General features: G+C 72.2%; 52 protein-coding genes. 29 read left to right on the forward strand and 23 right to left on the reverse strand.

Going from position 1 to position 56546, the window contains the following annotated elements; translation table 11 throughout:
- Window positions 1–214: 214 nt before the first annotated feature.
- Together MB828_RS19635 and MB828_RS19640 are read right to left on the reverse strand one after the other, a co-directional pair.
- Window positions 215–2194, reverse strand: a complete 1980-nt coding sequence (locus tag MB828_RS19635; RefSeq protein ID WP_301649338.1) for a HEAT repeat domain-containing protein — start codon at window positions 2192–2194, stop codon at window positions 215–217.
- A 127-nt stretch (window positions 2195–2321) separates the two neighbouring features.
- Window positions 2322–4043: a DNA alkylation response protein gene (locus MB828_RS19640; protein ID WP_301649339.1), complete on the reverse strand. Its 1722-nt coding sequence runs from the start codon at window positions 4041–4043 to the stop codon at window positions 2322–2324.
- Window positions 4044–4115: 72 nt separating this feature from the next.
- Here MB828_RS19640 and MB828_RS19645 point away from each other — a divergent pair, with 72 nt between their 5' ends.
- Window positions 4116–4871 carry a PaaX family transcriptional regulator C-terminal domain-containing protein gene (locus MB828_RS19645; RefSeq protein ID WP_301649340.1) on the forward strand — a complete coding sequence of 252 codons (756 nt, stop codon included), beginning with the start codon at window positions 4116–4118 and terminating at the stop codon, window positions 4869–4871.
- 176 nt (window positions 4872–5047) lie between these two features.
- Window positions 5048–5929 carry an alpha/beta fold hydrolase gene (locus MB828_RS19650; RefSeq protein WP_301649341.1) on the forward strand — a complete coding sequence of 294 codons (882 nt, stop codon included), beginning with the start codon at window positions 5048–5050 and terminating at the stop codon, window positions 5927–5929.
- Window positions 5930–6026: 97 nt separating this feature from the next.
- Here the strand turns inward: MB828_RS19650 and MB828_RS19655 are convergent, their stop codons facing one another.
- Window positions 6027–6839 (reverse strand): pectate lyase, encoded by an 813-nt coding sequence (locus MB828_RS19655; RefSeq protein ID WP_301649342.1) that lies wholly within the window; start codon window positions 6837–6839, stop codon window positions 6027–6029.
- A gap of 330 nt (window positions 6840–7169) precedes the next feature.
- Here MB828_RS19655 and MB828_RS19660 point away from each other — a divergent pair, with 330 nt between their 5' ends.
- Window positions 7170–8423 carry an SGNH/GDSL hydrolase family protein gene (locus tag MB828_RS19660; protein WP_301649430.1) on the forward strand — a complete coding sequence of 418 codons (1254 nt, stop codon included), beginning with the start codon at window positions 7170–7172 and terminating at the stop codon, window positions 8421–8423.
- A 39-nt stretch (window positions 8424–8462) separates the two neighbouring features.
- Here the strand turns inward: MB828_RS19660 and MB828_RS19665 are convergent, their stop codons facing one another.
- From MB828_RS19665 to MB828_RS19695, 7 genes are all read right to left on the reverse strand, one after another.
- A complete protein-coding gene (locus tag MB828_RS19665) occupies window positions 8463–9818 on the reverse strand; it encodes a nucleobase:cation symporter-2 family protein (RefSeq protein ID WP_301649343.1) in 1356 nt (451 codons plus the stop codon).
- Between the two features lie 214 nt (window positions 9819–10032).
- Complete coding sequence (locus MB828_RS19670; protein ID WP_301649344.1) at window positions 10033–11403, reverse strand: FAD-dependent oxidoreductase; 1371 nt, start codon at window positions 11401–11403, stop codon at window positions 10033–10035.
- A gap of 185 nt (window positions 11404–11588) precedes the next feature.
- Complete coding sequence (locus tag MB828_RS19675) at window positions 11589–12257, reverse strand: TetR/AcrR family transcriptional regulator (RefSeq protein WP_133024968.1); 669 nt, start codon at window positions 12255–12257, stop codon at window positions 11589–11591.
- A 136-nt stretch (window positions 12258–12393) separates the two neighbouring features.
- Window positions 12394–13116 (reverse strand): HAD family hydrolase, encoded by a 723-nt coding sequence (locus MB828_RS19680; protein WP_301649345.1) that lies wholly within the window; start codon window positions 13114–13116, stop codon window positions 12394–12396.
- Window positions 13117–13126: 10 nt separating this feature from the next.
- A complete protein-coding gene (locus MB828_RS19685; RefSeq protein ID WP_301649346.1) occupies window positions 13127–13789 on the reverse strand; it encodes a phosphatase PAP2 family protein in 663 nt (220 codons plus the stop codon).
- A gap of 56 nt (window positions 13790–13845) precedes the next feature.
- A complete protein-coding gene (locus MB828_RS19690) occupies window positions 13846–14781 on the reverse strand; it encodes a M56 family metallopeptidase (protein ID WP_301649347.1) in 936 nt (311 codons plus the stop codon).
- A gap of 95 nt (window positions 14782–14876) precedes the next feature.
- Window positions 14877–15422 carry a DUF5134 domain-containing protein gene (locus MB828_RS19695; RefSeq protein WP_301649348.1) on the reverse strand — a complete coding sequence of 182 codons (546 nt, stop codon included), beginning with the start codon at window positions 15420–15422 and terminating at the stop codon, window positions 14877–14879.
- Window positions 15423–15619: 197 nt separating this feature from the next.
- On the opposite strand from MB828_RS19695, the gene MB828_RS19700 reads away from it, so the two are divergent.
- Window positions 15620–17266, forward strand: a complete 1647-nt coding sequence (locus MB828_RS19700; RefSeq protein WP_301649349.1) for an FUSC family protein — start codon at window positions 15620–15622, stop codon at window positions 17264–17266.
- A gap of 170 nt (window positions 17267–17436) precedes the next feature.
- On the forward strand, window positions 17437–17994 hold the full coding sequence (locus MB828_RS19705) for a MarR family winged helix-turn-helix transcriptional regulator (protein ID WP_301649431.1): 558 nt from the start codon (window positions 17437–17439) through the stop codon (window positions 17992–17994).
- Window positions 17995–18052: 58 nt separating this feature from the next.
- Here MB828_RS19705 and MB828_RS19710 read toward each other — a convergent pair whose 3' ends face one another.
- A complete protein-coding gene (locus tag MB828_RS19710; protein ID WP_301649350.1) occupies window positions 18053–18445 on the reverse strand; it encodes a VOC family protein in 393 nt (130 codons plus the stop codon).
- 118 nt (window positions 18446–18563) lie between these two features.
- On the opposite strand from MB828_RS19710, the gene MB828_RS19715 reads away from it, so the two are divergent.
- Window positions 18564–19103 (forward strand): GNAT family N-acetyltransferase, encoded by a 540-nt coding sequence (locus tag MB828_RS19715; RefSeq protein WP_301649432.1) that lies wholly within the window; start codon window positions 18564–18566, stop codon window positions 19101–19103.
- A 3-nt stretch (window positions 19104–19106) separates the two neighbouring features.
- Here MB828_RS19715 and MB828_RS19720 read toward each other — a convergent pair whose 3' ends face one another.
- A complete protein-coding gene (locus MB828_RS19720) occupies window positions 19107–19790 on the reverse strand; it encodes a glycerophosphodiester phosphodiesterase (protein ID WP_301649351.1) in 684 nt (227 codons plus the stop codon).
- 413 nt (window positions 19791–20203) lie between these two features.
- Between MB828_RS19720 and MB828_RS19725 the strand changes: the two genes are divergently transcribed.
- The 5 genes from MB828_RS19725 to MB828_RS19745 all read left to right on the forward strand — a co-directional run bounded on the left by MB828_RS19725 (window position 20204) and on the right by MB828_RS19745 (window position 24837).
- A complete protein-coding gene (locus tag MB828_RS19725; protein ID WP_301649352.1) occupies window positions 20204–21601 on the forward strand; it encodes a DUF6421 family protein in 1398 nt (465 codons plus the stop codon).
- Between the two features lie 38 nt (window positions 21602–21639).
- A complete protein-coding gene (locus MB828_RS19730; protein ID WP_133024977.1) occupies window positions 21640–22389 on the forward strand; it encodes an SDR family NAD(P)-dependent oxidoreductase in 750 nt (249 codons plus the stop codon).
- Window positions 22386–23456 (forward strand): threonine aldolase family protein, encoded by a 1071-nt coding sequence (locus MB828_RS19735; RefSeq protein WP_301649353.1) that lies wholly within the window; start codon window positions 22386–22388, stop codon window positions 23454–23456. Before MB828_RS19730 ends, MB828_RS19735 begins: the two co-directional genes overlap by 4 nt.
- Window positions 23457–23531: 75 nt before the next feature.
- Window positions 23532–24125 carry a transglutaminase-like domain-containing protein gene (locus MB828_RS19740; RefSeq protein WP_301649354.1) on the forward strand — a complete coding sequence of 198 codons (594 nt, stop codon included), beginning with the start codon at window positions 23532–23534 and terminating at the stop codon, window positions 24123–24125.
- A gap of 10 nt (window positions 24126–24135) precedes the next feature.
- A complete protein-coding gene (locus MB828_RS19745) occupies window positions 24136–24837 on the forward strand; it encodes a B3/B4 domain-containing protein (protein ID WP_301649355.1) in 702 nt (233 codons plus the stop codon).
- A 3-nt stretch (window positions 24838–24840) separates the two neighbouring features.
- Here the strand turns inward: MB828_RS19745 and MB828_RS19750 are convergent, their stop codons facing one another.
- Entirely contained in the window at window positions 24841–25569 is a 729-nt protein-coding gene (locus tag MB828_RS19750; RefSeq protein ID WP_301649356.1) for a lysophospholipid acyltransferase family protein, read from the reverse strand.
- 188 nt (window positions 25570–25757) lie between these two features.
- Window positions 25758–26174 carry a DUF4395 domain-containing protein gene (locus MB828_RS19755; RefSeq protein WP_133024981.1) on the reverse strand — a complete coding sequence of 139 codons (417 nt, stop codon included), beginning with the start codon at window positions 26172–26174 and terminating at the stop codon, window positions 25758–25760.
- Window positions 26175–26280: 106 nt separating this feature from the next.
- On the opposite strand from MB828_RS19755, the gene MB828_RS19760 reads away from it, so the two are divergent.
- From MB828_RS19760 to MB828_RS19775, 4 genes are all read left to right on the forward strand, one after another.
- Window positions 26281–26694 carry a TlpA family protein disulfide reductase gene (locus tag MB828_RS19760; RefSeq protein ID WP_133024982.1) on the forward strand — a complete coding sequence of 138 codons (414 nt, stop codon included), beginning with the start codon at window positions 26281–26283 and terminating at the stop codon, window positions 26692–26694.
- A gap of 207 nt (window positions 26695–26901) precedes the next feature.
- Complete coding sequence (locus MB828_RS19765) at window positions 26902–27411, forward strand: flavin reductase family protein (protein WP_301649357.1); 510 nt, start codon at window positions 26902–26904, stop codon at window positions 27409–27411.
- A 218-nt stretch (window positions 27412–27629) separates the two neighbouring features.
- Window positions 27630–28418 carry an electron transfer flavoprotein subunit beta/FixA family protein gene (locus tag MB828_RS19770; RefSeq protein ID WP_133024984.1) on the forward strand — a complete coding sequence of 263 codons (789 nt, stop codon included), beginning with the start codon at window positions 27630–27632 and terminating at the stop codon, window positions 28416–28418.
- Window positions 28419–28470: 52 nt separating this feature from the next.
- Window positions 28471–29433 carry an electron transfer flavoprotein subunit alpha/FixB family protein gene (locus MB828_RS19775; RefSeq protein WP_301649358.1) on the forward strand — a complete coding sequence of 321 codons (963 nt, stop codon included), beginning with the start codon at window positions 28471–28473 and terminating at the stop codon, window positions 29431–29433.
- A 63-nt stretch (window positions 29434–29496) separates the two neighbouring features.
- Here MB828_RS19775 and MB828_RS19780 read toward each other — a convergent pair whose 3' ends face one another.
- Complete coding sequence (locus MB828_RS19780; RefSeq protein WP_301649359.1) at window positions 29497–30441, reverse strand: endonuclease/exonuclease/phosphatase family protein; 945 nt, start codon at window positions 30439–30441, stop codon at window positions 29497–29499.
- Between the two features lie 194 nt (window positions 30442–30635).
- On the opposite strand from MB828_RS19780, the gene MB828_RS19785 reads away from it, so the two are divergent.
- Window positions 30636–31940 (forward strand): DUF6986 family protein, encoded by a 1305-nt coding sequence (locus MB828_RS19785; protein WP_301649360.1) that lies wholly within the window; start codon window positions 30636–30638, stop codon window positions 31938–31940.
- 103 nt (window positions 31941–32043) lie between these two features.
- Window positions 32044–33903, forward strand: coding sequence for a serine/threonine-protein kinase (locus tag MB828_RS19790; protein ID WP_301649361.1), 1860 nt, complete (start codon window positions 32044–32046; stop codon window positions 33901–33903).
- Here MB828_RS19790 and MB828_RS19795 read toward each other — a convergent pair.
- Together MB828_RS19795 and MB828_RS19800 are read right to left on the reverse strand one after the other, a co-directional pair.
- Complete coding sequence (locus MB828_RS19795) at window positions 33849–34646, reverse strand: hypothetical protein (RefSeq protein WP_301649362.1); 798 nt, start codon at window positions 34644–34646, stop codon at window positions 33849–33851. The two genes, MB828_RS19790 and MB828_RS19795, sit on opposite strands and share 55 nt — an antisense overlap.
- Before the next feature lie 7 nt (window positions 34647–34653).
- The gene (locus MB828_RS19800; protein WP_301649363.1) at window positions 34654–35739 is read right to left on the reverse strand and encodes a LacI family DNA-binding transcriptional regulator; all 1086 of its coding nucleotides are present in this window, start codon (window positions 35737–35739) and stop codon (window positions 34654–34656) included.
- A gap of 229 nt (window positions 35740–35968) precedes the next feature.
- On the opposite strand from MB828_RS19800, the gene MB828_RS19805 reads away from it, so the two are divergent.
- Window positions 35969–36922, forward strand: coding sequence for an ROK family protein (locus MB828_RS19805; protein WP_133024989.1), 954 nt, complete (start codon window positions 35969–35971; stop codon window positions 36920–36922).
- A 106-nt stretch (window positions 36923–37028) separates the two neighbouring features.
- Here MB828_RS19805 and MB828_RS19810 read toward each other — a convergent pair whose 3' ends face one another.
- Window positions 37029–39047: an NPCBM/NEW2 domain-containing protein gene (locus tag MB828_RS19810; RefSeq protein WP_301649364.1), complete on the reverse strand. Its 2019-nt coding sequence runs from the start codon at window positions 39045–39047 to the stop codon at window positions 37029–37031.
- A gap of 270 nt (window positions 39048–39317) precedes the next feature.
- On the opposite strand from MB828_RS19810, the gene MB828_RS19815 reads away from it, so the two are divergent.
- From MB828_RS19815 to MB828_RS19845, 7 genes are all read left to right on the forward strand, one after another.
- The gene (locus MB828_RS19815) at window positions 39318–39509 is read left to right on the forward strand and encodes a hypothetical protein (protein ID WP_301649365.1); all 192 of its coding nucleotides are present in this window, start codon (window positions 39318–39320) and stop codon (window positions 39507–39509) included.
- 145 nt (window positions 39510–39654) lie between these two features.
- Window positions 39655–40695: an NUDIX hydrolase gene (locus tag MB828_RS19820; protein ID WP_301649366.1), complete on the forward strand. Its 1041-nt coding sequence runs from the start codon at window positions 39655–39657 to the stop codon at window positions 40693–40695.
- Between the two features lie 257 nt (window positions 40696–40952).
- Window positions 40953–42770: an ABC transporter family substrate-binding protein gene (locus tag MB828_RS19825; RefSeq protein WP_301649367.1), complete on the forward strand. Its 1818-nt coding sequence runs from the start codon at window positions 40953–40955 to the stop codon at window positions 42768–42770.
- Between the two features lie 97 nt (window positions 42771–42867).
- Window positions 42868–43854: an ABC transporter permease gene (locus MB828_RS19830; RefSeq protein WP_301649368.1), complete on the forward strand. Its 987-nt coding sequence runs from the start codon at window positions 42868–42870 to the stop codon at window positions 43852–43854.
- The gene (locus tag MB828_RS19835) at window positions 43847–44767 is read left to right on the forward strand and encodes an ABC transporter permease (RefSeq protein WP_301649369.1); all 921 of its coding nucleotides are present in this window, start codon (window positions 43847–43849) and stop codon (window positions 44765–44767) included. Before MB828_RS19830 ends, MB828_RS19835 begins: the two co-directional genes overlap by 8 nt.
- Window positions 44764–45879: an ABC transporter ATP-binding protein gene (locus MB828_RS19840; protein ID WP_301649370.1), complete on the forward strand. Its 1116-nt coding sequence runs from the start codon at window positions 44764–44766 to the stop codon at window positions 45877–45879. The genes MB828_RS19835 and MB828_RS19840 overlap by 4 nt, the downstream gene beginning before the upstream one ends.
- Entirely contained in the window at window positions 45876–46937 is a 1062-nt protein-coding gene (locus MB828_RS19845; protein WP_301649371.1) for an ABC transporter ATP-binding protein, read from the forward strand. The genes MB828_RS19840 and MB828_RS19845 overlap by 4 nt, the downstream gene beginning before the upstream one ends.
- Here the strand turns inward: MB828_RS19845 and MB828_RS19850 are convergent.
- The 3 genes from MB828_RS19850 to MB828_RS19860 form a co-directional block, all read right to left on the reverse strand.
- Window positions 46910–47965, reverse strand: a complete 1056-nt coding sequence (locus MB828_RS19850) for a protein kinase family protein (RefSeq protein WP_301649372.1) — start codon at window positions 47963–47965, stop codon at window positions 46910–46912. The two genes, MB828_RS19845 and MB828_RS19850, sit on opposite strands and share 28 nt — an antisense overlap.
- A 4-nt stretch (window positions 47966–47969) precedes the next feature.
- Window positions 47970–48698, reverse strand: coding sequence for an MBL fold metallo-hydrolase (locus tag MB828_RS19855; RefSeq protein ID WP_301649373.1), 729 nt, complete (start codon window positions 48696–48698; stop codon window positions 47970–47972).
- 193 nt (window positions 48699–48891) lie between these two features.
- A complete protein-coding gene (locus tag MB828_RS19860; protein WP_133024999.1) occupies window positions 48892–50247 on the reverse strand; it encodes a dipeptidase in 1356 nt (451 codons plus the stop codon).
- Between the two features lie 211 nt (window positions 50248–50458).
- Here MB828_RS19860 and MB828_RS19865 point away from each other — a divergent pair, with 211 nt between their 5' ends.
- Entirely contained in the window at window positions 50459–51772 is a 1314-nt protein-coding gene (locus MB828_RS19865; RefSeq protein ID WP_301649374.1) for a geranylgeranyl reductase family protein, read from the forward strand.
- A gap of 75 nt (window positions 51773–51847) precedes the next feature.
- On the opposite strand, the gene MB828_RS19870 is transcribed toward MB828_RS19865, so the two are convergent.
- Window positions 51848–52339, reverse strand: a complete 492-nt coding sequence (locus MB828_RS19870) for an FBP domain-containing protein (RefSeq protein ID WP_301649375.1) — start codon at window positions 52337–52339, stop codon at window positions 51848–51850.
- Window positions 52340–52427: 88 nt separating this feature from the next.
- Between MB828_RS19870 and MB828_RS19875 the strand changes: the two genes are divergently transcribed.
- Both MB828_RS19875 and MB828_RS19880 read left to right on the forward strand, forming a co-directional pair.
- Window positions 52428–53000 carry a TetR/AcrR family transcriptional regulator gene (locus MB828_RS19875; RefSeq protein ID WP_133025002.1) on the forward strand — a complete coding sequence of 191 codons (573 nt, stop codon included), beginning with the start codon at window positions 52428–52430 and terminating at the stop codon, window positions 52998–53000.
- Window positions 53001–53119: 119 nt separating this feature from the next.
- The gene (locus MB828_RS19880) at window positions 53120–54325 is read left to right on the forward strand and encodes a GDSL-type esterase/lipase family protein (protein WP_301649376.1); all 1206 of its coding nucleotides are present in this window, start codon (window positions 53120–53122) and stop codon (window positions 54323–54325) included.
- 98 nt (window positions 54326–54423) lie between these two features.
- Here the strand turns inward: MB828_RS19880 and MB828_RS19885 are convergent, their stop codons facing one another.
- Window positions 54424–55518, reverse strand: a complete 1095-nt coding sequence (locus tag MB828_RS19885; RefSeq protein ID WP_301649377.1) for a medium chain dehydrogenase/reductase family protein — start codon at window positions 55516–55518, stop codon at window positions 54424–54426.
- A 188-nt stretch (window positions 55519–55706) separates the two neighbouring features.
- On the opposite strand from MB828_RS19885, the gene MB828_RS19890 reads away from it, so the two are divergent.
- Complete coding sequence (locus tag MB828_RS19890; RefSeq protein WP_301649378.1) at window positions 55707–56393, forward strand: TetR/AcrR family transcriptional regulator; 687 nt, start codon at window positions 55707–55709, stop codon at window positions 56391–56393.
- Window positions 56394–56546 lie beyond the last annotated feature (153 nt).

The raw sequence follows: 56546 nt of genomic DNA on the forward strand, positions 1-56546 counted from the left end.
CTCGCCCGCCGCCGCCCGGCCTCGCCCGCCGCCGCCCGGCCTCGCCCGCCGCCGCCCGGCCTCGCCCGCCGCCCGACCCCGGCAGCCGTGCCGTCGTCAGCGACTCGTCGGCACCTTGCGGCAGGCGGCGCTCGCGCCTGGCAGCTGTGCCCCGGTGAGCGGCTCGTCAGCACCTCTCCGCCGGCGGCGCCCGTCCCCGGCCGCCGTACCCCGGTCAGCTGCTCGGCAGTGCCCTTCGGCAGGTGGCGAGCAGGCGCTCGTCCTGGGCGATGTCGTGGCTGCCGTACCCGCCCGGCCGTGCCGTGTGCCGCCGGGCGGTGGCCAGTTCGGCCGTCACCAGGTCGTGCAGCGGGGCACCCGCCGGGCCCATCGCCGCCAGGTGCCCGGCGATCGCGCAGCGCGTGTGCGGGTTCTGGGACCAGGCGGACCGGAACACCGGCAGCACGGGTTCCGGATCCCCCTCGATCCGCCACAACGCCCCTGCCGCGCAGATCCGTTCCCACACCCGGCCGGACCCGGCCAGCGCACGCAGCGCGGGCAGCGCCTGCCGCGCGGCTCCGCCCAGCCGCCCCAGCTGCTCGGCCGCGGTGCGGGCACTCCGGCTCCGGCCGATGGTCAACTCCCGCAACAGCACCGGGAGTACGGCCTCCGCATCGCCCTCCGCCGCCCACAGGGCTCCCGCCGCCGACGCCGCGTGCCGGGTGTCGAGCAGCCCGCGCAGCACCGGCGTGGCCGCCCGGGCGGCCGTACCCAGCGCGTCGAGCGCCCGCACCGCCTGCCCCGTCAGGGCCTCCCGCGCCCCCAGCGCGTCCGGCGCGCCGCGCAGCAGCCGCAGCACCTCCGGCACCGCCGCGGGATCCGCCAGCGCGGTGACCGCCGCCAGCAGCGGTGCGGCCAGCTCGGCGGCCTCGGGCGAGTCCAGCGGAACCCGGCCGAGCCGGTGCCGCAACGCGGGGGCGAGCGGGGCGGCCGCCCGGCCCAGGTGCACCACCTCGAAGCCCAGACCGCCGGGCACCACCGGTCCCGCGAGCAGCTGGGCCAGGGCCGGTACCGCGCGCGGATCGCCGCTTCTGGCCAGGGCCTTGAGAGGGCCGCCCAGGGAGGGTCTGCCGCGCTCCCAGGTGCGCACCCACAGGTCGGGCCGTACCGTCACCAGGGCGTGCAGTTCGTCGGCCGCGGGCGCGGCCAGCCCGAAAAGCTCCGCGAGGACCGAGACGGCCGCGTCCCGCAACTGGTCCTCCTCAAGACGCAGTTGGGCGCCGATCAGGGCGACGGGAGCCGTGAAGTCCGCGCGCCACTCACGGAACAGCCCGGCCGACATCCGCACCGCGTTGCACCGGTCCAACGCCCCCGGACTGCTCAACTGGCCCACGAGCAGAGCGATCCGGTCCGTCACCCGGTCGTCCAGCGCGCGGTGCAGGGTGCGCAGCAGCGACGAGCCCTCCTCGTCCGACGGCCGCAGCCGCCGTATCCGGCCGACCAGCGTGTCCGTCTCCGCCCGGTCCGGGCCGGCCGACCGGTGCTCGGTCCGCTCCCTCAGCAGCCGGACCGCGGTCGGTACGAGCCCGGCGGGCAGCCGCTCCGGTGCGCCGAGGGCCAGCTGCCCGAGCGCCGCGAGCCGGGCACCCGGAGGGTACGGCGGCTCGCTCTGCGCGGCCAGCAGGTCCACCGCCGCGGCCGCCCGCGCCGGATGGCGCAGGACGAACTGGCCGAGGGCCGCGGTCAGCGACCCCAGCACCCGCTCGTCGGCCTCGGCCGTGATCCGCCGGCCGAGCAGCTCCAGCACCCGCGCCGGTTCGTCGAGGAACCGGACCAGCGCCCCGGCCGCCGCCCGCCGCACCCAGGGGCACGGGTCCTCGGCCAGCGCCACGAACGCCTCGGCCCGCGCGCGCACCGCGCCCTGGGCCCGTGCGCCCGCGCTCTCCGCCCCTATGCTGACCAGCAGTTCCACTATGGCGCCGCGGTCGGGGACCTCGACTCGGGCCGCGAGCGTGAACAGGAAAGGGACGCAGGCGAGCGTCGAGTCGTACACGTTGCCCTGGTGGTGCACCGAGCCGTACATCCCGTCGAGCGCGGCCTCCCGCTCGGCCGCGTCCGCCGAGGCCAGTCCGCGCAGCAGGGCGGGCACGTCCGCCGCGCTGCCGTGAGCGTGCCGCAGCGAGGTCCAGTCGACCTCGTCGATCCCCGTGAACACGTTGTCCTCCCCAGGCGAGTACCACCTGTCCGGGAGTCTGCACCACGGCACTGACAACAATGCGGAATCGGACGGCGACTGTGTGCGATCCGTCGACGGTCACCGGCCAACGACACGCGAGCAGCGGTCAGTTCGCGCCGGGCAGTGCCCGTTCCAGGATCGGGTCGAGTGCGGTCCGGGCGGGCAGGGTGCCGAACGCATACCCCCAGTCGCCGTCCAGCCGGGTCGCGCAGAAGGCGTCGGCGACGGCCGCGGGGGCGTACCGGACCAGCAGCGATGCCTGGAGTGCCAGCGCCATCCGCTCGACCAGCCGGCGGGCGCCCACCTGATCGGTCTCCGCAAGTCCGGCCTTCAACCGGGCGACCGCGCCGTCCAGCCGGGCGTCCGCCCCGCGCGCGTGCGCGAGTTCGCCGAAGAAGGCGTCGGCGGCGCCCGGTTCACGGGACAGGGCGCGCAGCACGTCGAGTGCGTTGACGTTCCCGGAGCCCTCCCAGATCGACAGCAGCGGTGCCTCCCGGTAGTGCCGGGGCATGCCGGAGTCCTCGACGTAGCCGTTGCCGCCCAGGCACTCCAGGGCCTCCGCGGTGAAGGCCGGACCGCGCTTGGTGACCCAGTACTTGCCGACGGCCGTCGCGATCCGCCGGAACGCCCGCTCCTGCTCGTCCCCGCGCACCGCGCGGTCCGCCGCGCCCGCGAGGCGCAGGGTGAGCGTGGTCGCGGCCTCCGACTCCAGCGCCAGGTCGGCCAGCACGTTGCGCATCAGCGGCTGGTCGACGAGGCGCGCGCCGAACGCGCTGCGGTGCCGCACGTGATGACCGGCTTCGACAAGCGTCTTGCGCATCAGGGTCGCCGAGTTCATCACGCAGTCCAGCCGGGTGCAGTTGACCATCTCGATGATGGTCTTCACGCCCCGCCCCTCCGGTCCGACCAGCCAGGCCACGGTCCCTTCGAACTCGGGCTCCGAGGACGCGTTCGACCGGTTGCCCAGTTTGTCCTTCAACCGCTGGATGCGGAACGCGTTGCGGCTGCCGTCCGGCAGCACGCGCGGCACCAGGAAGCACGACAGGCCGCCCGGCGCCTGCGCCAGCACCAGGAAGACGTCGCACATCGGCGCCGACGTGAACCACTTGTGCCCGCGCAGGGTGTAGACGCCGGGCTCGGAGGTGGGAGCCGCGGTCGTGGTGTTCGTCCGTACGTCCGAACCGCCCTGCTTCTCGGTCATGCCCATCCCGGCGAGCAGCCCGGGCTTGTCCGCCGGCACCCGCAACCCCGGTTCGTAGACCCTGCTGGTCAGCAGCGGTTCGTACACCTTCGCCAGCTCGGGCTGGGCGCGCAGCGCGGGCACGGCGGCGTAGGTCATCGACGTCGGGCAACCATGGCCGGATTCGGTGTGTCCCCACACCAGCCCGCCCGCCGTCCGTGCGACATGGGCGCCGGCCCGGCCGTCCGCCCAGGCCGCCCCCGCCAGGCCCTCGGCGACGGCCGTCCGCATCAGGTGGTGCCAGGCGGGGTGGAAGGCGACCTCGTCGATCCGGTTGCCGTACCGGTCGTGGGTGCGCAGCTCCGGCTCGTGGCGGTTGGCCAGCTCACCCCACTCCTGCGCCTCCGTGCTGCCGGCCCGGACCCCGAGCCGCCGGATCTCCTCCTCGGCCCACCCGGCACCCTCCCTTCGCACCCCTTCGAGCAGGGCCTGGTCGTCGGAGGCGTCGTAGGGCGCGAGGGGCGGCGCCTGGTTGGTGACGTCGTGGGTGGCCGCGGCGGAGGTACCGGTGGGGTCGACGGCGGAGGTGCCGGTGGGGGCGACGGCGGTGGCGCGCTGCGGCCGGCGGAGCGAGGCGGTGGAGTCCATGGGGTCCATGTTGCACTCTTCCTGCGGTCGCAGCAATATTGCAATACGCTGCCGCCCGTACAGTACGTGACCATGCACATGAACGTGTCCGCCGAGGCCGCCGACGCCGACCTGCGGCCGCTGTCCGCCCGGTCGGTCGTGCTGAGCCTGCTGCTGGGCACGCATCCGCCGGAGCTGCCGGTGAAGGACCTGGTGCGGCTCGTGGAACCGTTCGGGATCGGCGGCTCGACGCTCAGGGCCGCCCTCAGCCGTATGACGGCGTCCGGCGACCTCCGCCGTACCGGCGACGCCGTATACGGCCTCAGTGAGCGGCTGCTGACCCGGCAGCGGCGCCAGGACGAGGCGGTACGACCCCGCACGCGCGCGTGGCACGGCGACTGGGAGATGCTGGTCGTCACGGCCTCCGGCCGCGGCCCCGCCGAACGGGCGGAGCTGCGCACCCGCCTGACCGCCCTGCGGCTCGCCGAACTGCGCGAGGGAGTCTGGCTGCGCCCGGCGAACCTGGTGCGGGCGCTGCCCGCGGATCTGCTGGCGACCACCGAGTCGTACACGTGCCGGCCGGCCCGTCCCGCACCCGAACTGGCGGCCTCCCTCTGGCCGTTGACCACCTGGTCCGCCCGGGCCCGGGCCCTGCTCGACCGAGCGGCCGAATCCCCGCTCCCGCCAGACCGCTTCACGGTCTTCGCGGCGGCCGTCCGTCACCTGCTGACGGACCCGGTCCTGCCCCCGGAACTGCTGCCGCCCGACTGGCCGGCCGACCGCCTGCGCGCGGCCTACGCGGCCTACCGGGCGGAACTGGGCGAGCCGACGCCACCCCCGGGCGACTGACACCGCGGGCGACCGACACCTGCGGGCGACCGACACCTGCGGGCGGCTGACACCCGCGGGCGACTGGCACACCTGGGTGACTGACACCCGCAGTGCCACACCGGCCCGGCGGAACCCCTGGCCGCCCGTCGGCAATCCGGGTGCGCCCGGTAGCCCTGGCCTGGCAGGATCCGCGTATGCCCATCGCCGAAGTGTCACCCGGAGTGTCCATCGCCCACGAGGCCTTCGGCGATCCCGGAGACCCCCCTGTGCTGCTCGTGATGGGCTTCGGCGCCCAGATGATCGCCTGGCACGAGGACTTCTGCCAGGCGCTGGCGGATCGCGGCAGGTACGTGATCCGCTACGACAACCGCGACAGCGGACTGTCCACGAAGTTCGACGAACACCCCGTCGAAGTGGGCCGGTTCATCGCCACGGTCCGCTCGGGAGACATGGCCGCCGCCCTCGCCATGGTCCCCTACGGCTTGCAGGACATGGCCGACGACGGCCTGAACCTGCTCACCGTGCTCGGTGTCGAACGAGCCCACGTGGTCGGCGCGTCGATGGGCGGAATGATCGCCCAGACGATGGCCATCAGCCACCCGGAGCGGGTGCTGACGCTGACGTCCATGATGTCCTCCACCGGCGAGAGCGAGTACGGCCGGTCCAGCCCCGAGGCCCGTGCGGTCCTGTTCGGCCCGAAGCCCACGGACCGCGAGGGCTACATCGCCGCGGCGGACCGGGAGTTGGCGTGGGCGTCGAGGCGCTACGGCGACCCGGCGGCGCTCCGGGAGCTGGCCGCCGCCAGTTATGACCGCGGCCTCCACCCCGCCGGGATCGGACGTCAGCTCGGCGCGATGGTGCTCGGCGGCTCCCGCGCGGACGCGCTCCGGGAACTGCGGGTGCCCACCCTCGTGATCCACGGTCTGGACGACACGCTGATCGACGTCAGCGGCGGGCGCCGCACGGCGGACCTGGTGCCAGGGGCCGAACTCCTGCTGATTCCCGACATGGGACACGACCGCCCACGCCCGCTCTGGCCCGAGCTCATCGACGCGCTGGCGGCTCACACGGGCTGAATCCCGCTCCACGAACAGGTCCGGGAGGGCGCGGTCGGGCCGTCGCCGCCCGGTGAGCGGCGGCGGCCCGGTGAGCGGCGACGGCCGGTCGCCCGGCTCACTTGTAGGTGATGTCCGAACTCGCGTACTTGCAGTACGTCCCGTCCGGGCCGCTCCCGTTCGTCGTCGGTTCCGCGCCCGTGTTGTTGCCGATGTACTTCTGGCAGGGCACGATCTTCTTGCCGCTGTCCCCGACGATCGTGATGTTCTTCAGGGTGGCGCTGTCGCCGTAGTTGGTGTTGATGCCGACCAGCGCGCTGCCCTTGTACGTCGCCTCGATCGTGTTGAGGTTGATCGTGCGCTTGTACTGCGTCGAGCAGTTGCCGCAGGAGCGGACCAGTTTGCCGAAGGTCTGCACCGCGAAGTTGGACACGTTCAGCGTCCCGGCACCGTTGAACTGGAAGACCTTGTCGCTGGCCTCATTCGCGCCGCCGCCGGAGACGGTGTAGACGTTCGAGGACGAGGAGCCGCGGAAGGTCGCCGCGTCCTCGCCGACGTCCTCCCACCACACGTTCTGCAGCGTGCAGCTGCCCTCGCAGTGGATGCCGTCCGCGGCGGGCGCCCCGATGATGACGTTCTTGAGGACCGTGCCGGCCGCCAGGTCGAGGAGGGGGTCCTGGTCCTCGCTCTGCCCGCCGGTGCCGAGGTCGCCGCTGCCGTAGAGGCGCAGCATCCCGTAGTCCTTGGTGCCCGACAGCTTGATGGTCGCGCTGACGGCCTGGCTGCCGTTCGCGGTCGGCCAGGTGGCCGCGTCGGCCCGGGACCCATCAGTCATGATCATGCCAACCGACAGGCCCAGGGCGGCCAGTCCGCCCGCCAGTGCGCGCGCACTGGTCCGTGCTCGTGCTCGTGCAAGTACTCGTGAAGTCATGTCCCGTGTGCCTTCTTTCGAGTGGGGGCTTGCGTCGTCAAGGAGTCGGCTCTGTACGTGGACGACGTACAGCACCTTGAACGGCTTCTGCGGAGACCAGCTCAAAAGGGGTCGATCTGCGACCCCTTGGTCACGGTGCTGAACGGAACGTAGGGTGAAAGCGCTTTCTGGTCAAGTGCTGTGGGAGCGCTTCCAGAAGGGCCATGTCCATGCCACGATGCCGGTGGTGTCCCGCAGCCCTTCGCCAGGAAGGCCCCCGTGAAGCCGCAGCCCAGCAGAACCCCGTTCGCCACGCTCCTCAGCGCCGCTGTCCTCGTCCTCGCCCTGGTGATGACCGTCACCGCCGTCACGGCGCTGGTCCGCGGGCCCGGGCAGGTCACCGCACACACCGCACGGGGCGGCCACTGGGTGACCACCTGGACCGGAATGCCGCAGCTCACCGAGACCGGCAACCTGCCGCCGGCGCCCTTCACGGGGGAGGCCTCGGTCCTGGCCGACACCACGCTGCGGCAGACCGTCCGGGTGACCGCCGGCGGACACCGTCTGCGGCTGCGCTTCTCCAACGCCTACGGCGACACCCCCCTGCCGCTCACCTCGGTGACCGCGGCGCTCCCCGAGGGCGGACGGGCGGGCGTCAGCGCCGTCGTTCCCGGCAGCGTCGAGCCCGTCACCTTCTCCGGGCGGGCCGCCACCGTGGTGCCGGTCGGCGCCGAGGTCGTATCCGATCCCGTGGACATGGAACTGGACCCCGGTGCCGAGCTCACCGTCACGGCGTACACGGCGCAGGGCCAGCCCGACCACGCGCTCACCTCGCACCCCGGCTCGCGCACCACGTCGTACCTGCTGCGTGGCGACCACGTCCGGGACCAGGACCTCGCCGACGCCACCCCGGTCGACCACTGGTACCTGCTGAGCGACGTCGAGGTCCCGGCGCCGGCCGCGACCCGTGCCGTCGCCGTCCTCGGTGACTCCCTGACGGACGGCCGGGGTTCCACGACCAACGGCAACGACCGCTGGCCCGACCAGTTCTTCGACCGGCTCCGGACCCGTGCCGCGGATCCGCACCTCGCGGTCCTCAACCAGGCGGCCGGCGGCAACCGCGTTCTGAACGACGGCCTCGGCCCCAACGTCCTGGCCCGCCTCGACCGGGACGTGCTGTCCCGCAGCGGAGTGTCCTGGCTGATCGTCTTCGAGGGCGTCAACGACATCGGCACGGCCGCCGCCACCCCGCAGGCCCAGCGGGCCGTCGCCGACGACCTGATCGCCGCCTACCGGCAGATCGTCGTCCGCGCCCACGCCCAGGGCATCCGGGTCTACGGCGCCACGCTGCTGCCCTTCGGCGGCAACGCGTACGACGACGGGGCGGGCGTCCGTGAGGCGGCCCGGCAGCGCGTCAACGCCTGGATCCGCGGCCCCGGACACTTCGACGCGCTGCTGGACTTCGACCGGGTGGTCAGGGATCCCGCGGACCCCGGCCGGCTGCGGGCCGACCTCCAGGTGGGGGACTGGCTGCACCTCGATCCGACGGGCTACGGGGCACTGGCGGCCGCGATACCGACCCGGCTGTTCACCCCGGACTCCTGATACCGCCGGGGGGGCGTCAGGCCGCCGCTCCGGCCCCGCTCAGGCCGCCGGTCCGGCCTCGCTCGGCACGGGCTGAGGGGACGAACCCGCCCTCGTCGGCAGGTGGTTGAAGAGGAGGTTCAGGGCGATCGCCGTCAGGCAGCCCGCGCTGATGCCGCTGTTCATCACCGTCTGGAACCAGTCAGGGAACTTCTCGTAGACCGTCGGCACGCCCACCGGCAGCAGGCCGACCGCCACCGAGACGGCCACCACCGTCAGGTTGTCGTTGCCCTTGAAGTCGACGGTCGCGAGCGTGCGCAGACCGCTCGCCGCGACCGTCCCGAACATCACCAGCCCCGCACCGCCCAGCACCGGCGCCGGAATCGCCGCGACCACCGCGCCCAGCTTGGGCAGCAGACCCAGCAGCACCAGGATGCCGCCGGCCGCCGCGACCACCCAGCGGCTGCGCACCCGGGTCATCCCGACCAGGCCCACGTTCTGCGCGTACGCCGTGTACGGGAAGGTGTTGAAGACACCGCCCAGGACGGTCGACAGCCCGTCGGCGCGCAGGCCGTCCGCCAGGGAGCGCGGCTCGACCCGGCGGCCGGTCATCTCGCCCACGGCGATCAGGTCACCGGTCGTCTCCGTCATGGTGACCAGGGCGACCACCAGCATGGAGACGATCGCCGAGGCGTGGAACGTCGGGGTGCCGAAGTGGAACGGCGTGCTGATGCCCAGCCAGTCGGCGTCCCCGACCCCGCTGAAGTCGGTGAATCCGAACGGCACGGCCACCGCCAGGCCCACCGCGATGCCGATCAGGACGGCGATCCGGGCCAGGGGGGCGGGCGCGAACCGCTGCACGCCGATCACCACCGCGAGCACGAAGGCCGCCAGCGCCAGGTTCTTCGGCTCCCCGAAGTCCTTGGCGCCCGCGCCGCCCGCCGCCCAGTTGCCCGCGACCGGCAGCAGCGAGACCCCGATGATCAGGATCACGGTGCCGGTGACCAGGGGCGGGAAGAAGCGCAGCAGTCTGCCGAAGACGGGCGCCAGCAGCATGATCGCAAGACCGGCCACGATCACCGAGCCGTAGATCGCGGGCAGTCCGCCGCCCGTCGTACCGATCAGGACCATCGGCGACACCGCCGCGAACGTACAGCCCTGCATGATCGGCAGCCGTACGCCGAAGCGCCAGCATCCGACGCACTGGATGAGGGTCGCGATCCCGCACACCAGCAGGTCGGCGGTGATCAGATAGGCCAGGTCGGCGGGCGACAGCTTCATCGCACCGCCCACGATGAGCGGAACGGCGACGGCTCCCGCGTACATCGCGAGCACGTGTTGCAGCCCGAACACGGCCAGTTGCCGTACGGGTGGGACCTCGTCGACGGGGTGGACGGGGGCGGTGGTCGTGGCCATGGGGACTCCAGAGCGGGGACGACATCCGGACAGCACGAGACCGTAAGCGGCTTGCACAGTTTGTTGATTTCCGCGGTGTTGCCGATACGTGTCATGCCCACCGGGACGCGATCGACTCCGCGCGCCGACTCCGTGGCACGACTCCGTGCCACGACTGTGTTGCGACTCCGCCCCACGACTCCGTCCCCGGCCGCCGTGCCCGTGTACGCGGCCGCTACGGCTCCGTCCCGACCGCCGTTCGTCCTGCCGCCGCCCGCGCCGCCGCCAGCAGGGAGTCCCAGTCGGCCAGCTTGACCACGCCCCGTCCCAGCCGGGCTCCGAGCGCCGCCTCGGCCTGTTCGATCGCCTGCCACCCCGTCCACTCGACGGGTTCGACGCCCGCCGAGCGCAGCGCGGCGACCGGGTCCTCCGGCACCTCCCGGCGCATCAGCACGGGGGCGTCCGCCAGCAGCGACGTCACCGTCTCCTTGGCGTCGGGCCGGTTGGTGCCGATGACGCCGGTGGGGCCCCGCTTGATCCAGCCCGCGACGTAGTCGCCGGGCACGTCGAAGCAGCCGTGCAAGACGCGGCCGGCCTCGTGCGGCACGGTGCCGCTCTCCTCGTCGAACGGGAGCCCCTCCAGCGGTACTCCGCGGTAACCCACCGAGCGCAGCACCAACTGCGCCTCCACCGTCTCGTACCGCCCGGTGCCCCGCACCCCACCGAGCCCGTCCGGCTCGGTGCGTTCGAAGACCACCGCGCCCACCCGGCCGCCGTCGTCGAGCACTTCGACCGGACGCAGGAAGAACCGCAACCGGATCCGGCGCCCCGGTCCCCGGCCGCGGCGCTCGCCCCAGCCGCGCAGCACCTCCACGTTGCGGCGCTGGGCGGCGGGCAGCGCGGACGGGTCGGCGCACGCCGGGTCGAGCGCCAGCTCGCCCGGCTCCACCAGGACCTCGGTGTCCGGCAGGCCGCCGAGCTCGCGCAGCTCCTTGGTGGTGAACCGGGCCTGCGAGGGGCCTCGCCGGCCCACCACGTGGACCTCCCTTATCCGGCTCCGGACCAGCGCGGTCAGGGCCGCCTGCGGCATGTCCGTCGGGCTCAGCTCCGCCACGCCCCGGGCCAGCATCCGCGCCACGTCGACCGCGACGTTGCCGACGCCGATGACCACCGCCGACCGGGCGTCGCGCACGAACCCGGCGTCGACGGCGTCCGGGTGGGCGCTGTACCAAGACACGAACTCGGTCGCCGACCAACTGCCCGGCAGCTCCTCGCCGGGGATCCCGAGCCGTCGGTCGGTGGCCGCCCCGACGCAGTACACCACCGCGTGGTACAGCTCCCGCAGGCGTGCCACCGGCAGTCCGCCCGGCCCGCCGACCCGGACCCCGCCGAGGAACCGCACCCGCTCGTGCTCCAGGACGGTGCGGAGGTTGCCCTGCAACGACTTGATCTTCTCGTGGTCCGGGGCGACCCCGTACCGCACCAGTCCGAACGGGCACGGCAGCCGGTCCAGGACGTCCACCCGCACCGTGGGGTCGAGCTGGACGAGGTTCTGGGCGGTGTAGCACCCGCTCGGACCGGAGCCGACGACGGCGACACGCAACACGAGGAGACTCCTTGCCCGAGGGGCTGGTGGCTCCAGCATCCCACCGGCCCGGTCGCCTCGACAGGGGCCGCAGGGGTGAAGCGGGCGCGTGTTCACGGCTGCGGAGTGTGATGATGTGAATACCTGGCGTACCTGCGGGGAGGTGCGGCAAAGGGATCCTGACCACCCGTCATGCACCCTGCGTACTAAGGCTGTTGGGGCTCCGACCGGTCCTCCGTGGCGAAGAACCGGGACAGGTCCTGCCGCTCGGTCGCCGGTGCGGACTCCGGCGGCAGCCCCAGCCCCCCGTCGAGGCCGTAGCGCTCGAACAGCTCCGCCCGCAGTACCGGCACCGGCATCGGCACCCCCGGGACCAGCGCCGCGTACACCGCCCCCATCAGCAGGGCCCGCAGCATCGGGTAGTCGGCCGTCACGTCCTGCGAGCCGTACCGCGCGACGGTGTCGCCCAGCAGCTCCGACAGCCGGCGCTGCTCCGGGCACTGCACGAACCCCTCGGCCTGGAGCAGCCCCGCCATGTGCTGGCGCATCAGCACCGGCCGGTCGTGGGCGAGGCCCAGGATCGCGTCGATGGCCCGCGCCAGCCGCTCCCGTCCGTCCTCCGTGTGCGGCTCGTGCTCCAGCGCCTCCTCCAGAGTGCGGTGCATCAGCCGGTGCACGGCGGACTGCACCAGCTGGCGCTTGCCGGGGAAGTAGTACGACACCAGGCCGCGCGCCGAGCCCGCCCGGTCGGCGATGTCGCCCAGCGTGGTGGCTTCGAAGCCCTGCGCGTCGACCAGCTCGACCGCGGCCTGCAGCAGCCGCTCGCGGGAACGCCTCCGCAACTCTTCATTGACCGATGCGCTGCGCGGGGACATCCTGGAACTCCTGCGTTGACTGGCTGCCAGCCAACTATAATCGACGCAGCGGCCCCCGCTCTGCGCGGGGCCGGTTCAGGGCTGCCGTCCGTCCGGGGCGACACGGGGGAGCGTCTCGGGCGGACGGCACCGCAGGTCAGGCCTGCGTGGGCGTGGCCGGTCGGCGGGCCACGCCCACCAGGTCGAGGACCGGCAGCAGCGCGTCCGGCCGCTCGCCGACCGGCAGATGGTCCACGAAGTGCACCCGGCAGCCGAGCGTCGCCGCCCCGCCGTCCGCGGGCCGGCTGTCCCCGACCATGACGGTCTCGCCCGGCTCCGCCCCGAGCGCCTCCAGCGCCACCGTGAAGAGCCGCGGATCAGGCTTCTGGACACCGTGTTCGTACGACAGGACGTACGCGTCCACATACGCGTCGAGCCCGTGCGCGCGGAAGACCGGGCGCAGGTCCCAGCCGATGTTGCTGACCACGCCGACGCCCACGCCGTGCGCGCGCAGGGTGCGCAGCACCTCGGCGGTGTCCGGGTACGGCGTCCAGGCGGCCGGGGCCATGTGCCGCTCGTAGAGCGCGTCGTGCAGGAGCGGGTCCGGCAGCGGCACCCGACGGGACAGGCCGGTGTACGCGGCCCGGTGCGACGTCGCGCTCTCGTCCCGTACCGCCCACATCCCGGCCAGTTCCTCGGGCAGCGCGACCGGGTTCGCCCCGCCGGGCTGCGCCCCGGCCACCTCCAGCGCCCGGGCGGCCTCTGCCAACTCGCCCTCGGAGAGCACCACTTCGGATGCCGCGAGTACCGCCCGCAGCCAGGATTCGGTGGACTCGATGCGGAAGAGGGTCCCGGAGAAGTCGAAGAGCACGGCAGTCATGCGCGGGACTCTACCGACGCCGGTCGCCCCGTTCCCAGCCGTAGGCCAGCACCGCCAGCGCCACCACCAGCGCTCCGAGCAGCCAGCCGCCGAGCACGTCCGAGGGCCAGTGGACACCGAGCCAGATCCGGGTCAGACCGACGCCTATGACCGACACCCAGGCCGCGGCGAGCGCCGTACGCCACACCGCGCGGCCGGTGCCGCAGCGGTGCAGCAGCCACAGCAGCAGCCCGCACACCACCGTCGCGGTCATCGTGTGCCCCGAGGGGAACGCCGCGTAGTGCGCGGAGTCGACCGGGTCCGGCCACGCGGGGCGCGGGCGGTCGACGGCCGCCTTGAGGGACTGCTGGGCGGCCGTGCCCAGCGCGCAGGTCACGGCCAGCCACAGAGCGGTCCACCACGCCCCGTGCCGCCACACCAGCCACACCGCGACGGCCGCGCAGAGCAGGCGCATGGTCAGCGGGTCCCAGACCCAGTCGGTGAGGACGCGCAGGACCTGGGTGGTGCCCTGGTCCGCCACGGCCCAGCGGTGCGCGGTGCCCGCGATGCCCTCGTCGACCGCGACCAGCGGCGGCCACTCGCCGGCGACGAGGGCGAGCAGTAGCGCCGAGGCGAGGGCGAGTACGGCGGTCGTGAGAAGCGGAGCAGGGCGGTCGCTGGGCGGGGGTGGCATGGCGTGATCTTTGCCGAGTCATTGCCCGGAGAGCAATTCCCCTGAGGGGCCGGGCTTTACCCGAATGCGCGCAGGCCAGGAACGAGCGCCACCAGTACCGGGATCACCGGTACCAGGGCGGCCGTCGCGGTCAGCCGCAGTCGGTGCCGGGCGGGGAGCCGGTCCGGGGCGGTGAGCAACCGGTGGACGCGTTGCGGGACATGGGCGTGCGGGCGCGGGCCGGGGCCGAACACGCCCCGGTCCTCGTTGAGTTCGACCAGGGCGAGGGCGGTGGTGAGGCGGCCGTGGCGCCGGGAGGCCATGTCGTCGGCGGCCAGTTCGACCAGCCGGTGCATCTCCGCACGGAACGCGGCGAACACCGGGATCTGCGGGAACCCGTCCGCCAGCGCGGCCGAGCAGTGCAGCAGCCAGTCGTGCCGGGCCTGCGCGTGCCCCTGCTCGTGGGCGAGCACCGCGTCCAGCTGGCGGCCTTTCAGCCGGCGCAACGCGGAGGTGGTGACGACCAGTCGGGGTGCCGCCCCGGGCAGCCACCAGGCGTCGGGCCGCTCGCCCTCGAGGACGACGAGACGGTCGGCCGTCGGTTCCTCGCCGGGCAACAGCGGTGATCGGACCAGGAGTTCGGCCCTCCGGCGGCGGCGCCCGGCCCTGGTCCGCAGTACTTCGCGCACCAGCATCGCCCCGCTCCACAGCCCCGCACCGGCCAGGGCCAGCGCGGTCGCCGCCGCCCACGGGCCGGCCGTACCGAGCGGATAGGCGGCCGCCACCCCGCTCGGCGCGGTCGCGAACACATGTCCCCGCACCGCCTGCCAGGCCGCCGCGGCGCTCAGCGTCATCGACAGCGCACAGCACAGCAGGACGGCCGCCACCACGCACTGCCACACCCACAGGGCGACCACCGGCTCCCGGTCCGTCCAGTCGGCCCGGGCGAGCAGCCGGGGCCCGACGACGGCGGTCAGGGTGCCGAGCAGCAGCAGTGCCACGGGGACCATCATGGCCGGCAGCCTATGAGCGGGGGGCCGCTCAGGGGTACAGCCCATCGCGCCAAAGTGACGCAGGCAACGTCCGCGCGGCGAGGGGCGTCACCCCGTCACAGTGCCAACAGCATCGCCACCATGCCGATCCCCATCGACAACCGGCACGCCCGCGCCAGTTCGGGCCGGTCGCCCCAGCCGGCCGTCCCGGCACCGGCGGCCGCCGCCGCGACCGGCACCAGCCGCGCCCCGGCCAGCAGGACGTAGCCGGTGAAGTAGACGAGCAGCACCCCGGTCAGCGGCGGGACTCCGGCGCCGCCGTGGTGGTGCGCGCCGGGAGAGGCCGCCATCACGACCGCCATGTAGACCATCGCGGCGGCCCCCACCAGGTGGTGCAGATGGTGCGGGCTGCTGCGGGCACTCCACAGCGCGCGCAGCGCCGCCGCTCCGAACACCGCCGCGTACAGCGGCCAGGCCCACGCCGGCGGCGTGAAGACGGTGGTGGGCACGGCCATCGCGGCCATGCCGAACCCCATCAGCGCCTCGCCGCCCGCGGCGCGGCGCTGTTCCTCGACACTGCTGCGCATCCGCAGCAGGCAGTAGGCCCCGGTCGCCGCGCACAGCGCGACCAGCAGCCAGCCGGGCGAAGCCGGTCCGTGCACGCGCACCTCCCCGCTCGACGTCGCGTCAACGGATGCGATGCCCCGGCCGCACAGCGCGCACGCCAGCGCAAGGATGTACACGGGGAGCATTCGACGGAGCACAGCAGGTGAGGGCCGGGACGCCCGGCGGCAGGCGGAGGGGGGTCCTGACTGTTCGATAGTGTTTTACGAGTAAAACACATGCTAAATTGGTGGCTATGAGCACCGCGACCCGTCCCCTTCCCCTCGCCGGAGCACTCCGCCTCGGCCGGCCCTCCGACATCTGGTTCAAGCCCGCCCTCAGCGTGGTGGCCGCGGTCGCTCCGCCCAACCTGATCCTGCTGGCCCTCGGCCGCCTCGACCTGGCGATGTACACCATGGCCGGATCGCTGTGCGCGCTCTACGGCCACAACCGCCCCTACCCCGCGCGCGCCCGCACGCTGGCCCGGGTGATCCTCGGCATGGTCGCCGGCCTCGCCGTGGCGCTGACCGCCGCCGCGCTCACCGGGAACGCGGTCGTGCTGGTCACCGTCGGCGCCCTGATGGCCGCCGTGCAGAAGGTCCTCTGCGACGCCACCCGGGTCGGCCCGCCCGGGAACGTGGTGCTCACCTTCATCAGCTCCGCCTCCCTGTTCGCCCCGGGGACCCTCGGCCAGGTCCCCGGCCATGTCGCGCTGGCCCTGGCGGCGGGCGCCTGGGCCTGGCTGGTGGGGATGGCGCCCGGTCTGCTGCGCCCGCACGGCCCCGAGCGCCGGGCCACCGCCCACGCCCTGAACGCCACCGCCGCCTACGCCGACACCCGGGGCACCGGGGCCGGACACGCGAAGGCCCGGGCCGGGGCGGCCGCCGCCGTGCAGGCCGCGTGGCAGTCGCTGCTGGCCACCGGCGCGCGTACCGACCGCACCCGGCGCGCCCTCGAACACCTCGTCGTCCGGGCCGAGGTCGCCCTCGCCGCCCCCGCCGACGCCGACCCGGCACTGCTGCGCGGCTGGGCCCGCGCCCTGCGCGGCACCGGACGCGTTCCCCGGGTGTCCGGCGCCGACGACGAACTCCTCGGCGTCGACGCCGAACTCGCCGCGCCCCACCGCCCGTCGTGGCGCCGGCTCGGCCCGCTCGCGCCCCTCGCCGCCCGCACCGCGCTCGGCTGCGCCCTGGCCGGCTACGCCTCCCTGGCCCTCGGCGTCGGCCGCCCCTACTGGGCGCTGGTCACCGCGGCCTCCCTCTACCAGGCCAACGTCACCCTGACCTGGAGCCGGGGCGTCCAGCGCGTCGTCGGCAACCTCCTCGGGGTCCTCGTCTTCGCCGCCGTCGTGCCGCTCGCCCATCTGCACCCGGCCGCCCTGGTGCTGTGCTGCCTCGCCTTCAACTTCGGCGCCGAGGCGCTGATCGGCCGCAACTACTGGCTCGGCAGCGTCTGCGTCACCCCCATGGCCCTGCTCATCACCGAGTTCGCCCGCACCCAGGACGCCGGACAGCTGATCACCGAGCGGGTCGTCGACACCCTGGTCGGCGCGCTCGTCGGCTTCGGTACGGCCGTCGTCGTCACCAACCGCCGGGCAGGCGACGGCATCGAGCACGCCCTGACCGCCGTCGAACGGGCCCGCGAACAGGCCGCCCGCGTGCTCGCCGAGCCGCGACCGGCCCCGCGTGCCCTGGAGGCCGCCCGCCGCGCCCTCGCCGCCACCCTGGCCGAACTGCGCGCCACGACCGACGCCGCGTCCGGCGAGTGGTGGCAACGGGCACTTCCCCAGGAGCGGGTCGTGCTCGCCGAACAGTCCGGACACCGTACGCTCGCCGCGACGGTACGACGCCAGGGACCGCACACCTGGGACGGCACGAGGACAACGGAGGACGCACGGCCATGACGGCGACCAGCGGACGACCGGCGGCCGACGACAGAACGGGGAGGGACACGGACCGGAACGCCGACAGCGACGCGGCGGACACCGGCGCGAGCCGGGAGGCCGGCAGGGAGGCCGGCAGGGAGGCCGGCAGGGATGCGGGCGCCGGTGCGGGCCGGGACTCCGACGGGGACGTGGATGGCGGTGCGGGCCGGGAATTCGACGGGGACGTGGAGGGCGGTGCGGGGCGGCACGACACGGTGGCCGCGGTCGTGCGGCAGTGGCGGACCGTCCATCCCGACCTGGACACCGGGCCCATGGAGGTCATCGGCCGGATCAACCGCTGTGCCGCCCTCCTCCAGCAGGCCGAGGACGCGCCACTGCGCCGGGCGGGACTCAGCCGCCCCGAGTTCGACCTGCTCGGCGCGCTGCGCCGCACCGGACACGAGCTGACCCCCAGCGAACTCGCCAGGGAGACCTTCTCCTCCGGTGCCGCCGTCACCAAACGCCTCAAGCAGCTCACCGAGCGTGGTCTGGTCGAGCGGCGCGGCGACGCCCGGGACCGCAGGGTCGCCCACCTGCGGCTCACCGACGCGGGCCGTGACCTCGTCGACGGCATCCTGCCGGAGCAACTCGGCTACGAGACGGCCGTGCTGTCCGTGCTCGCCCCGCAGGGGCAGGGCGAACTGGCGGGGCTGCTCGCCGAGCTGCTGGGCCGGCTGGAGGGCAGGATGGGCGCCCTGCGGGCCTGAGACACCGGTGCGGTGGGCCCGCGCAGGGCTTCTCGTCGCCGTGGGGAAGCCCCTGCGGTCAGATCCCCGGCCGGTGGCGCAGGGGATGGTCGGCCGGTACCTCCACCAGCACGATCCTGATCCCGTCCGGGTCCGTGATCCACATCTCGACCAGGCCCCATGGCTCCCGCACCGGCGGCCGTACGATCTCGACGCCCTTCGCCACCAGCTCCTCGTGCGCCGCCGCAGCGTCCGCGACCTGGAGCCACAGCTGCACGGCCGGCGCGGCGGCGGCGTCCGAGCGCCCGGAGACCTCCAGGAAGCCGCCGCCGAGGAAGTAGACCGTGCCCCGCTCCGGGCCGGTACCGAACTCGCGGTAGACGGGAAGGCCGAGCTGCTCACCGTAGAAGGCACGAGAGCGCTCGGGGTCGGTGGGGTGGACCAGGGTACGGCTGCTGAGTACGTGCACCATGGGTCCGGAGCGTAGTGCCCGGCGGCGAGCGAACCCCGGGAACCGGGACCCGACCAGCGGCGTTAGGCTCGTGTCCGGCTCACCGCGCCCGAGATCGGAGACCCCGCCCATGGAGTCCATGGACAACGCCGCCACCGCACTGACCTTCCGCGCCGCCACCGACACCGACGTGGACGCGCTGGTGGCGCTGATCGAGTCGGCGTACCGGGGCGACGCCAGCCGGGCCGGCTGGACCACCGAGGCGGACATCCTGGACGGGCAGCGGACCGACCCCGAGGGCGTCCTCCAGGTGATCAAGTCGCCGGACAGCAGGCTGCTCACCGTCGAGCGGGACGGCCGGATCGTCGCCTGCTGCCAGCTCGAACACCGCGGCGCGCACGCCTACTTCGGCATGTTCGCGGTCAGTCCCGCCCTCCAGGGCGCCGGCCTCGGCAAGGTCGTCATCGCGGAGGCGGAGCGCCAGGCCCGCGAGGACTGGGGGGCCACCGAGATGCACATGACGGTGATCTCCGTCCGCGACGACCTGATCGCCTGGTACGAGCGGCGCGGCTACCGCCGTACGGGAGAGATGAGCCCGTTCCCGTACGGCGAGGAGCGCTTCGGTGTCCCGCTCCGCGACGACCTGCAGTTCGAGCTGCTGGTCAAGCCCCTGGTGTGACCCTCACGCGGTGAAGCGGGCGGTGCGCTTGATCTCCGGGTAGTCGGTCGTCGCGCCGTCCAGCTGGAGGGCGCGCACCAGCCGCAGGTGGTCCTGGGTGTTCACCACCCAGCCGATCACCCGCAGGTCCGCCTTGCGGGCGTGCTCGACGACCTCCAGGGTCAGCCGCCGGATGTTGAGGCAGAGCGTCGCCGCCCCCGCCTCCCGCGCCCGCTCCACCACGTCGGTGCCGTACCGGCTGGCGATCAGCGCCGTCCGTACCCCCGGTACCAGCCTGGCGATCTCGGCGACCGCCTCGTCGTGGAACGAGGACACCTCCACCCGCGACACGAGGTCCCGCCGCTGCATGACCTCCGCCAGCGCCCGGGCCGCCGCGACGTCTTTGATCTCGGCCTGGAGGGGGGCCTGCACCGCCTCCAGGACCTCCTCGAACACCGGCACCCGTTCGCCCCGGCCCGCGTCCAGCGTGCGCAGTTCCTCCAGGGTCTTCTCGGCGATCGGGCCGGTGCCGTCGGTCGTGCGGTCCACCTCGGCGTCGTGCATGACGACCAGGGCGCCGTCCTTGCTGAGGTGCAGATCGAGTTCGATCAGGTCGAGGCCGGCCTGCTGCGCGGCGACGAAGGAACGGAGGGTGTTCTCGGGCTCGAGGCCCATGACTCCGCGGTGACCGATGGTAAGGAAGTTCAAGATTCATCTCGCTTCCGTCGACGGCGGCGGTGGGGGGTGCACGCGGACCGTACGACGGGACGTCGCTGTCCACGCGGCTGGGCGCAGCCTAATGGCCGTCCGTCGCGATGAACCCGTGCCTACACGGGAGGATTGCGGCGCCGGGCGCCCGGCGCCTGGTCTCTGCCCCCACCGGCGGTCACCCGGGGGTGGGCGCGTCCCGCTGTGCGTTGACCGGCCGGATCCCTACGGTGCCCCGGACCTGACGCTCCCTCACCACCCGTAGTGGATGTGACCGCATTCACGGTTTCGCACAGGAAAAAGCGCGGTGAAGGTGCGATGTGACAGGATAATTTCCCGAGGTCCCCCTTGCTGGGAGAAACCTCGTATGCATACGGTGTGCTCACGGAAGCATCTCCCGTGGAGGTTGGGTCATGACGGAAATTCTTGTGCAGGTGGGCTCGGAGGAGCAGGTTCCTCCCGTGACCAGGGTGGTCGAGCACCCGGCGTGGCCCGTGCTCAAGGATGCCGTGGAACGGATCCGGCCATGGCAGTCCAAGGACGGGTCCATCGACTTCGACGCCGAGGGCGCGCCGGGGCGCGCTGACGCCGAGCGGGCCGTGGATGCCGTGATCGCTGCCGTCGAGGAGCTGTCGCCGCTGCTCCCGCACGACGCCGACTACCACCACGCGCTGGTGACGGACCTGCGGCGCTGGGCCGTCGGCGGCTTCCAGGTTCCCGACTTCCTCGACTCGCTGCTGGCCTTCCAGCCCGCCGCGGGCCGCGCGGACGGCCTCCAGCACCTGGTCGTCTTCCCGATGTACACGCAGAACGGCAACCCGGACCGCAACCTGGAAGCGGTCGTGCTGCGCATGGTCTGGCCGGACTGGCTGGCGGAGCTGGAGCGCACCCGTTACGACAACCCGCTGTTCTGCGGCATCAAGTTCGAGGACTTCACGGCCGGCTACGACACCAACTCCGCCGTTCTCTTCCCGGAGACCATCGCCGTGCGCGAGGCGCCGGAACGATTCTCCTGGGGCGGTATCTTCTGCGACCGCGAGGCCGCCCGGTTCCGCCGGGTCACCGACGCGGCCGTCGGCATCCTGGGCCTGAACCTGCCCGAGGACATCGCCGCCATGGTCCACGACCAGAAGCGCTGCGAGGAGGCCTTCGTGCTGTGGGACATGGTCCACGACCGCACCCACAGCCACGGCGACCTGCCGTTCGACCCGTTCATGATCAAGCAGCGCCAGCCGTTCTGGATGTACGGCCTGGAGGAGCTGCGCTGCGACCTCACCGCCTTCAAGGAGGCCGTGAAGCTGGCGGCCGACGGCGTCCCGCAGGCCCGTGACGTGCAGTACGCGGTGCTCTTCGACCGCATGTTCCGGTTCCCGGTCACCGGCGACCGCGTCCGCAACTACGACGGCCTCGGCGGCCAGCTGCTCTTCGCCTACCTGCACAAGCACGACGTGGTGCGCTGGACCGACAACAAGCTCGCCATCGACTGGGAGCGCGCCCCGCAGGTCACCAACCAGCTGTGCGCCGAGATCGAGAAGCTGTACAAGGACGGCATCGACCGTCCGAAGCTCGTCCACTGGTTCGCCGGCTACGAACTGGTCGCCACCTACCTCGCCCCGCACCCCGGCTCCAAGTGGGCCAAGGGCCCCGACGCCCTGGACCTGAGCCTGCCGCCGCGCAAGCTCGTGGACGACGTGCTTCCGGACGAGTTTCCGCTGAGCATGTTCTATGAGGCCCTGTCCAAGAAACTGAAGAACGTGATCGCCGAGACCAAGGGCATCACGGCGGACAGCGCCGAGCCGGTCGCCGCGTGAGCGGCGGACTCCGGAACACTGCTCAAGAGGGGAAGCACATGACGGGCAACGGGTCTCTCAGTGGTGCGGTGATCGCGGTGGCCGGGGCGGGCGGACCCGCCGGCCGGGCGGCACTGCTGCGCCTCGCGGAGGCGGGCGCGACCGTCGTAGGCGCGGACAACGATCCGCAGCGGCTCTCGGAGGCCGTGGACGCGGCCCGCTACGCGTCCGGCGGCGCGAGCGTCACGGGCGACACGGTGGACCTGCTGGACCTCCAGTCCACCCGGGACTGGGCCGCCCACGTCGAGAAGGACTTCGGCCGCGTCGACGGCCTGGTGCACCTGGTGGGCGGCTGGCGCGGCAGCGAGACCTTCACCAAGACCAGCCTCGACGACTGGGACTTCCTGGAGCTGCTGCTGGTGAAGACCGTGCAGCACACCTCCCTGGCCTTCCACGAGGCGCTGCAGCGCAGCGAGCGCGGCCGGTACGTCCTGATCAGCGCCGCGGCCGCGAGCAGGCCCACCGCGGGCAACGCCGCGTACGCCGCGGGCAAGGCCGCCGCGGAGGCGTGGACCCTCGCCCTCGCCGACTTCTTCCGCAAGTCCGGGGGGCCCGAGGGCCCGACCTCCGCCGCTGCCATCCTGGTGGTGAAGGCGTTGGTGCACGACGCGATGCGCGCCGAGCGGCCCAACGCGAAATTCGCGGGCTTCACCGACGTCAAGGACCTGGCCGAGGCCATCGAGGGCGTCTGGAGCAAGCCCGCCGCCGAAGTGAACGGAAACCGTCTGTGGCTGACCGAGAAGCCGTGAACCCTCCGAAGACCGACGCGCGTCGCCACCACGACCCGCGGGTCCGCGGTTTCGCCAGTGACAACTACGCCGGTGCGCACCCCGAGGTGCTGGCCGCCCTGGCCCTCGCCAACGGCGGCCACCAGGTGGCGTACGGCGAGGACGACTACACGGAGAACCTCCAGCGGATCGTCCGCAGCCACTTCGGCGCCACGGCCGAGGCCTTCCCGGTCTTCAACGGCACGGGCGCGAACGTCGTCGCGCTCCAGGCGGTCACCGACCGCTGGGGCGCGGTGATCTGCGCCGAGAGCGCCCACATCAACGTCGACGAGGGCGGCGCCCCCGAACGCATGGGCGGCCTCAAGCTGCTCACCGTGCCCACCCCCGACGGCAAGCTCACCCCGGAGCTCATCGACCGGCAGGCCTTCGGCTGGGACGACGAGCACCGGGCGATGCCGCAGGTGGTGTCGATCACCCAGAGCACCGAGCTGGGCACCCTCTACACCCCGGAGGAGATCCGCGCGATCTGCGAGCACGCCCACGCGCACGGCATGAAGGTGCACCTGGACGGCTCCCGGATAGCCAACGCGGCGGCCTCCCTGGACGTCCCGATGCGCACGTTCACGAACGCCGTCGGCGTCGACATCCTCTCCCTGGGCGGCACCAAGAACGGCGCCCTGTTCGGCGAGGCGGTCGTGGTGATCAACCAGGACGCCGTGAGCCACATGAAGCACCTGCGCAAGCTGTCCATGCAGCTCGCCTCGAAGATGCGCTTCGTGTCGGTGCAACTGGAGGCCCTGCTCGCCAAGGACCTGTGGCTGCGCAACGCCCGGCACGCCAACGAGATGGCCCAGCGGCTCGCCGAGGGCGTCCGTGCCGTGCACGGCGTGGAGATCCTGTACCCGGTGCAGGCCAACGGGGTCTTCGCCCGCCTTCCGCACGACGTGAGCGAGCGCCTGCAGAAGCGGTTCCGGTTCTACTTCTGGGACGAGGCCGCCGGCGACGTCCGCTGGATGTGCGCCTTCGACACGACCGAGGAGGACGTGGACGCGTTCGTGGCCGCGCTCAAGGAGGAGATGGCGCGATAGCGCCCTGTGCATAGATATGCGGTCACCTGAAAAGTAATTGACTCTCGGGTGATCGCGTTTCTATGCTCTGCGGGCATGGAGCTGATCCAGAACACCGCCGACCTGTCCGCATATCTCGCCGCTGACGAGGTCATCGACCATGACCATCCGGTGGTCCGCGAGCAGGCCGCACGGCTGGCGGCCGAGGCCGAGGACTCGTATGCCTATGCGCGGGCTGCCTACGAGTTCGTCCGGGACGAGATCCCGCACTCCGCCGACTTCGGCGATCCGCGCGTCACCTGGCGCGCCTCGGACGTGCTGGAGCGGCGTACCGGCAGCTGCTTCGCCAAGGCCCATGCCCTCACCGCCCTGCTGCGGGTCGAGGACATCCCCACCGCCCTGTGCTACCAGCGGCTGGCGCACGACGACGGCGCGGGTCACGTGGTGCACGGCCTGGTCGCGGTCCGGTTCAACGGCGCCTGGCACCGGCAGGACCCGCGGGGCAACAAGCCGGGTGTCGACGCCCGCTTCTCCCTCGACGGCGAGCGGCTGGCCTGGGTCCCCGACCCCGAGTCCAATGAGGTGGACTATCCGGTCCTGTACGCTGAACCTCATCCGGTCGTGCTCGGCGTGCTCAGAGCGGCGCCCGACCGCCCGTACCTCTGGAAGACGCTCCCCACCGCACTCTGAGGCAAGCCAGATGACTCTCCCGCTCACCGTGTCCGACGAGGTGCGTGCCCTCGCGCCCGGCTTCACGCACCTCGCGATCGAGGCCCACGGCCTGGTCAACGGCCCCAGCACCGAGGCGAGTTCGGCCCTCCTCGACGACGCGGCCCGCCGTCTCGCCGTACGCCTCGACGGGCGCGCCCCGCACGAGGACCCGCACATGGCGGCCTGGCGCGCGGTCTGCACGGCCTTCGGGTCCAAGCCGTCGCGCACCCGCAACTCGGCCGAGGCGCTGGCCAGGCGGGCCCTCGCGGACGGCGGCCTGCCCCGGATCAACCTGCTCGTGGACCTCTACAACGCCGTCAGCGTCGCCCGTCTCATCCCGGTCGGGGGCGAGGACCTCGACCGTGTCGAGGGCGGGATGCGCCTGGTGCGGGCCACGGGCCAGGAGGACTTCGTGACGGTCGCGGGCGGCGCGGAGACCGTCGAGCACCCGGACGCCGGCGAGGTCGTGTGGTGCGACGGCGCGGGCGTCACCTGCCGCCGCTGGAACTGGCGCCAGGGCCCGCGCACCCGGCTCACCGAGGAGACGACCTCGGGCATTTTCCTGCTGGAGAGCCTCGCCCCGATGCCGGTCCCGGAGGTCGAGGCGGCGGGCGCCGAACTCGCCGAGCTGCTGGAGAAGTTCAGTCCGGGCGCACGCGTCGAGGTACGGGCGCCCGAGTCGGCGGCCTGAGGGTCAGACCGCCTCGGCGGCCTTCAGCTGCTCCTGCGTGGGCGCCGTGCCGCCGAGGTGGGCCGGGAGCCACCAGGAGTCCGCCGTGTCCTTCGGGCGGGCCGGGTAGGCGCGCTGGGCGGCGTCCAGCAGGTCCTGGACGCGGCCGCGCAGGCGGCGGGTGATGGCGCCCGCGTACTGGTCACGCGGCGCCTCGACCGGCTCGCCGACACGGATCGTGACGGGCAGGTGGTTGCGCTTGAAGTTGCGCGGCTGGCCCTTGGTCCAGATGCGCTGGGTGCCCCACAGCGCCATCGGCACCAGCGGGACGCCGGCCTCCTGGGCGAGACGCGCCGCGCCCGACTTGAAGCTCTTCAGTGTGAAGGACTGCGAGATGGTGGCCTCCGGGAAGACCCCCACGACCTCACCGGACTTGAGCGAGTCCAGCGCGTGCTGGTACGCCTCCTCGCCCTGGGCGCGGTCCACCGGGATGTGCTTCATCCCGCGCATCAGCGGCCCGGAGATCCGGTGCCGGAACACCGACTCCTTCGCCATGAACCGCACCAGGCGCTTCTGCGGAAGGGCCGCCAGACCGTCGAAGACGAAGTCCAGGTAGCTGATGTGATTGCTCACCAGCACCGCACCGCCCGAGCGCGGGATGTTCTCCGAACCCTGGCAGTCGATCTTCAGGTCCCAGACCTTGAACAGCGTCTTGGCGAAACCGATGACGGGACGGTAGACCAGCTCTGCCATGGGCGGGGCGGACCCTTTCTGCTCTGCCTGGGAAAGGGGTTCCCGGCGGGAAAGTTACGCAGCCGTAGGTTTACGGCGTCTCGCAGATCGTGCCCGAAGAACGGACAGGGGGCCAGCCCTGGTGCCCGGGAGCGGCGAGATCCTCGTCACGTTGGCCTATTGATCCACCTCGTACTTTTAATGCCCGTTTACTCCGCGCGTACCGTGAGCCTCCGCAGGAGCAGGAACATCTCGCACCCCAGGCAGTATGCGAACGCCGCGTTGAGGAAGGCCGCGGCGAGTGCGAGCCCGGTCGCCGCGAGCCCCAGCCACTCCGGGCCGACGGTGAACCCGACCAGACCCAGGCCGGCGAAGACCAGCCCCACGGCCTGCGCGAACCGCGGCGGCTCCGGCGCCTCGAACTCGGTCGGGGGAGCGAGCCGGGGCCGTACGACCGTCCGGAACAGCAGCCCGTACGGCGAGCGCCCCACCCCGCCGGCCGCGCCGAACGCGAACGCCAGCGTCTGCCAGGCCAGGATCCAGGGGCTGCGGGTGATCAGTGCGACGGCCAGCACAACCGTCGTCACGGCCGCGCCGAACCGCGGCCCACGTGCGTCGATGTCCATCAACCAAGGATTCCGCCCCGGAGGCCGCAGGGGGAGCCGGGAATCTTTGCAGTCTCGTGAACGCTTATGCCGGTGATGTGCGGCCTCGTGAGAGCTTGTGCGGGTGATGACCGGACTGGTGGTGTGCGTGGCGGTGCTCGCGGCGGCGAGCGCCTTCGGAGTGCTGCACAAGCGGCGGAGCGGGAGGGTACGCGTGCGTGGGCGGGACGACGGCAAACGGCTCGGGGCGGCCGAACTCGGCGGCGAACTGGGCGAACGGGCCACGCTGGTGCAGTTCTCCAGCGCGTTCTGCGCCCCCTGCCGGGCCACCCGGCGCGTCCTGGACGAGGTGGCGGGAATGGTCCCCGGAGTGACCCACGTCGAGATCGACGCGGAGGCGCACCTCGACCTCGTACGCGAGTTGGAGATCCTCAAGACGCCCACCGTACTGGTGCTGGACGCGGACGGGCGGGTGGTGCGCCGGGCCACCGGACAGCCCCGCCGCGCGGATGTCATCGCGGCGCTCGGAGAAGCGGTCTGACGGAGGTGAGGATGACGGTGAGACAGCTTTCACATGCCGGAACGTACTTGACTGGGCGCACCACCTATCGTCAGCCTGACTGTATGCCTCAGGAACTCCTTCTCTTCGGGCGGGTCCACGTGGACCTGGCCCGCACCGCGAGCGCGCGCTGTCCGGGCTGCTGAGCAGCTTCGGACCCCAGGACCGCCTCCCCAGAAGGACAACTCCATGACGGCCACGCCCGACCTCGGCACGCCCCAGCTCGCCTCTCCCGAACTGCTCCGCTCCGCCTTCCGGCGGCACGCGGCCGGAGTCGCGGTGATCACCGCGCCCGGTGCCGACGGCCCGGTCGGCTTCACCGCCACCTCCCTGGTCTCCGTCTCCGCCGAGCCGCCGATGCTCTCCTTCGGTGTCGGCACGGGCGCCTCCAGCTGGCCCGCGATATCCACCGCCGAGCACATCGGCGTCCACATCCTCGGCGAGCACCAGGCGGAGCTCGCGGCCACCTTCGCGCGCAGCGGCGCCGACCGGTTCGCCGCCCCGACCGCATGGCGCGAGGGGCACGCGGGGGTTCCCGTCCTCGACGACGTGCTGGTCTGGCTGGTGTGCCGGATCGTCGCCCGGGTCCCGGCCGGGGACCACCGCATCGTGCTGGCCGAGGTGGTCCTCGGCGACCCCTCCCGGACCGGCCGGCCGCTCCTCTACCACCAGGGCGGCTTCAACGGCCTGCGGGATTGATCACGCGCCCCCGGTTCCGCGAAGGCGTCGAGTTCCGGTTACGCTGCGTTGCGAAGGTCACAGTTCAAAGCGCTTGCTTAGCGGGAACAGACTGGGTGTACTGACGAGTAATATTTCGTTCGGAGCGCACGGCCGCCCCGACCGGAATCGGCCGCTTCAGGCGCCTATGCTGCCTGCAAGAGGCAGCCCAGAAAAGACGATGCAGTAGGAGAGCCGGCGTGAGCTTGAGGATCGTTGTCACTGTGAAGTACGTGCCCGACGCCACTGGCGACCGGCACTTCGCCGATGACCTGACCGTCGACCGTGACGACGTGGACGGTCTGCTCTCCGAGCTGGACGAGTACGCGGTCGAGCAGGCGCTGCAGATCTCCGAGAACTCGGACGACGACGTCGAGGTCACGGTCCTGACCGTGGGTCCCGAGGACGCCAAGGACGCGCTGCGCAAGGCGCTGTCGATGGGCGCGGACAAGGCGATCCACGTCGAGGACGACGACCTGCACGGCACCGACGCGATCGGTACCTCGCTGGTGCTGGCGAAGGCGATCGAGAAGGCCGGCTTCGACCTGGTGGTCTCCGGCATGGCCTCCACGGACGGCACCGCCGGCATCGTCCCGGCGCTGCTGGCCGAGCGTCTGGGCGTCCCGCAGGTCACCCTGCTCTCCGAGGTCTCGGTCGAGGACGGCACGGTCAAGGGCCGCCGTGACGGCGACGCCGCCTCCGAGCAGCTGGAGGCCTCCCTGCCGGCCGTCGTGTCGGTGACCGACCAGTCGGGTGAGGCGCGCTACCCGTCCTTCAAGGGCATCATGGCGGCCAAGAAGAAGCCGGTTCAGTCCTGGGACCTGTCCGACCTCGACATCGAGGCGGAGGAGGTCGGCCTGGAGGGCGCCTGGACCAAGGTCGAGGACGCCACCGCGCGCCCGGCCCGCACCGCGGGCACGATCGTCAAGGACGAGGGCGAGGGCGGCAAGCAGCTCGCCGAGTTCCTCGCGGGCCAGAAGTTCATCTGAGCCCCGCAGTCGCCGACCGCCCCTCAACTTCGTTTCGCAGGAGAGCAATCCCATGGCTGAAGTCCTCGTCTACGTCGATCACGTGGACGGTGCCGTCCGCAAGCCCACCCTGGAGCTGCTGACCCTGGCCCGCCGCATCGGCGAGCCCGTCGCCGTCGCGCTGGGCAACGGCGCCGCCGACACCGCCGCCGCGCTCGCCGAGCACGGCGCGGTCAAGGTCCTCACCCACGACGCCTCGGAGTACGCCGACTACCTGGTCGTCCCGAAGGTCGACGCGCTGCAGGCCGCCGTGGCCGCGGTCTCCCCGGCCGCCGTCCTGGTGCCGTCCTCCGCGGAGGGCAAGGAGATCGCCGCGCGTCTGGCGCTGCGCATCGGCTCCGGCATCATCACCGACGCCGTCGACCTGGAGGCCGGCGAGGAGGGTCCGGTGGCGACCCAGTCGGTGTTCGCCGCGTCCTTCACCACCAGGACCCGTGTCTCCACGGGCACTCCGGTCATCACGGTCAAGCCGAACTCGGCCGCCGTGGAGGCCGCCCCGGCCGCCGGTGCGGTCGAGGCCCTCGCGGTGACCTTCTCGGAGAAGGCGACCGGTACCAAGGTGACCGGCCGTACCCCGCGTGAGTCGACCGGGCGTCCGGAGCTGACCGAGGCCGCGATCGTGGTCTCCGGCGGCCGCGGCGTCAACGGCGCCGAGAACTTCGCGATCATCGAGGCCCTCGCCGACTCCCTCGGCGCGGCCGTCGGCGCCTCGCGTGCCGCGGTGGACGCGGGCTGGTACCCGCACACCAACCAGGTGGGCCAGACCGGCAAGTCCGTCTCCCCGCAGCTGTACATCGCCAACGGCATCTCCGGCGCGATCCAGCACCGCGCCGGCATGCAGACCTCGAAGACCATCGTCGCCGTCAACAAGGACGCCGAGGCCCCGATCTTCGAGCTGGTCGACTTCGGCGTGGTCGGCGACCTCTTCGACGTCGTGCCCCAGCTCACCGACGAGGTCAAGGCCCGCAAGGGCTGATCCCCCCCCGCCGGGCTGTCCGAGGCCCCCGTGACCGGTACCGGTCACGGGGGCCTCGGCGTGTCAGCGCAGGCTCAGCGAGACCTGCACGGGCAGATGGTCGCTCGGGAACTGGCCCTGCATCGAGAAGGTGTCCATCGTCGCCCGGTGGGTGGTCACCCCCGGCGAGGTCAGGATCCAGTCGATGCGGTCGCCGTCCGGCCTGAGGCGGTGGTAGCCGTGGAAGGTCGCGTACTGGGGGCCGCGGTGCTCCGCCGCGTCCCAGGTGTCGACGAGCCCGGAGTCCACCAGGGTGTCGTAGGCCGGGTTCTTGTGGGCGTAGGCGTTGAAGTCACCGGTCACCACGACGGGCAGCGCCCGGTCGAACTCCGCGATCCGGCGGACCAGGAGCGTGGCACTGCGCTCGCGCGCGTACTGGCTCCTCTGGTCGAAGTGGGTGTTGGCGACGTAGAACTCCCGCCCGTCGTCGGCGAGATCCCGGAAGCGGACCCAGGTGACGATGCGGGGGAAGGCGGCGTCCCAGGTGTTGGAGCGGACGACCTCCGGGGTGTCGGAGAGCCAGAAGGTGTAGTGCTCCACCGGGGCCAGGCGCCTGACGTCGTAGTAGACGGCGGTGGACTCGTCCCGGCTGCCGCCCTCGCGGCCGGTGCCGATCCAGTCGTAGTGCGGTCCGAGGTCGGTGTCGATGTCGCGCAGCTGCTGGTAGAGGCCTTCCTGGGTGCCGATGACCTGGGGGCGCGCGCGGCGCAGCAGTTCGCCCATCACCGGCCGGCGGTCGGCCCAGCTGTTGGGCTCGGCGCTGCTGGCGTACCGGAGGTTGAAGGTCATGACGTCGAGGCGGGGCGCCGGCCGGGACGGCGCCGCCAGGGTGGACGCCCGGCGGGCACGCGAGGCGGCTGAGGAGGCGGCGGAGGGGATGATCGCGGCACTGGACAGGGGCAGGGTGACCGCTGCGGCCAACAAGGCCTGCAGTCCCAGCCGGCGGGTGACTCGGCGCTGGTTCGGCACGGCGGCTCCTTCAGGGGCACAAGCCGGACGGGCGGGCGTTGAGCAGTGTGATACCCAGGTGTGAGATGAGCGTGAACATGTCCAGATGGGGGCGTGTCGCCCCGTGGACAGGGTGTTGACCGTCCCGAAGGCTCCCGGATAACTTCATTCAACGGATTGTTGATTCCGTACAGTGGAAAACAGGAGGGTGTCGGATGGGCCAGGGCCAGCAGGAGCAGGTGGCGACGAGCCTCACGGGCGCCGTCAGCGAGGAGATCAGCGCCTCCCTCGCACCCGTCGACGCCGAGCTGGAGCGCCGCTATCCGGGCGACCCGGGGACCCGCCAGCCCGTCCACACCGTCTACGTCCCGGGCGACGCCTTCGACGCCGGCACCGTCCGCTCCTGGGGCGACCGGGCGCTGGCCGCCCTCGACGAACACGCCCCCGACGCGGCCTCCTTCGCCGCCGTGCTCGGCCTGCCGGACGACCTCGCCGAGCCGGTCCACGCCCGTGTCCGCGCCAAGCTGGAACGCGAGCCGGTCGAGGACCTGCGCGTCGACTTCGAGGACGGCTACGGCCCCCGGCCCGACACCGAGGAGGACGAGACGGCGGCCCGGGCGGCGCGGCTCGTCGCCGAGGCCTACGAGAAGGGCACCGCGCCGCCGTACACGGGCATCCGGATGAAGTGCATGGAGGCCCCGGTGCGCGACCGGGGCATCCGCACCCTGGACGTCTTCCTCACCGGACTGATGCGGGCCGGCGGGCTCCCCGACGGCCTGGTGCTGACCCTGCCGAAGGTGACCTACCCCGAACAGGTCACCGCGATGGTCCGGCTCCTGGAGGCCTTCGAGAAGGTGTACGGCCTGACGCCCGGCCGGATCGGGTTCGAGATCCAGATCGAGACCAGCCAGGCCATCCTCGCCACCGACGGCACCGCCACCGTCGCCCGGATGATCCAGGCCGCCGAGGGCCGCGCCACCGGACTGCACTACGGCACCTTCGACTACAGCGCCTGCCTCGGCGTGTCGGCCGCCCACCAGGCCAGCGACCACCCGGCCGCCGACCACGCCAAGGCGATCATGCAGGTCGCCGCCGCGGGCACGGGCGTCCGGGTGTCCGACGGCTCCACCAACGTGCTGCCGGTCGGCCCGACGGCCCAGGTGCACGACGCCTGGCGGCTGCACTACGGCCTCACCCGGCGCGCCCTGGCCCGCGCCTACTACCAGGGCTGGGACATGCACCCCGGCCACCTCCCCACCCGGTACGCGGCCGTGTTCGCCTTCTACCGCGAGGGTCTGGACCGGGCCGCAGGCCGGCTCGCCCGGTACGCCAACCGGGCCGGCGGCGACGTCATGGACGAGCCCGCCACCGCCAAGGCCCTCAGCGGCTTCCTGCTGCGCGGACTGGACTGCGGGGCCCTCGACATCGCCGAGGTGGCCCGGCTGACCGGCCTGACCCGCGCCGACCTGGAGGGTTTCGCGGCGCCCCGGCGCGGCGACCTGACGGCCTCCGGCAACTGACCGGTGGCGGCCAAGTCACAGCATCAGCAGGCCACTTGAACCGTCCCTGTCACCGCCCCGTACTCTGGGGCGCCATTCAGGGACGGGCGTCAGGAGCGGGGCTGTGGTGTCGGGTGGGTACGGACAGGCTGACGGGACCGGTCGCCTGCTGGCAGGGCGGTACCGGGTCGTGGCCCGGCTCGGGCGTGGCGGGATGGGGGTGGTGTGGCGCGCCCTCGACGAGGTCCTCGGCCGCGAGGTGGCCGTCAAGGAGCTGCGGGCCTACACGGACAGCGCCGGAGCCGAACTGGCCGAGCTGCGGCTGCGGATGCAGCGCGAGGCACGGGCGGCGGCCCGGGTGCGCCATCCGGCCGTGATCGTGGTGCACGACATCGCCGAGGTCGAGGGCCGGCCGCTCATCGTCATGGAGCTGATCGACGGACCCTCGCTGGACGACGTGCTGCGCGAACGCGGCACCCTGGATCCGCGCGAGGCCGCCCGTGTCGGCGCCGAGGTGATGGACGCCCTGGCCGCGGCCCACCGGGTCGGGGTCCTGCACCGTGACGTCAAGCCGGGCAACATCCTCCTCGACCGTACGGGCCGGGTCGTCCTCACCGACTTCGGCATCGCCACCATGGACGATCCCGGCGACGGCTCCACCGCACAGCTGACCCGCAGCGGTGAACTCGTGGGCTCGCTCGACTACATGGCCCCCGAACGTGCCATGGGCGCCGATCCCGGCCCGGCCTCCGACGTCTGGGCGCTCGGCGCGGCCCTCTACGCGGCCGTCGAGGGCGCCTCGCCGTTCCGCCGCACGTCCACGTTCTCCACCCTCGCCGCGATCGTCGACGAACCCCTCCCGGAGCCCCGCCTGGCCGGGCCCCTCGCCCCTGTCCTGCGCCGGCTGATGGACAAGCGTCCCGACGCCCGCCCGGCGGCCGAGGAGGCCCGCGAACTCCTGCGGACGGCGGCACGGGAACCCGGCGCGGACACACCCACGACCGCACTGCGGCAGCCGGCACCGGCAGAACCCGGCCCGGACGTGCCCGGGCCCCTCCCGGAACCGGACCCGGCCCGGGCAACCGACGAGGGAGCGGCCCAGGAAGCCGGACAGGGGTCCCCTCAGCGGCCTCTCGACGAGGCTGTCGCCGCTCCTGCCCAGGTGCCCGAGCCCGAGGCGGAGGCTGCCGAAGTCCTGGCCTCCGATGTGCAGCCGGATGGCGGCTCCGGGGCGCGGGACCAGGGCGCCGGTGCGGTGTCCGGAAGCGGTTTAGGCCGCTCGCCCGGGCCCGGCCGGGCGAGACCCGCCCCGTCGCCCGGTCCGGGCCGCCGCGCACGCCGTCGGGCCGGGCGGCTCGCCACGGTCGCCGTCGGCGTCGTCCTCGCCACGGTCGGGCTGACCATCGCCCTGCTGAACGACAGGGGGCACCCGGCGAAGCCGGACGCGGCCCCGCCCGTCTCGGCCCGGGCGAACGCCTCGAAGGGCATCCACGGTGCCGGGACCGGGCACTCGGCCGAGCCGGACCCCATGGGGCAGGGCGAGGAGACGACCACCGCCCCGACCGGGGACCCCACCCGACCCACGAACGGCAGCCCCACGACCCACGCGTCCGACCCGGCCTCGGCGACCGCCTCCGGCGCGGGCCCGTCCCCGAGCGCGGCCACCACCACGGCGGCCGCGAGCGCCACCGCCACGCCCGCTCCGGCGTGCCGGTCCGCCGGCGACTCCACCTACACCTGCGAGGTCCGCAGCGCCGCCAAGTCCTACACCGCCTCGGGCACCAAGGCCGGGAAGGTCCACCCCGGGGCCCACGCCTTCTACTGCCAGGCCGACCTGGGCCGCCGTGAGACCCACGGCAGATGGACCAACGTCTGGTGGGCCAGGACCGACGACGACAACGGCAACACCGGCGTGTACATCAGCGACGTCTACCTCGCGGGCGGCGCCAACGACGAGCCGGTCCCCGGACTTCCCGTCTGCTGAGCGCTCAGGTACCGCTCGAGACCCGACGCGACCGCCCACCCCCGCTCGGCGAACAGCCGGGTGCCCCGCCGGCACAGTCCGGCGTCGGCCCGCGCCCGCGCACAGAACTCCTCCGGGGTGGCACCGAACAGCTTCCTCAACTCGGCCGAATCCGCGAGGAGTCCGGTGAGCAGGTCACGCTCGCCGGGGTGCCGCCGCGGGGTGCCGGTGCCGTCGTGCAGGACGCCGTGGCGGTTGACGTAGGCGTGCACGCCCGGGAGCGTGGTGCCGTCCGCCAGGCCGACGCGTACGGCCGGCGCGGGCAGCCAGGCCCGGGCGAAGTTGCCGTCGGGCAGCGGTACGCCCTCGCTCGCGTCGATCACCTCCAGCTGCCGCCCGTCCAGCCAGACCACGAACAACTCGCTGACGGAGGAGGCGGATTCGACCGGCGAAGCCGAGACATAGCCGAGCCGGCTGACATGGGCGGAGACGCCGACCGCGAGGCCGGCCACCCTGGCGCGCACCATGGGGATCACCCCGGTGACCCCGGACTCGGCCATCTTGTGCTGGAGTTGGGCGGGGGAGGCGTTGGAGCCGACCGCGAGCACCGGCACCCGGCCGTCGTCGTGCACCAGCCGGTCCAGCGGCAGCAGCCGGTCGCCGTCGAGCAGCCCGGAGTCCGCGGGCCAGTCGCCCGGATAGGTCAGCGGATGGTCGCGGGGCGCCCGGTCGAGGCCGAGTTCCGCGAGCGTGGCGCCCGTCATGCGCGGCTCACTCCGCCGGCGGCAGCTCGCCCGAGCCGCGGGTGATCAGCCGGGTCGGCAGTTCGATCCGCTCCGGTGCCAGGAGGGTGCCGTCCAGCTGGCGGAAGAGCCGCTCGGCGGCGGTGCGGCCGAGCAGCGCCGCGTCCTGGGCGACGACGGTGATGCCCGGGTTCAGCAGATCGGCGAGCTCGATGTCGTCGAAGCCGATCAGCGCGACCGGGCGGGACAGCTCCGCCAGCACCCGGATCACGGTGACCGTCACCCGGTTGTTGCCCGCGAAGACCGCGGTGACCGGCTCGGGTCCGGACAGCATCTCCTCGGCGGCCCGGCGCACCCGCTCCGGGTCCGTCACGCCGAGGGAGGTCCACGCCTCCTCGACGGGTATCCCGGCGTCCTCCATCGCGGCCCGGTAGCCGCGCAGCCGCTCGGCCGCCGTGTGGATGCGGGGCATGTCGCCGATGAACCCGATCCGGCGGTGGCCGTGCGCGATCAGGTGGGCGACCCCGTCCCGGGCACCGCCGTAGTTGTCGGAGAGCACCACGTCGGCGTCGATCTTCCCGGCCGGCCGGTCCACGAACACCGTCGCCACGCCCGCCCTGATCTCCGGCTCCAGATACCGGTGGTCGTCCCCGGCCGGGATCACCACCAGACCGTCCACCCGCCGCGCGCACAGCGCGAGGGCCAGCTCCTGCTCGCGCTCCGGGTCCTCGGCGCTGGATCCGTTGATGAGCAACGCCCCGTGGGCGCGGGCCACTTCCTCCACCGCGCGGCTCAGCGGGCCGTAGAACGGGTCGGCGAGGTCCTCCAGGACGAGACCGATGCTCGCGGTGCGGCCCTTGCGCAGCACCCGTGCGCTGTCGTTGCGGCGGAAGCCCAGCGCGTCGATCGCCTCCTGGACCCGGCGCTCCGTGTCCGGGGTCACCCCGGGCTCGCCGTTGACCACCCGGGAGACCGTCTTCAGGCCCACGCCGGCCCGCGCGGCGACGTCCTTCATCGTCGGCCGGGTCCCGTAACGGGAGCCGGGAAGACGGTCTGCGCGGCGGGAGGTCTCGGGCACGGTACGGCGTCCTGTCCTGTCGTCCACGGGATGCATGGGCTCACGGGTCGGTGGCCCGGCTCATGAGTGTGTAGCTCATGGGTTTGTATCAGGGATACACAGGCTCATGCGTTTGTATGAGGATGTGGCGTCGAGCATAGAGCCTGGACAACGTTGTCAGATGCGAGGGAGACTGTCCACCGCAATCTCCGGCCTGCGTCCCCACCGCTTGACCGGCCTGTATTTTCACTTGGCTACTCATGGTTGACGGGGAGATCTGACTCTGATGCACACCGACCTCGTGGCGGCCCTCGACATCGGCGGCACCAAGATCGCCGGCGCGCTGGTGGACGGCCACGGACGGATCCAGGCGCGCGCCCAGCGCGCGACACCCGCCCAGCAGGACGGCGAGACGGTCATGGGGGCCGTCGAGGAGGTGGTCGGCGAGCTCGCCGGTTCACCCCTGTGGGAGCGGGCCGGCTCGCTCGGGATCGGCAGCGCGGGCCCGGTGGACGCCTCCGCCGGCACCGTGAGCCCGGTCAACGTGCCGGGCTGGCGGGACTATCCGCTCGTCGAACGGGTGCGCGCGGCGGCCGGCGGCCTGCCGGTCGAGCTGATCGGCGACGGCGTCGCCATCACGGCCGCCGAACACTGGCAGGGCGCCGCACGCGGCCACGACAACGCGCTGTGCATGGTGGTGTCCACGGGTGTGGGCGGCGGTCTGGTGCTCGGCGGCAAGCTGCACCCGGGACCCACGGGCAACGCCGGTCACATCGGCCACATCAGCGTCGACCTGGACGGCGACCCCTGCCCCTGCGGGTCGCGCGGCTGCGTGGAACGCATCGCGAGCGGCCCCAACATCGCCCGGCGCGCCCTGGACGGCGGCTGGCGGCCCGGTCCCGACGGGGACACCTCGGCGGCGGCGGTGGCGGCCGCGGCCCGGGCCGGCGACCCGGTCGCGGTGGCCTCCTTCGAGCGGGCCGCGCAGGCGCTGGCGGCGGGGATCGCGGCCACCGCGACGCTGGTCGAGATCGACATAGCGGTGATCGGCGGCGGCGTGGGCAAGGCGGGGGACATCCTGTTCACGCCGCTGCGCAAGGCGCTCACCGACTACGCGACGCTCTCCTTCGTGCAGCGCCTGACCGTGGTGCCGGCCCAGATGGGCACGGACGCGGGCCTGGTGGGCGCCGCGGCCGCCGCGCTGGCCCGCAGGCCGGACGCGACGGCGGCCGGGGTCTGAGAAACCCCGGCCGCGCACGGCAGGAACGTTCAGGCCCGGTCGGCAGGAGTTCAGGTCCGTCCGACCGGGCCGCTCTGAGGGGCCCGTGGCTGTGGTGGGCCGGGGGTCAGCAGGTGATCTTCGCGTCCGCCCAGTCCGCGTGGTCGGAGGTGATGCCGTCGCCGCCGTCGGTGACGACGAGTCGGACCACCTCGGCGCCGGTCACGTCGGCGGTGAGTGACTGGGCGGCCATGTCGGTGGTGAGCACGCCGGTGGCGGCGACCTTCCTGCCGTCGGCCCAGACCTCGAAGGACACGGTCCCGTTGGCGGACTCCTCGTCGTCCACCCCGACCTCGGCGGTGACCTTCTCGCAGGACTTCCCGGTGAAGTACTCGACGTCGCTCGCGGCGTGCGTGCCGAGCCCCTTGGGGTACACCACCCCGCCGATGGTGATCGGATGCCCGTCACCGGCGTCGTACTCTCCGTTGCTGGTGTCGCGTTCCACCGGCCCCCAGCCGTTGCTGCTGGTGAGCCAGGTCAGGTCGCTGAGGTAGGAGCTGCCGGCGGGCGGTGCGTCCGCGACGGTCGTCGTGATCGTCACCGCGCTCTCGGTCCGCACTCCGCCCGGTGACCGGTAACTCGCCCTGAGACGCAGGTCGTACGACCCCCGGGGCGTCCCGGCGGGTGCGGTCACCTGCCAACCCGTGTGCAGGGCACGGCCGGTCCGCAGCGCGGTGGCCCGTGTCGGCGAAGTCGCCCTGATCTTCCAGCCGTCGGGGCCGGTGAGCGACACGGAGACCCGCTCTGCCGCGGTGCGCCCCAGGTCCGTCACCGACGAGGTGAGCGCGGTCCGGGTCCCCGGCTCTATGAACCGGCTGCCGTTCAGACCGAGTTCTACGGCCGGCGGGTTGGCCGCCCAGTGCCGGTCGGCGGCGACGCGCACCAGTACCGTGCCGTGGGCCGGGACGATCGCCGAGACGGTGCCGGCCGTGTTGTAACTGCGGTGCTGCCACAGGTCGCGCAGTGTGTAGGCGGGAGCCTTCGGCAGGCCCACGGCCGTCGCGGAGGTCGCTATCCGCTGTGCCGAGCCGGACTCGTTGAACAGGGCCACGGCACGGCTGCCGTCCTGCATCCGCTTGGCGACGACCCAGCGTCCGTCCGCCGAGGAGATCACCGTGCCCTGCCTGCCGAGCGGGTCCTGGTCGACGGCGATGACCTCCTTGTTGTCCAGGATGTCGAGGGTCGCCTGGGAGGCCTTGCGCAGGTCGGTGCCGATCAGGAGGGGCGCGGCCATGATCGACCACATCGAGAAGTGCGAGCGGTACTCGGTGTCGGTCATGCCGCCGTTGCCGACCTCCAGCATGTCCGGGTCGTTCCAGTGACCGGGTCCGGCGTACGGCGCGAGCGGCAGGTTCTGCTTGAGGATCGACAGCATGGAGCCCCAGCTGTCGCTGATGTCCCCGGTGGTGCGCCACAACTGCCCGACGTCTGCGGCCCATTCCCAGGGTTTGTTCTCGCCCCACTCGCAGATGCTGAAGACGATGGGCCGCCCGGTGGCCGCGAGGGCGTCCCGCATGGTGCGGTAACGCTGCTTCGCGTCCACGCCCTGGTTGTTGCAGTTGTCGTACTTGAGGTAGTCGACACCCCAGTCGGCGAACTGCCGGGCGTCGCTGTACTCGTGACCGAGCGCGCCCGGGAAACCCGCGTCGTTGCAGGTCTTGGTGCCGGCGCTGGTGTAGATGCCGAGTTTGAGGCCCTTGGCGTGCACATAGTCGGCGACCGCCTTGATGCCGTGCGGGAAGCGCGCCGGGTCCGGGACCAGCTTGCCGTCCGCGTCCCGCTCCGGCAGGGCCCAGCAGTCGTCGAGATTGACGTACTGGTACCCCGCGGCCTTGAGGCCCTTCGCCACGAAGAGGTCCGCGATCCCCTCGACCATGGCCTCGTCGAAGTCCGCCGAACAGTGCGTGGAGTTCCAGTTGTTGAAGCCCATCGGCGGGGTGAGGGCCAGGCCGTCGGCGAGGGCGGGGGACCCGGATCCGGTGCCGGCGACGGCGGGTCCCGCGAGGCCCGCCGTACACAACAAGGCGGCGGTCAGTGCTCCGACCACTCTTCGCCGGGTCCTGCGGGTGCGAGGGTGACGCCTCATTACGTTCCTCCGACTCGCGAAACGGGACGACGGCGTGTTCGCGCCATCGCTCTGCGCGGTTACGGTAGGACGTGTGGGAGTCTGTTGGAAAGAGTGCGGTAGCGATCGTTCGGCATTTCGATCCGCGGCCTTCTGGTCTGGACCGGATATCCGCAGGTCATCCGATGTTCCCCGGAGACCGGGCGGAAAGTGCCGCACTGCTGCCCTTTGGTGTTGCTCCGCTCGCGCGGTCCCCCGTGACCCCTCGCCGTCCGCGCAGTTGGAACGGGCATGAAGAAGCGCAGCATGCTCGCCATCGCCAGCCTGGCCACCGGATTCGTCGTGGCCGCCATCACCCCGTCCCACTCGGCCGACAACGGAACCCTCGGCGACCTGAACGTCTCGGACACCCTGGAGCACGTCGACCCCGGAGTCAGCCAGGACAGCTTCCAGTTCGACCAGAACCTGCTGGGGCAGGAGTAGCCCTCTGGAGCAGGGGCGGACAGCGGTGCCGGTGTTCCGTGGAGGGGACGCCGGCACTCCGTCTTGGGCGCCCTCAACGGGAGCTGGTTTCCGTGGCAGTGTGGAGCGGGCAAGCCACAGGGGGCCAACAGAAGAGGGGGAGTCCGTGATCGTCTGGGTCAACGGCGCGTTCGGTGCGGGTAAGACCACCACCGCACGTGAACTGATCGAACTGATCCCGAACAGCACGCTCTTCGACCCCGAGGTCATCGGCGCGGTGCTGACACACCTGTTGCCGGCCAAGCGCCTCGCCGAGGTCGGTGACTTCCAGGATCTGCCGATCTGGCGACGCCTGGTGATCGACACGGCGGCCGCGATGCTCGCCGAGCTGGGCGGGACCCTGGTGGTTCCCATGACACTGCTGCGCCAGGAGTACCGCGACGAGATCTTCGGCGGCCTCGCCGCCCGCCGGATCGCCGTCCGCCATCTGTGCCTCACCCCGGCCGAAACGATCCTGCGCGCGCGAATAGCCGGGCGGGAGGTCCCGCCCGACCTCCCCGACGGCGAGATGCGCGTCCGCCAGTGGTCGTACGACCGGATCGAGGCCTACCGCGCCGCCCTCGCCTCCTGGATCGGCGCCGACGCCCATCTCGTCGACACCAGCGACCTCACGCCGTACGAGACGGCGGTACGGATCGCGGCGGCCGTCGGCAGCGGCGAGGCCGCGGCGTGCGACATCGTGCAGACGCCCGAGCCCACCGCCGAGACCGTCGCCGCGGGCGTCCTCCTCTTCGACGAACAGGACCGGTTCCTCCTCGTCGACCCCACGTACAAGGCCGGCTGGGAGTTCCCCGGCGGAGTCGTCGAGCCCGGTGAGGCGCCCGCGCGGGCCGGCGTCCGTGAGGTCGAGGAGGAGACCGGCATACGACTGGAGGAGCCGCCCGGGCTGCTCGTCATCGACTGGGAGCGGCCCACCCCGCCCCGCTACGGCGGACTGCGGCTGCTCTTCGACGGCGGCCGGCTGGACTCCGCCGAGGCCGGCCGGCTGGTGCTGCCGGGGCCCGAACTGCGCGACTGGCGCTTCGTCACCGAACAGGAGGCCGCCGAACTGCTGCCGCCGGTGCGCTACGAACGGCTGCGCTGGGCGCTGCGGGCCCGCGAACGCGGTGCGGCGCTCTATCTGGAGGCCGGTGTCCCGGTCGGCTGACACTGTCTGACAACCCGTCAGGTCCCCGCCATGGAGTCGATGTTGCGGGGACTTTGACATAGCGGGGGCATGTGTAGGGCCTTTTGCCCGCGGTGGAAGGTTCCAAGGGATAACCGAGGGTGAATTGTCGCCGTCCCGGTATGAACGAGAACGTGAAGGAGGTACACAGACGTTCTACCGTCGGTGCGCAGCTCGAACTTCCTCGCGGCCGCTGGCCGCCGTGCACAGGCCGGACATCCGCCGGCCGAAGGAGGGACATGCGCGCGCATTCCTCGGCCCTCACAAGGGGCCTCACACTGACCGCCGGGCTCGTCCTGGCACTCGCCGCCTGTAGCAGCGGGGGAGGCGGCGGGGGCGGTGGCAGCAAGGGCACCTCGGCCGGTCTCACGTCCTGCTCCACCGAGGGCAAGGCCGACACCTGCAACTCCGCCGCCACCAAGGCCGGCGGCACGTTCACCTACGTCATCGAGAAGAACGTCCAGCAGTGGAACGTGCAGGACACCAACGGGAACACCTTCGAGAACGCCGAGGCGCTGAGCCCCGTACTGCCCCAGGTCTACGTTCCGCAGCCGGACTTCAGCGTCAGGCTCAACACCGACCTGGTGACCTCGGCGGCCCAGACGAGCGCCGCCCCCCAGACCATCGTCTACAAGATCAACCCCAAGGCGTCCTGGAACGACGGGACCCCGATCACCGCCGACGACTTCATCTACTACTGGCGCACCAACGACGGCAAGGACTGCCCGCCGCCGCCCGCCGGCGACTCCACCCAGACCAAGGGCTGCCTGCCCGAGAGCACGGCCGGATACGACCGCGTCAAGTCGGTCACCGGCTCCGACAACGGCAAGACCGTCACCATGGTGATGGACAAGCCGTACTCCGACTGGAAGTCCCTGTTCGGCGCGGGCTACCCGCTGTACCCGGCCCATGTCGCCGAGAAGGTGTCCGGCGCCAGGAGCGGTGACGCCGCGCACATGACGGCCGCCCAGATGACCCAGGGCTGGCAGTACTTCCAGAAGAACCCGCCCACCAGGTACGCGACCGCAGGCCCCTACAAGATGACCCAGTGGGTCGACAACGACCACGCCACCTACGAACCCGACCCGAAGTGGTGGGGGCGGAAGGCGAGTCTGCAGCGCCTCATCTTCAAGGTGATCTCGGACGCCACCCAGGAGCCGATCGCACTGCGCAACAACGAGGTCCAGGGCATCTATCCGCAGCCCGAGGTCGACCTCGTCAACCAGGTCAAGGCCATCCCCAACGTCACCTACACCATCGGCGACGGACTCACCTGGGAGCACTTCGACCTCAACCTGCACAACCCGGTGATCGGCAAGTACCTGGCCCTGCGGCAGGCGATGTTCACGGCGATCAGCGTCAAGGACATCATGGCCAAGACGGTCGCCCAGTTCGACCCGGGCGTGAAGCAGCTCTACAACCACAACTTCGTTCCCGGGCAGGCCGGTTACAAGGACGTGGTGAGCGCGAGCGGCCAGGGCTCGGGTGACCTCGCCAAGGCCAGGAAGTACCTCACCGACGGCAAGTTCACCGGCGTGGGCACCGCACTGAAGACCCCGGACGGCCAGTCCGTCGGGCCCTTCGACTGCCGGTACACCACCGGCAACCAGATCCGGGAGAGCGAGTGCCAGATCCTCCAGAGCGACCTTGCCGAGCTCGGCATCAAGGTCACGATCAAACCGATCGGCGCCGCCGACCTCGGCACGGTCCTGGCCGGCCACCAGTACGACATCATCGTCTTCGCCTGGGTCGCCTCGCCCTTCCCGATCAGCGGCGCGCAGCAGCTGTGGACCACCGGCGCGGGCGGCAACTACGGCGGCTACAGCAACAAGAAGGTCGACTCCCTGATCAGCCAGGCCATCGGCGAGACCGACGCCACCAAGGCCGCGGCCCTGCTCAACCAGGCCGACCAGCTCATGGTGGACGACGCCTACGTGCTGCCGCTCTACCAGAAGCCGACCTTCCTCGCGGTACAGAGCCGGTTCGTCAACATGCGGAACAACTCCACCAACGTCGGACCGCCGTACAACGTCGGAGAGTGGGGCCTCAAGAAGTAACCCCCGGTCACCCGTCGGCCCCGATTCCGGCCCCGATTCCGGCCCCGATTCCCGGCCCCGGTGACCCCGGGGCCGGGCCTCCGCGAGAGAAGACCGCATGCTCGCCTACACCGTGCGCCGCATCCTCGTCTCCATACCCGTCCTCGTCGTCTCCACGTTCATCGTCTTCCTGGTCGTCATCAACTCCGGCGACCCGGTGGCCAACTACGCCACCTCCCGGCAGCCACCCCCCAGCAAGGCCGCCGTCGCGGCGTTCGCCCGGCACATCCACGCCGACCAGCCGGTCGTCGAGCGCTACTGGAACTGGATCACCGGCGTACTGCACGGCGACTGGGGTCCCTCCGTCCAGACCAACCTGGACATCGGGCACGACCTGTTCACCCGCTTCCGGGTCACGGTCACCCTGGTCGCGGCCGCCATGCTGCTCGCCCTCGTGATGTCCGTCGTCTTCGGCGTGTTCAGCGCGATCCGCCAGTACAGCGCGGCCGACTACGCCATCACCTTCTTCGGCTTCCTGTTCCTCGCCATGCCCGTGTTCTGGTTCGCGGTGCTGCTCAAGCAGGCCGGTATCTGGTTCAACCAGGAGACCGGCAGCCAGTTCCTCGGCACCATCGGCGAGAAGTCGCCGTACCTCGAAGTGGACACCACCTGGAACGAGTTCACCGACCGCGTCGGCCACCTCGTCCTGCCCACCATCACCCTCGCCCTGGTCTCCTTCGCCTCCTGGACCCGCTACACCCGCGCCTCCATGCTGGAGGTCCTGGACAGCGACTACGTGCGCCTCGCCCGCGCGAAGGGGCTGCGCCGCGGCACGGTGCTCACCCGGCACGCCCTGCGGACCGCGCTCATCCCGCTCGCCACCGTCACCGCCCTCGACATCGCGATCATCCTCGGCGGCGCCGTCATCACGGAGACGATCTTCCAGTGGCACGGCATGGGCGAGATGCTCGTCCAGGCCGCCACCACCCTGGACGTCTACCGCACGATGGCCTGGCTGCTGCTGTCCGCCGTCGTGGTCATCGTCTTCAACCTCTTCGCCGACCTCCTCTACGCCGTTCTCGATCCGAGGATCCGCTATGACTGACATCGGCGCGCTCGGGCCCACCGGCACCCAACCGGCCCGTACGGATCGCGAGTTCACCGTCGCGCGGCGCAGCCAGAGCCAGCTCGTCCTGCGCCGCTTCCTGCGCCACCGGGCCGCCATGATCAGCCTCGTCGTCTTCGTGCTCATCGTGCTGTGGGCGTTCGTCGGCCCGCACCTGTGGCACTACTCGTACGCCAAGTACACCAACGACAACTCCCAACCCCCGTCCTGGAAGCACCCGTTCGGCACCGACTCGTCCGGCTACGACGCCTACGCCCAGGTGATGCGCGGCACCCAGACCTCGCTGAAGATCGCCATCCTGATCGCCCTGGGGTCCACCCTGGTCGGCGCCGTGTGGGGAGCCGTCGCCGGTTTCTACCGAGGCTTCGTCGACGCGCTGATGATGCGCATCGCCGACCTGGTCCTCACCCTCCCGCTGTTCGCGATCGCCCTGGTGATCTCCTCGCGCAGCGGCGGCTCCTGGTACTGGATCGCCGTCGTGATCGCCGGACTCACCTGGGCGTACGTGTCGCGGGTGGTGCGCTCGACCGTCCTGTCCCTGCGCGAGAAGGAGTTCGTGGAGGCGGCCCGGGCGCTCGGGGCGTCCGACACCCGGATCATCTTCCGGCACCTGCTGCCCAACGCGCTCGGCCCGATCATCGTCAACGCCACGATCCTGGTCGCCACCGGCATCCTCACCGAGACCGCCCTGTCCTTCCTCGGCTTCGGCGTCCAACCCCCGGACACCTCACTCGGGTTGCTGGTCGCGCAGGCACAGACGGCGGTCGACACCCGGCCCTGGCTCTTCTACATCCCCGGCGCCTTCATCATCGCCATCGCCCTCACCATCAACTTCATCGGCGACGGACTGCGTGACGCCTTCGATCCCCGGCAGCAAAGGGTGCGACAGTGACCCACACCAGCGGAACCGGCATCGGCCACCTGACCGGCAGCGGAGAGGAGTCCGGTGCCGTCCTCGAAGTCGAGGACCTGAGCGTGGAGTTCCCGACCGAGGACGGCATCGTACGGGCCGTACGCGGCGTCGGCTACCGACTGGAGCGCGGCGAGGCGCTGGGCATCGTCGGCGAGTCCGGCTCCGGCAAGTCCGTCACCGCCCTCGCCGTGATGGGGCTGCTGCCCGGCTCGGCCCGGGTGCGCGGCTCGGTGCGCTTCGACGGCGCCGAGCTGCTCGGGATGTCGGACGCCCGCCTGTCGGACGTACGCGGCAGCGGCGTCGCCATGGTCTTCCAGGACCCGATGACCTCCCTCAACCCCGTCTACACCGTCGGCTACCAGATCACCGAGACCCTGCTCCGGCACAACCCCCGGCTCGGGAAACGCGCGGCCCGCGAGCGCGCCGTCGAACTCCTCGGCACGGTCGGCATCCCGAGCCCCGAACGGCGCGTCGACAGCTACCCGCACGAACTCTCCGGCGGGATGCGCCAGCGTGTCGTCATCGCCATCGCGATCGCCAACGACCCCGACGTGATCATCGCCGACGAACCCACCACTGCCCTCGACGTCACCGTCCAGGCGCAGATCCTGGAGGCCCTGGAGACCGCCCGCGCCGAGACCGGCGCCGCGCTCGTCCTGATCACCCACGACCTCGGAGTGGTCGCCGGCCACACCGACCGGGTCGCCGTCATGTACGCCGGACGGATCGTGGAGACCGGCTCGGTCGAGGACATCTTCTACACCCCGCGCATGCCCTACACCCTCGGCCTGCTCGGCTCCCTGCCCCGCCTCGACCGCGAGGAGGAGCGCCTGACCCCCATCACCGGCTCCCCGCCCTCGCTGCTGAACCTCCCCCCGGGCTGCCCCTTCGCCCCGCGCTGCCCGATGCGGCGCGAGGCCTGCGACAGCACCGAACCCGCCCTGCGCCCCGTCGGTTCCGACGCCCACCGCAGCGCCTGCCACTTCGCCGACGAACTCGTGGACACGGCGGCCGGCGAGGTCTTCGACGCGGTCGGCGCCGACACCGAGGCCCTCGCCCGGTTCGCGGACCTGGAGGACGATGCCCGATGACCGCCCCGCCATCCTCGCTCCCCCCGCTGCCCGGCCACGGCGGCACCGGCGCCCCCGTCCTCCAGGTCCGCGACCTCGTCAAACACTTCCCGGTGATGTCGAAGGGCGTGGTCCGCCGGCGGGTGGGCGACGTGCACGCCGTCTGCGGGGTCTCCTTCGACCTGCACGAGAACGAGACGCTGGGCCTGGTCGGCGAGTCCGGCTCCGGCAAGACCACCGTCTCCCGCACCTTGCTCAACCTGGAGACCGCCACCTCGGGCACCGTGCACTACCGCGGCCGCCCGCTGACCCAGCTGAGCCGACGTCAGATGCGACCGCTGCGACGCGAGTTGCAGATCGTCTTCCAGGACCCGTACGCCTCCCTGGACCCCCGCGTCTCGGTCCACGAGATCGTCGCCGAACCCCTGCGCATCCACGGCCGCTACGGCCCGGGCGCCGCCGACGAGGTGCGCGAACTGCTGCGTCTGGTCGGCCTCAACCCCGAGCACGGCAACCGTTTCGCCCACGAGTTCTCCGGCGGACAGCGCCAACGCATCGGAATCGCACGGGCGTTGGCGCTGCGCCCCAAGGTGGTGGTGCTGGACGAACCGGTCTCCGCCCTGGACGTGTCCATCCAGGCCGGTGTCCTCAACCTCCTGATGGACCTCCAGAACGAACTGGGTCTGTCCTTCCTCTTCGTCGCGCACGACCTCTCCGTGATGCGCCATGTCGCCGACCGGGTCGCGGTGATGTACCTCGGCCGGCTGGTCGAGATCGCCCCGGCCCGGCAGCTGTTCGCACGTCCCGCGCACCCCTACACCCAGGCCCTCGTCTCCGCGATCCCGCTGCCCGACCCGCGCAAGGAGCGTGCCCGTACCCGCATCACCGTCCAGGGCGACGTCCCGAGCCCGGTCCGCCCGCCCAGCGGCTGCCGCTTCCGTACCCGCTGCCCCAAGTTCGCCGACCAGCTCACCGACAGCGAACGCACCGCCTGCGTCGAACGGGCACCGGAGCTGGTCGACCGGGGCGGCGGCAACCCGGTCGCCTGCCACTACGCGGAGAGCGTGGAACTGCTCTGAGCGTCCTGGTACGGGAACGGTGTCAGCCGGCTCTCCGCTGCCAGGCGCCGGCAGAACTCCTCCATGGTCACCGCGAGCGGCGCGTGCCGGACCAGCAGGTCGGCGGCGGCCCGGGGGACGCCCTCGGGCCGCCGGCCGGCGGCGCAGGCGCGCACGAACTCCGCACGCTCCTCGCCCCGGTACCCGTACAACGCGGTGACCAGCCAGATCACCAGGTAGTAGCCGGTGTACGCACGGTCGTAGTGCCGGTGCCGGCCGAAGAAGTCCCGCTCGGCGGCGGCCAGCCGGAAGCGGGAGCTCAGTGAGAGCCCGAAGTCGGTGAGATACAGCCGCCGGCCGTCGGTGAGGATGTTGTGGAAGTGGGCGTCGAGGTGCAGGAGCCGGCTGCTCTCGAGAAAACCGACCAGCTCCTCGAGACCCCGGGCCGTCGCCGCGCACGCCGCGTCCGCGCCCCGCGTACGGATCTCGGCGTCCAGCCAGTCGTGCAGGGTGTACGGGAAGTGCTCCAGGAACAGGGTCAGGCTCGCGGTGGCGTCCCGCAGTCCCTCGATGCGCTCCCGCACACCGGCGGAACCGCCCCAGTACGCCACCGCCCTGTCGACGTCGGCGAGTTCGGCGGGCAGCGGGAGCGGGGTCTGCGGCAGCACCCGCCAGTGGTGCAGCAGCGGGAAGCCGGGGAAACGGCCGCCCAGGACCCAGTCCGTCGTCACGGTGTGCGCGGTCAGCTCCCGCCAGGCACCGAACCCCGGCCCGCCGACGGCGCCGACGCCGTAGTGGCAGTACGGCGGCAGCCCGAACAGGTTCGCGGTGGAGTGGCTGTGGCGTGGCTCCCGCTCCTGGTCGGTCAGCGGGATCCGCTTCACGAACACGGGTCTGCCGTCCACCGTGACCCGTACCGCCTGTCCGCCGATCCCGGTGCCGAGGCCCTCGCCCGCCCCGACCAGCCCGGCCAGTCGGTCGTCGCTCAGCCGGGCCAGGGAGGCCGCGATGCCGGTGTGCGCGGTGATACGGGGCTCGGTCTCGGTCATGCCCTCATGGTCGCCGCGGCGGACCGTAGGTGTCCGCGGATCTCGTCAGCATGTATGACGCGCGCGCGGTGACCGGATCGCCGTGGCCGAAGCAGGCCACCTCCGCGTCCAGCGCTGCCAGCCGCCGGAAGGACGCGACGGCTCGGTCGCGGTCCACGTTGAACACCCCGAGGACCACCCCGCCGGCGTCCGGCGACATCGCCACCGCGTCCCCGGTGAACAGCACGCCGTACGAGGGGAGATGGACCGCGACACTGCCGTCCGTGTGCCCCGGCGCGTGCACGATCCGCGCGCCGCCGCCGAAGTCCAGCACGTCCCCGTCGGACAACTCCGTCACCCGGTCCGGAGGGACCGGGCCGCCGGGCGGCAGACGCTTCGAGACGTCAGCGTGGACCGGCAGTTCCCACTCCTCGAACACCGGTGGCGGACCCGGGAGTTCGCCCCGGATCACCGGCGCGTCCAGCCGGTGGGCCAGCACCTCGGCGCCGCTCAGCGCGGCCAGCTCGGCGGCTCCGCCGACGTGGTCCTCGTGGAAGTGGGTGAGCACGATCCGTCGTACCGTGCCGGGGGACCGGCCCAGCGCGGTGAGCGCGTCCGCGACCGGACGGCCCGAGCCGGGCGGCCCGCTGTCGATCAGGGTCGAGGTACCGGTGTCCGGGTCGTGCCAGAGGTAGGCCTGGCCCACCGGGAAACGCAGCAGGTGCAGCCGGGGGAGCAGTTCGACGACGTCCATGCGCCCGACCCTAGGGAGGACCCCCGTCCCCGGACGAGGGTCCTCTGCCGTGGGCAGAGCGGTTCAGCCCACCGCGTACGCCGCCGCAGCGGTCCGGGCGGGTACGGGGACGTGCGCCGCGTACGTCTCCGCGGTGTTCCGGGCGGGTACGGGACGTCCCGCGTACGTCGCCGCGCCGGTCCGGGCGGGTACGTCAGCCCGCCGCGTAGTTGCGCAGGAACAGCGCCTCCGCCACGGACAGCCGCTCCAGTTCCTCGGGCGACACGCTCTCGTCGACCGCGTGGATCTGCGCCTCCGGCTCACTCAGGCCGATCAGCAGGATCTCCGCCCGCGGGTAGAGGCCCGCGAGGGTGTTGCACAGCGGGATCGAACCGCCCTGACCGGCGTACTGCATGGTCTCGCCGGGGTAGGCGACGGCCATCGCGTCGGCCATCGCCCGGTACGCCGGGCTCGTGGTGTCGGCCCGGAACGGCTGGCCCTGGCCGACCGCCTCCGTCCGCACCCGCGCGCCCCACGGGGTGTGCGCCTCCAGGTGGGCCTGGAGCAGCTTGTTCGCCTCCGCCGCGTCCATGCCCGGCGGCACCCGCAGGCTCACCAGGGCGCGGGCACCGGCCTGCACCGAGGGGGTGGCTCCGACGACCGGCGGGCAGTCGATGCCGAGCACCGTGACCGCCGGACGGGCCCAGATGCGGTCCGCGACCGAACCGTCACCGATCAGCTCGACGCCGTCCAGCACCTTCGCGTCCTTGCGGAACTGCGCCTCGTCGTACTGCAGCCCGTCCCAGGCCGCGGCCGGTGCGAGTCCGTCGACGGTCGTCGAACCGTCCTCGGCGCGCAGCGAGTCCAGCACGCGGATCAGCGCGGCCAGCGCGTCCGGGGCGGCGCCGCCGAACTGCCCGGAGTGCAGATTGCCCTGGAGCGTGTCGATCTGGACGCGCACCAGGGTCATGCCGCGCAGGGTGGTGGTCACGGTCGGCAGCCCGACGCGGAAGTTGCCCGTGTCGCCGATGACGATCGCGTCCGCCGCCAGCAGCTCCGGGTGCTGCTCGGCGTACCGCTCCAGACCGCCGGTGCCCATCTCCTCGGAGCCCTCGGCGATCACCTTCACGTTGACCGGGACACCGCCGTTGGCCTTCAGCGCGCGCAGCGCCAGCAGGTGCATGATCAGGCCGCCCTTGCAGTCGGCGGCACCGCGCCCGTACCAGCGGCCGTCCCGCTCGGTCAGCTCGAACGGCGGGCTCGTCCAGGCGGCCTCGTCCAGCGGCGGCTGGACGTCGTAGTGCGCGTACAGCAGGACCGTTTCGGCCCCCTCAGGTCCCGGCAGGTAGCCGTACACCGACTGCGTGCCGTCCGGGGTGTCCAGTACGGCGACGTCCACGAAGTCCTCGGCGCGCAGCGCGTCGGCGACCCACTTCGCGGCCCCCTCGCTCTCGCTCTTCGGGAACTGGGCGAAGTCCGCCACCGACTTGAAGGCCACCAGCTCGGCGAGCTCCGCCTTCGCCCTGGGCAGCAAGGCGGCGACGGTCTCGGCGACCGGATTGGACGACATGGGCACGCTCCTCGTGGGTGCGACGTTGAACTGGTGAGTGCACCGATCCTCCCACAGTGGCCTGCGGCGATCTCCGCCGTAGGATGCGGGGGACAGGTGACGGGTGTCGGCCCGTGGCCGGGCGGTACCTGACAGTGCCTGGCCCATGGCTTGATATGGCTTGACACAGCTTGATACGGCTTCTACGGCTTGATCGGAGCAGCGGACCATCGTGAGCGGCGAGAATTCTTCGGCGGACGACGTGCAGGCGGACGACGTGCAGCGGGTCTGGGACGTCGTCGTGGTGGGCGCGGGACCCGCGGGGGCCTCGGCCGCCTACGCGGCGGCGGTCGCGGGACGGCGCGTGCTGTTGCTGGAGAAGGCCGAACTGCCCCGCTACAAGACCTGCGGCGGCGGCATCATCGGCCCCTCGCGCGACGCGCTGCCGCCCGGCTTCGAGCTGCCCCTCAAGGACCGGGTGCACGCCGTCACCTTCTCCAACAACGGACGGTTCACCCGCACCCGCCGCTCCAAGCAGATGATGTTCGGGCTGATCAACCGGCCCGAGTTCGACCAGCAACTGGTCGAGCACGCCCAGAAGGCCGGCGCCGAACTGCGCACCGGCGCCGCCGTGCAGCGGGTCGAGCAGCACGGCTCGGCCGTCCCGGACCGGCGCACCGTCGCCGTGGTCCTCCAGGGCGGCGAGACCCTGCTGGCCCGCGCGGTGGTCGGCGCCGACGGCAGCGCCAGCCGGATAGGGGCACACGTCGGGGTGAAGGTCGACCAGGTGGACCTCGGTCTGGAGGCGGAGATCCCGGTCCCGGAGACCGTCGCCGAGGACTGGCGGGGCCGTGTCCTCATCGACTGGGGTCCCATGCCCGGCAGTTACGGCTGGGTCTTCCCCAAGGGCGACACCCTCACCGTCGGGGTGATCTCGGCGCGCGGCGAAGGCGCGGCCACCAAGCGCTACTTGGAGGACTTCGTCGCCCGGCTCGGCCTGGCCGGCTTCGAGCCGAGCATCTCCTCCGGTCACCTGACCCGCTGCCGCGCCGACGACTCGCCGCTGTCCCGGGGCCGGGTGCTCGTCTGTGGTGACGCAGCGGGCCTCCTGGAACCGTGGACCCGTGAAGGCATCTCCTTCGCCCTGCGCTCGGGACGGCTCGCGGGGGAGTGGGCGGTGCGGATCGCCGAGGCCCACGACGCCGTGGACACCCGCCGCCAGGCGCTGAACTACGCCTTCGCCATCAAGGCGGGGCTCGGCGTCGAGATGAGCGTCGGCAAGAGCATGCTCGCCGCGTTCGAACGCCGTCCCGGTCTGTTCCACGCCGCGCTGACCGGGTTCCGGCCGGCCTGGCGGGCGTTCAAGGAGATCACCCAGGGCCGTACCTCACTCGGCGAACTCATCCGCTCCCACCCCCTCGCCCAGCGCGCCCTCACGGCCTTCGACCCCGGCGCGGCGGCCAAGGCGAAGGCCACGGCCGCGGCCGGGGAGCAGCCGGCCGGCGAGGACACGGACGCATCCGACGAGGACGCCGCCACTTCGTGACGCCGAGCCGGAAGACAGGGTGGTCGGCGCCGGCCGAGACGGGTTCCGTCTCGGAGGACCTGCCCGTCAGCCGGCTCAGTCCGTCACCTTGGCGAGGAACGCGGCGAGGTTGGCCGTCGTCCGCTCGATCTTCTCCTCCAGGGTGAGCGACTCCGGTATGCGCCCGCCCACGCCCGCGTCCCGCTTGCCCCGCACGTACAGCGAGCAGGCGAGGTCGGAGCAGAGGTAGGCGCCCACCGAGTTGCCCTGCTGCCCGGCCTTCCCCGCCTTCGGCGCGACCATCAGCGAGACGCCCCCGGAGTGCGTGGTCAGGCAGATCCTGCACATGCTGCGCCGGGCCGTCCAGGATGACGGGCTCGGACAGCGCAGCGCCACGGCCAGCGCGCGGCCGCCCAGTTCGGTCACCAGGTAGGCGCGGTCGGGGGCCTGCGGGTCCCGCCAGCCGAAGTAGTCCAGGTCCGCCCAGGGCTGTTCGTCCAGGTCGTGCGGGACGGTGAGGCGCTTCGCGGCGCCCTTGGTGCAGTTCACGAACGCGGCACGGATCTCTTGCTCACTCAGCGGTCTCATATAAGGCACGCTAATTTGCCTAAAGGTATTAGGCAAATGCATAATCAGCTCAGGTGATGGCGTGGGGGAGTCGAGCGGAGGAGTGCCGGTGGCACGAGCGGGACTGACCACGGAACGGCTGGTCCGGGCGGGAGCCGAACTGGCCGACGAGGCCGGCTTCGACCAGGTGACTGTCTCGGCGCTGGCCAGACGGTTCGACGTGAAGGTCGCGAGCCTGTACTCGCACGTCAAGAGCTCCCAGGACCTGCGGACCAGGATCGCGCTGCTCGCACTGGAGGAGATGGCCGACCGGGCGGCCGAGGCGCTGGCCGGACGGGCCGGCAAGGACGCCCTCCTCGCGTTCGCCGGCGTCTACCGCGACTACGCCCGCGCCCACCCCGGCCGGTACGCGGCGGCCCGGCTCCGCCTGGACCCGCAGACGGCGGCCGGCAGCGCCGGCGTCCGGCACTCCCAGATGACCCGGGCCGTCCTGCGGGGCTACGACCTGAGCGAACCGGACCAGACCCACGCCGTCCGCATGCTCGGCAGCGTCTTCCACGGCTACGTCGACCTGGAACTCGCCGGCGGCTTCAGCCACAGCGCCCCCGACAGCCAGGAGTCCTGGACCCGCATCCTCGACGCCCTCGACGCCCTGCTGCGCGACTGGCCCGCGCCGGCCTGACCGACCCCCCCCATCCCACCCGGCCGGACAGAGTCGGAGGCGGAGACGGGGGCAGAGACAGAGTCGTACGCAGTGACAAAGGCCGAACAGAGTCGGACACAGTGGCAGAGGCAGAGGCAATGAGCACCGAGCACGACCAGCGCTGGATCACCACCCCCATCACCGCCGACCTGCTGCGCGGGGCCCTCGACCTGGAACACACGGAGCACGGCGTGCTGCCGCACCGGCTCCCGGCCCGGGCCCGCGCCCAGTGCGCCGACCCGCAGCTCGCCATGGTCGAGGCCCAGCCCTCCGGTGTACGCCTGGTCTTCCGTACCCGGGCCACCGCCGTGGAGCTGGACACCCTGCCCACCAAACGGCTCTACGTCGGTGCCCCGCCCCGCCCGGACGGCATGTACGACCTGCTCGTCGACTCGGTGCTGAGCGGCCAGGGCGTGGTCACCGGCGGCAAGGTCCAGGTGATCGACATGAGTGCCGGCACCACGGAAGTGCGCCCCGGCCCGGCCGGCACCCTCCGTTTCACCGGCCTGCCCGAGCGCGAGAAGGACGTGGAGATCTGGCTGCCGCACAACGAGACCACCGAACTGGTCGCCCTGCGCACCGACGCCCCGCTCACCGCCGTACCCGACCGCGGCCGCAGGGTGTGGCTGCACCACGGGAGTTCCATCAGCCACGGCTCCGACGCGGCGAGTCCCACCGCCGTCTGGCCCGCGGTCGCCGCCGCGCTCGGCGGAGTGGAACTGGTGAATTTGGGGCTGGGCGGCAGCGCCCTGCTCGACCCGTTCACCGCCCGCGCCATCCGGGACACCCCGGCCGACCTGATCAGCCTGAAACTCGGCATCAACGTCGTCAACGCCGACCTGATGCGGCTGCGCGCCTTCGGTCCCGCCGTGCACGGATTCCTGGACACGGTCCGTGAGGGCCACCCCACCACCCCACTGCTGGTCGTGTCGCCGATCCTGTGCCCCATTCACGAGGACACCCCCGGTCCCACCGCCATGGACCTGAGCTCCTTCGACGAGGGCCGGCTCACCTTCACGGCCGTCGGCGACCCGGCCGAGCGCGCGAGCGGCAAGCTCACCCTGAACGTCATCCGGGACGAGCTGGCCCGCATCGTGGCCGAGCGCGCGGCCGACGACCCCCACCTCCACTACCTCGATGGCCGTGCCCTCTACGGCGAGGCCGACGCCACCGAACTCCCGCTGCCCGACCAGCTGCACCCCGACGCGCCCACCCACCGCCGCATCGGCGAACGCTTCGCGGGCCTCGCCTTCGCCGACTCCGGCGCGTTCGCGGCCGACGGCGACCGACCCGAGGTCCGCTGAGCCTGCGGTGACCGACCTGAGGTCCGCTGACCGTGCGGTGACCGACCCGAGGTCCGCTGAGCCTGCAATGTTCACCGGGCCGGGTGAGCCTGCGGTGTTCACCGGATCGGGGTGGCGGTGGCGTCGTCGCCACCGTCCGGGACCAGGACGACCTTGCCCGTCACCGTCCCCGACTCGGCGAGTCGCAGCGCCTCTGCGGCCCGGGTGAGGGGCAGCCGTGCGGCGATGTGCGCGCTGACCTCGCCGCGCCGCAGGGCCTCGAACACCTGGGTGAGGTCGGCGCTCAACCGGGCCCGGAAGCGGTCCTTGCCGAACGCGCGGCCCGCCCAGACATTGAAGAAGCAGGCGTGCCGGCCGTTGGGCAGCGCGTTCCACAGCCATACCCGGCCGAGGATCTTCAGCACGGGCCACTGCTTGGAACCCGAGTCGTCCCGGGTGGTGGCGCTGCCGTACGCGACGAGGGTGCCGCCCGGCGCGAGGAGCTTCCAGGAGTCGACGACGCTGCGTCCGCCGAGGTGGTCGAAGACGGCGTCGACACCGCCGGGTGCCAGTTCACGCACCCGGGCCGGGACGTCCTCGGCGCGGTAGTCGACCGGGGTCACCCCCAGCTCGCGCAGCGCGTCGTGGTGACGGGCCGAGGCCGTGCCGATCACCCGCAGACCCGCCGCGTGGGCCAGCTGCACGAGTACGGTGCCCACCCCGCCGTTGGCCCCGTGCACCAGGACCGTGCCGCCCTCGCGCACACCGGCCTTGCGGTGGAGCATCTGCCAGGCCGTGATGCCGTTGACGACCAGGGTCTCCGCCTCCGCCGCGCCGATCCCGGCCGGCACCGCCACGGCGTCGGCCGCGTCGAGCAGGACGTGGCTGGCCCAGCCGCCGACCTTGACCAGTGACGCCACCCGCTCGCCGACGAGCCCCGGCGCGACGCCCTCACCCGCCGTGACCACCGTGCCGACCAGGTCGTAGCCGGGGACGAAGGGGAACGGCGGCTGGTCGTAGTAGCGGCCGCGGCGCATCTGCTGCTCGGCGAAGGAGACGCCGGTGGCCTCCATCCGGACGACGATCTGGCCGGGGCCCGGGACCGGGATCTCGCGGTGCCGGATCTGCAGGCCCTCGGGCTCCACCGTGCCGGGCAGGACGACCTCGACGAGCCGGGTGGCTCCGGCGGTACCTGAAGCTGCTGCGTTTCCCATGACGACCTCCGTGAGTTAGCGCCTGTCGCTTGCGTTAGAAGCTATAACTAACATGAGGGTGCATTGCGAAGGTGTCAAGCTCTCGCCAAGGGCGAGGGAGCATCTTGGTCGTTAGAGGCTGTCTCGAAAGTGATAGATTGGAACGAACAGAACAATCCAGAAGCTCGGGCGAGAGGTGCGTGACGGCGATGGCGGCGAACGCAGGCGTGGGCGCAGAGGCCGGGGCAGACGTGACGAGTCCACGAGCGCGGTACCGGGCCCAGGTGCGCTCGGACATCAAGGCGCGCGCCTGGGACCAGATCGCCAGGTCCGGTGCCACCGGCCTGTCCCTGAACGCGATCGCCAAGGAACTCGGCATGAGCGGCCCCGCCCTCTACCGCTACTTCGGCAGTCGCGACGAGCTGATCACCGAGCTGATCCGGGACGCCTACCGCAGCCTGGCCGACACCTTCCGAGCCGCGGCCGAGTCCGGCGCCGGGCTCGAAGGCCTCGCGCGGGCCCTGCGTCGCTGGGCACTGGACGACCCCCAGCGGTACTTCCTCGTCTACGGCACGCCGGTCCCCGGTTACCACGCGCCCGACGACATCACCACGATCGCCCGCGAGATCATGGCCGCCCTGCTCGACGTCTGTGCGTCGGCCGGGCTGGAGGCTCCCGCGCCGGCCTCCGCGAGTTTCACGGCGCATCTCAGCCAGCACCGCCAGTGGGCCGAAGGCCATCCCGCGCCGCCCGGTGTGCTGCGCAAGGCGCTGGCCTTCTGGACCCGGATGCACGGCGTGCTCTCCCTGGAGCTGGCCGGACACTTCACCGGCATGGGCTTCGACCCGGAGCGGCTGTTCGACGCCGAGGTGGCGGAGCTGACCCCGGGCCGCTGACGACCGGGCCACCGCCCCGACCGCCCTCCGGCCGTTCCCCGTCGCCCGTCACTCCCGCTCGCTACTCCCGCCAGTCGCCCCCGCCCTTCGCTCACGGACCGCGGTCTACTTCCCCCGGAGTACGTGTGATCACCTCGCCGGGCTGACGCCCGC

It is taken from the genome of Streptomyces arenae (assembly GCF_022343545.1).
GTDB classification, from domain to species: Bacteria; Actinomycetota; Actinomycetes; order Streptomycetales; family Streptomycetaceae; genus Streptomyces; species Streptomyces humi.

Coding starts and splice junctions, on each gene's coding strand:
- MB828_RS19730 (WP_133024977.1), top strand. CDS start 21,640: ATGACGGGCAACGGGTCTCTCAGTGGTGCGGTGATCGCGGTGGCCGGG.
- MB828_RS19750 (WP_301649356.1), bottom strand. CDS start 25,569: ATGGCAGAGCTGGTCTACCGTCCCGTCATCGGTTTCGCCAAGACGCTG.
- MB828_RS19645 (WP_301649340.1), top strand. CDS start 4,116: ATGCACATGAACGTGTCCGCCGAGGCCGCCGACGCCGACCTGCGGCCG.
- MB828_RS19805 (WP_133024989.1), top strand. CDS start 35,969: ATGCACACCGACCTCGTGGCGGCCCTCGACATCGGCGGCACCAAGATC.
- MB828_RS19850 (WP_301649372.1), bottom strand. CDS start 47,965: ATGACCGAGACCGAGCCCCGTATCACCGCGCACACCGGCATCGCGGCC.
- MB828_RS19800 (WP_301649363.1), bottom strand. CDS start 35,739: ATGCATCCCGTGGACGACAGGACAGGACGCCGTACCGTGCCCGAGACC.
- MB828_RS19855 (WP_301649373.1), bottom strand. CDS start 48,698: ATGGACGTCGTCGAACTGCTCCCCCGGCTGCACCTGCTGCGTTTCCCG.
- MB828_RS19795 (WP_301649362.1), bottom strand. CDS start 34,646: ATGACGGGCGCCACGCTCGCGGAACTCGGCCTCGACCGGGCGCCCCGC.
- MB828_RS19775 (WP_301649358.1), top strand. CDS start 28,471: ATGGCTGAAGTCCTCGTCTACGTCGATCACGTGGACGGTGCCGTCCGC.
- MB828_RS19660 (WP_301649430.1), top strand. CDS start 7,170: ATGACCGTCACCGCCGTCACGGCGCTGGTCCGCGGGCCCGGGCAGGTC.
- MB828_RS19725 (WP_301649352.1), top strand. CDS start 20,204: ATGACGGAAATTCTTGTGCAGGTGGGCTCGGAGGAGCAGGTTCCTCCC.
- MB828_RS19835 (WP_301649369.1), top strand. CDS start 43,847: ATGACTGACATCGGCGCGCTCGGGCCCACCGGCACCCAACCGGCCCGT.
- MB828_RS19880 (WP_301649376.1), top strand. CDS start 53,120: ATGAGCACCGAGCACGACCAGCGCTGGATCACCACCCCCATCACCGCC.
- MB828_RS19845 (WP_301649371.1), top strand. CDS start 45,876: ATGACCGCCCCGCCATCCTCGCTCCCCCCGCTGCCCGGCCACGGCGGC.
- MB828_RS19675 (WP_133024968.1), bottom strand. CDS start 12,257: ATGTCCCCGCGCAGCGCATCGGTCAATGAAGAGTTGCGGAGGCGTTCC.
- MB828_RS19740 (WP_301649354.1), top strand. CDS start 23,532: ATGGAGCTGATCCAGAACACCGCCGACCTGTCCGCATATCTCGCCGCT.
- MB828_RS19815 (WP_301649365.1), top strand. CDS start 39,318: ATGAAGAAGCGCAGCATGCTCGCCATCGCCAGCCTGGCCACCGGATTC.
- MB828_RS19830 (WP_301649368.1), top strand. CDS start 42,868: ATGCTCGCCTACACCGTGCGCCGCATCCTCGTCTCCATACCCGTCCTC.
- MB828_RS19655 (WP_301649342.1), bottom strand. CDS start 6,839: ATGACTTCACGAGTACTTGCACGAGCACGAGCACGGACCAGTGCGCGC.
- MB828_RS19680 (WP_301649345.1), bottom strand. CDS start 13,116: ATGACTGCCGTGCTCTTCGACTTCTCCGGGACCCTCTTCCGCATCGAG.
- MB828_RS19745 (WP_301649355.1), top strand. CDS start 24,136: ATGACTCTCCCGCTCACCGTGTCCGACGAGGTGCGTGCCCTCGCGCCC.
- MB828_RS19685 (WP_301649346.1), bottom strand. CDS start 13,789: ATGCCACCCCCGCCCAGCGACCGCCCTGCTCCGCTTCTCACGACCGCC.
- MB828_RS19810 (WP_301649364.1), bottom strand. CDS start 39,047: ATGAGGCGTCACCCTCGCACCCGCAGGACCCGGCGAAGAGTGGTCGGA.
- MB828_RS19640 (WP_301649339.1), bottom strand. CDS start 4,043: ATGGACTCCACCGCCTCGCTCCGCCGGCCGCAGCGCGCCACCGCCGTC.
- MB828_RS19755 (WP_133024981.1), bottom strand. CDS start 26,174: ATGGACATCGACGCACGTGGGCCGCGGTTCGGCGCGGCCGTGACGACG.
- MB828_RS19650 (WP_301649341.1), top strand. CDS start 5,048: ATGCCCATCGCCGAAGTGTCACCCGGAGTGTCCATCGCCCACGAGGCC.
- MB828_RS19885 (WP_301649377.1), bottom strand. CDS start 55,518: ATGGGAAACGCAGCAGCTTCAGGTACCGCCGGAGCCACCCGGCTCGTC.
- MB828_RS19890 (WP_301649378.1), top strand. CDS start 55,707: ATGGCGGCGAACGCAGGCGTGGGCGCAGAGGCCGGGGCAGACGTGACG.
- MB828_RS19765 (WP_301649357.1), top strand. CDS start 26,902: ATGACGGCCACGCCCGACCTCGGCACGCCCCAGCTCGCCTCTCCCGAA.
- MB828_RS19860 (WP_133024999.1), bottom strand. CDS start 50,247: ATGTCGTCCAATCCGGTCGCCGAGACCGTCGCCGCCTTGCTGCCCAGG.
- MB828_RS19715 (WP_301649432.1), top strand. CDS start 18,564: ATGGACAACGCCGCCACCGCACTGACCTTCCGCGCCGCCACCGACACC.
- MB828_RS19710 (WP_301649350.1), bottom strand. CDS start 18,445: ATGGTGCACGTACTCAGCAGCCGTACCCTGGTCCACCCCACCGACCCC.
- MB828_RS19785 (WP_301649360.1), top strand. CDS start 30,636: ATGGGCCAGGGCCAGCAGGAGCAGGTGGCGACGAGCCTCACGGGCGCC.
- MB828_RS19825 (WP_301649367.1), top strand. CDS start 40,953: ATGCGCGCGCATTCCTCGGCCCTCACAAGGGGCCTCACACTGACCGCC.
- MB828_RS19870 (WP_301649375.1), bottom strand. CDS start 52,339: ATGAGACCGCTGAGTGAGCAAGAGATCCGTGCCGCGTTCGTGAACTGC.
- MB828_RS19760 (WP_133024982.1), top strand. CDS start 26,281: ATGACCGGACTGGTGGTGTGCGTGGCGGTGCTCGCGGCGGCGAGCGCC.
- MB828_RS19700 (WP_301649349.1), top strand. CDS start 15,620: ATGAGCACCGCGACCCGTCCCCTTCCCCTCGCCGGAGCACTCCGCCTC.
- MB828_RS19690 (WP_301649347.1), bottom strand. CDS start 14,781: ATGATGGTCCCCGTGGCACTGCTGCTGCTCGGCACCCTGACCGCCGTC.
- MB828_RS19665 (WP_301649343.1), bottom strand. CDS start 9,818: ATGGCCACGACCACCGCCCCCGTCCACCCCGTCGACGAGGTCCCACCC.